Annotated in this window: 54 protein-coding genes and 1 pseudogene (1 of these 55 running past the window's edge); 25 read left to right on the top strand and 30 right to left on the bottom strand. The window is 73.7% G+C overall.

What is annotated here, in order from left to right; all coding sequences use genetic code 11:
- Positions 1–253: 253 nt before the first annotated feature.
- The 5 genes from ACWD3O_RS24110 to ACWD3O_RS24090 are packed head-to-tail and all read left to right on the top strand — an operon-like array spanning position 254 to position 4,517.
- Positions 254–1,903 carry an ATP-binding protein gene (locus tag ACWD3O_RS24110; protein WP_451417314.1) on the top strand — a complete coding sequence of 550 codons (1,650 nt, stop codon included), beginning with the start codon at positions 254–256 and terminating at the stop codon, positions 1,901–1,903.
- A complete protein-coding gene (locus tag ACWD3O_RS24105; protein ID WP_451410125.1) occupies positions 1,900–2,313 on the top strand; it encodes a roadblock/LC7 domain-containing protein in 414 nt (137 codons plus the stop codon). The genes ACWD3O_RS24110 and ACWD3O_RS24105 overlap by 4 nt, the downstream gene beginning before the upstream one ends.
- A complete protein-coding gene (locus tag ACWD3O_RS24100) occupies positions 2,310–2,693 on the top strand; it encodes a DUF742 domain-containing protein (protein WP_451417313.1) in 384 nt (127 codons plus the stop codon). Before ACWD3O_RS24105 ends, ACWD3O_RS24100 begins: the two co-directional genes overlap by 4 nt.
- On the top strand, positions 2,674–3,279 hold the full coding sequence (locus tag ACWD3O_RS24095; RefSeq protein WP_451410127.1) for a GTP-binding protein: 606 nt from the start codon (positions 2,674–2,676) through the stop codon (positions 3,277–3,279). The genes ACWD3O_RS24100 and ACWD3O_RS24095 overlap by 20 nt, the downstream gene beginning before the upstream one ends.
- Positions 3,276–4,517: a cytochrome P450 gene (locus tag ACWD3O_RS24090; RefSeq protein WP_451417312.1), complete on the top strand. Its 1,242-nt coding sequence runs from the start codon at positions 3,276–3,278 to the stop codon at positions 4,515–4,517. The genes ACWD3O_RS24095 and ACWD3O_RS24090 overlap by 4 nt, the downstream gene beginning before the upstream one ends.
- 97 nt (positions 4,518–4,614) lie before the next feature.
- On the opposite strand, the gene ACWD3O_RS24085 is transcribed toward ACWD3O_RS24090, so the two are convergent.
- The 6 genes from ACWD3O_RS24085 to ACWD3O_RS24060 form a co-directional block, all read right to left on the bottom strand.
- Positions 4,615–5,649, bottom strand: a complete 1,035-nt coding sequence (locus ACWD3O_RS24085; RefSeq protein WP_451417311.1) for a 7-epi-alpha-eudesmol synthase — start codon at positions 5,647–5,649, stop codon at positions 4,615–4,617.
- Between the two features lie 230 nt (positions 5,650–5,879).
- The gene (locus ACWD3O_RS24080) at positions 5,880–6,191 is read right to left on the bottom strand and encodes a DUF4235 domain-containing protein (protein ID WP_451410130.1); all 312 of its coding nucleotides are present in this window, start codon (positions 6,189–6,191) and stop codon (positions 5,880–5,882) included.
- A gap of 49 nt (positions 6,192–6,240) precedes the next feature.
- Positions 6,241–7,251 (bottom strand): glutathione S-transferase family protein, encoded by a 1,011-nt coding sequence (locus tag ACWD3O_RS24075; RefSeq protein WP_451410131.1) that lies wholly within the window; start codon positions 7,249–7,251, stop codon positions 6,241–6,243.
- A gap of 351 nt (positions 7,252–7,602) precedes the next feature.
- A complete protein-coding gene (locus tag ACWD3O_RS24070) occupies positions 7,603–8,541 on the bottom strand; it encodes a hypothetical protein (RefSeq protein WP_451417310.1) in 939 nt (312 codons plus the stop codon).
- A 170-nt stretch (positions 8,542–8,711) separates the two neighbouring features.
- On the bottom strand, positions 8,712–9,365 hold the full coding sequence (locus ACWD3O_RS24065; RefSeq protein WP_451417309.1) for a DUF4232 domain-containing protein: 654 nt from the start codon (positions 9,363–9,365) through the stop codon (positions 8,712–8,714).
- Positions 9,366–9,460: 95 nt separating this feature from the next.
- Positions 9,461–11,869 carry a SpoIIE family protein phosphatase gene (locus ACWD3O_RS24060; protein ID WP_451417308.1) on the bottom strand — a complete coding sequence of 803 codons (2,409 nt, stop codon included), beginning with the start codon at positions 11,867–11,869 and terminating at the stop codon, positions 9,461–9,463.
- 245 nt (positions 11,870–12,114) lie between these two features.
- Here ACWD3O_RS24060 and ACWD3O_RS24055 point away from each other — a divergent pair, with 245 nt between their 5' ends.
- Both ACWD3O_RS24055 and ACWD3O_RS24050 read left to right on the top strand, forming a co-directional pair.
- Positions 12,115–12,360 (top strand): hypothetical protein, encoded by a 246-nt coding sequence (locus tag ACWD3O_RS24055; protein ID WP_356133188.1) that lies wholly within the window; start codon positions 12,115–12,117, stop codon positions 12,358–12,360.
- A 3-nt stretch (positions 12,361–12,363) separates the two neighbouring features.
- Positions 12,364–12,741, top strand: a complete 378-nt coding sequence (locus ACWD3O_RS24050) for a toxin Doc (protein ID WP_451410135.1) — start codon at positions 12,364–12,366, stop codon at positions 12,739–12,741.
- Positions 12,742–12,764: 23 nt separating this feature from the next.
- Here ACWD3O_RS24050 and ACWD3O_RS24045 read toward each other — a convergent pair whose 3' ends face one another.
- The 7 genes and pseudogenes from ACWD3O_RS24045 to ACWD3O_RS24015 form a co-directional block, all read right to left on the bottom strand.
- Entirely contained in the window at positions 12,765–13,028 is a 264-nt protein-coding gene (locus tag ACWD3O_RS24045; RefSeq protein WP_451417307.1) for a CDGSH iron-sulfur domain-containing protein, read from the bottom strand.
- On the bottom strand, positions 13,009–13,677 hold the full coding sequence (locus ACWD3O_RS24040) for a HemK2/MTQ2 family protein methyltransferase (RefSeq protein ID WP_451417306.1): 669 nt from the start codon (positions 13,675–13,677) through the stop codon (positions 13,009–13,011). The genes ACWD3O_RS24045 and ACWD3O_RS24040 overlap by 20 nt, the downstream gene beginning before the upstream one ends.
- Before the next feature lie 104 nt (positions 13,678–13,781).
- Positions 13,782–14,813, bottom strand: coding sequence for an iron-containing redox enzyme family protein (locus ACWD3O_RS24035; RefSeq protein ID WP_451410138.1), 1,032 nt, complete (start codon positions 14,811–14,813; stop codon positions 13,782–13,784).
- Between the two features lie 403 nt (positions 14,814–15,216).
- Positions 15,217–18,120, bottom strand: a pseudogene (locus ACWD3O_RS24030) (NHLP bacteriocin export ABC transporter permease/ATPase subunit); the annotation flags it as partial.
- The gene (locus tag ACWD3O_RS24025) at positions 18,121–20,364 is read right to left on the bottom strand and encodes an NHLP family bacteriocin export ABC transporter peptidase/permease/ATPase subunit (protein ID WP_451417305.1); all 2,244 of its coding nucleotides are present in this window, start codon (positions 20,362–20,364) and stop codon (positions 18,121–18,123) included.
- On the bottom strand, positions 20,361–21,167 hold the full coding sequence (locus ACWD3O_RS24020; protein WP_451410142.1) for an HlyD family efflux transporter periplasmic adaptor subunit: 807 nt from the start codon (positions 21,165–21,167) through the stop codon (positions 20,361–20,363). The genes ACWD3O_RS24025 and ACWD3O_RS24020 overlap by 4 nt, the downstream gene beginning before the upstream one ends.
- A 109-nt stretch (positions 21,168–21,276) precedes the next feature.
- Complete coding sequence (locus tag ACWD3O_RS24015) at positions 21,277–21,492, bottom strand: type A2 lantipeptide (RefSeq protein ID WP_451410143.1); 216 nt, start codon at positions 21,490–21,492, stop codon at positions 21,277–21,279.
- A gap of 536 nt (positions 21,493–22,028) precedes the next feature.
- Between ACWD3O_RS24015 and ACWD3O_RS24010 the strand changes: the two genes are divergently transcribed.
- From ACWD3O_RS24010 to ACWD3O_RS23990, 5 genes are all read left to right on the top strand, one after another.
- The gene (locus ACWD3O_RS24010) at positions 22,029–23,489 is read left to right on the top strand and encodes an aldehyde dehydrogenase family protein (protein WP_451417304.1); all 1,461 of its coding nucleotides are present in this window, start codon (positions 22,029–22,031) and stop codon (positions 23,487–23,489) included.
- A 148-nt stretch (positions 23,490–23,637) separates the two neighbouring features.
- Positions 23,638–24,723 (top strand): S-(hydroxymethyl)mycothiol dehydrogenase, encoded by a 1,086-nt coding sequence (locus ACWD3O_RS24005; RefSeq protein WP_451417303.1) that lies wholly within the window; start codon positions 23,638–23,640, stop codon positions 24,721–24,723.
- A complete protein-coding gene (locus ACWD3O_RS24000; protein ID WP_451410146.1) occupies positions 24,723–25,352 on the top strand; it encodes an MBL fold metallo-hydrolase in 630 nt (209 codons plus the stop codon). The genes ACWD3O_RS24005 and ACWD3O_RS24000 overlap by 1 nt, the downstream gene beginning before the upstream one ends.
- Positions 25,353–25,588: 236 nt before the next feature.
- Entirely contained in the window at positions 25,589–26,296 is a 708-nt protein-coding gene (locus ACWD3O_RS23995; protein WP_451417302.1) for a L,D-transpeptidase family protein, read from the top strand.
- 66 nt (positions 26,297–26,362) lie between these two features.
- A complete protein-coding gene (locus ACWD3O_RS23990; RefSeq protein WP_356133213.1) occupies positions 26,363–26,566 on the top strand; it encodes a hypothetical protein in 204 nt (67 codons plus the stop codon).
- A 127-nt stretch (positions 26,567–26,693) separates the two neighbouring features.
- Here the strand turns inward: ACWD3O_RS23990 and ACWD3O_RS23985 are convergent, their stop codons facing one another.
- Both ACWD3O_RS23985 and ACWD3O_RS23980 read right to left on the bottom strand, forming a co-directional pair.
- The gene (locus ACWD3O_RS23985; RefSeq protein ID WP_451410148.1) at positions 26,694–27,116 is read right to left on the bottom strand and encodes a Zn-ribbon domain-containing OB-fold protein; all 423 of its coding nucleotides are present in this window, start codon (positions 27,114–27,116) and stop codon (positions 26,694–26,696) included.
- A 97-nt stretch (positions 27,117–27,213) separates the two neighbouring features.
- The gene (locus ACWD3O_RS23980; protein ID WP_451417301.1) at positions 27,214–27,915 is read right to left on the bottom strand and encodes a TetR/AcrR family transcriptional regulator; all 702 of its coding nucleotides are present in this window, start codon (positions 27,913–27,915) and stop codon (positions 27,214–27,216) included.
- A 109-nt stretch (positions 27,916–28,024) separates the two neighbouring features.
- On the opposite strand from ACWD3O_RS23980, the gene ACWD3O_RS23975 reads away from it, so the two are divergent.
- Both ACWD3O_RS23975 and ACWD3O_RS23970 read left to right on the top strand, forming a co-directional pair.
- Entirely contained in the window at positions 28,025–28,855 is an 831-nt protein-coding gene (locus tag ACWD3O_RS23975) for a hypothetical protein (RefSeq protein WP_451410150.1), read from the top strand.
- A gap of 60 nt (positions 28,856–28,915) precedes the next feature.
- Positions 28,916–29,401 carry a flavin reductase family protein gene (locus ACWD3O_RS23970; protein ID WP_451410151.1) on the top strand — a complete coding sequence of 162 codons (486 nt, stop codon included), beginning with the start codon at positions 28,916–28,918 and terminating at the stop codon, positions 29,399–29,401.
- Positions 29,402–29,480: 79 nt separating this feature from the next.
- On the opposite strand, the gene ACWD3O_RS23965 is transcribed toward ACWD3O_RS23970, so the two are convergent.
- Positions 29,481–31,856 carry a SpoIIE family protein phosphatase gene (locus ACWD3O_RS23965; protein ID WP_451417300.1) on the bottom strand — a complete coding sequence of 792 codons (2,376 nt, stop codon included), beginning with the start codon at positions 31,854–31,856 and terminating at the stop codon, positions 29,481–29,483.
- 227 nt (positions 31,857–32,083) lie between these two features.
- Between ACWD3O_RS23965 and ACWD3O_RS23960 the strand changes: the two genes are divergently transcribed.
- From ACWD3O_RS23960 to ctaD, 6 genes are all read left to right on the top strand, one after another.
- Entirely contained in the window at positions 32,084–32,854 is a 771-nt protein-coding gene (locus tag ACWD3O_RS23960) for an HAD family hydrolase (protein ID WP_451417299.1), read from the top strand.
- A complete protein-coding gene (locus ACWD3O_RS23955; RefSeq protein WP_451417298.1) occupies positions 32,851–35,205 on the top strand; it encodes a glycoside hydrolase family 65 protein in 2,355 nt (784 codons plus the stop codon). The genes ACWD3O_RS23960 and ACWD3O_RS23955 overlap by 4 nt, the downstream gene beginning before the upstream one ends.
- Positions 35,206–35,456: 251 nt before the next feature.
- Entirely contained in the window at positions 35,457–36,656 is a 1,200-nt protein-coding gene (locus ACWD3O_RS23950) for a hypothetical protein (RefSeq protein ID WP_451417297.1), read from the top strand.
- Between the two features lie 5 nt (positions 36,657–36,661).
- Entirely contained in the window at positions 36,662–37,267 is a 606-nt protein-coding gene (locus tag ACWD3O_RS23945; protein WP_356133230.1) for a hemerythrin domain-containing protein, read from the top strand.
- A 110-nt stretch (positions 37,268–37,377) separates the two neighbouring features.
- Positions 37,378–38,091 (top strand): phosphodiesterase, encoded by a 714-nt coding sequence (locus ACWD3O_RS23940; protein ID WP_451417296.1) that lies wholly within the window; start codon positions 37,378–37,380, stop codon positions 38,089–38,091.
- A 70-nt stretch (positions 38,092–38,161) separates the two neighbouring features.
- Positions 38,162–39,871, top strand: coding sequence for an aa3-type cytochrome oxidase subunit I (gene ctaD / locus ACWD3O_RS23935; RefSeq protein WP_451410157.1), 1,710 nt, complete (start codon positions 38,162–38,164; stop codon positions 39,869–39,871).
- A gap of 40 nt (positions 39,872–39,911) precedes the next feature.
- On the opposite strand, the gene ACWD3O_RS23930 is transcribed toward ctaD, so the two are convergent.
- Genes ACWD3O_RS23930 through ACWD3O_RS23920 form a run of 3 tightly spaced genes read right to left on the bottom strand, consistent with a single transcriptional unit; the run spans position 39,912 to position 41,850 of the window.
- On the bottom strand, positions 39,912–40,355 hold the full coding sequence (locus ACWD3O_RS23930) for a hypothetical protein (protein WP_451410158.1): 444 nt from the start codon (positions 40,353–40,355) through the stop codon (positions 39,912–39,914).
- Positions 40,356–40,381: 26 nt separating this feature from the next.
- Entirely contained in the window at positions 40,382–41,392 is a 1,011-nt protein-coding gene (locus ACWD3O_RS23925) for a DUF3618 domain-containing protein (RefSeq protein WP_451417295.1), read from the bottom strand.
- Positions 41,389–41,850, bottom strand: coding sequence for a phage holin family protein (locus tag ACWD3O_RS23920; protein WP_451410160.1), 462 nt, complete (start codon positions 41,848–41,850; stop codon positions 41,389–41,391). The genes ACWD3O_RS23925 and ACWD3O_RS23920 overlap by 4 nt, the downstream gene beginning before the upstream one ends.
- Positions 41,851–42,155: 305 nt before the next feature.
- Between ACWD3O_RS23920 and ACWD3O_RS23915 the strand changes: the two genes are divergently transcribed.
- From ACWD3O_RS23915 to ACWD3O_RS23905, 3 genes are all read left to right on the top strand, one after another.
- Positions 42,156–42,746, top strand: coding sequence for a CAP domain-containing protein (locus ACWD3O_RS23915; RefSeq protein ID WP_451417294.1), 591 nt, complete (start codon positions 42,156–42,158; stop codon positions 42,744–42,746).
- 119 nt (positions 42,747–42,865) lie between these two features.
- Positions 42,866–43,423, top strand: coding sequence for a cysteine hydrolase family protein (locus tag ACWD3O_RS23910; RefSeq protein WP_451410162.1), 558 nt, complete (start codon positions 42,866–42,868; stop codon positions 43,421–43,423).
- Between the two features lie 54 nt (positions 43,424–43,477).
- On the top strand, positions 43,478–44,515 hold the full coding sequence (locus ACWD3O_RS23905) for a DNA polymerase Y family protein (protein ID WP_451417293.1): 1,038 nt from the start codon (positions 43,478–43,480) through the stop codon (positions 44,513–44,515).
- A 7-nt stretch (positions 44,516–44,522) separates the two neighbouring features.
- On the opposite strand, the gene ACWD3O_RS23900 is transcribed toward ACWD3O_RS23905, so the two are convergent.
- The 3 genes from ACWD3O_RS23900 to ACWD3O_RS23890 are packed head-to-tail and all read right to left on the bottom strand — an operon-like array spanning position 44,523 to position 46,344.
- On the bottom strand, positions 44,523–45,386 hold the full coding sequence (locus tag ACWD3O_RS23900; RefSeq protein ID WP_451410164.1) for a fructosamine kinase family protein: 864 nt from the start codon (positions 45,384–45,386) through the stop codon (positions 44,523–44,525).
- Positions 45,383–45,853, bottom strand: coding sequence for a low molecular weight protein-tyrosine-phosphatase (locus ACWD3O_RS23895; protein ID WP_451410165.1), 471 nt, complete (start codon positions 45,851–45,853; stop codon positions 45,383–45,385). Before ACWD3O_RS23895 ends, ACWD3O_RS23900 begins: the two co-directional genes overlap by 4 nt.
- Before the next feature lie 26 nt (positions 45,854–45,879).
- Positions 45,880–46,344: a hypothetical protein gene (locus tag ACWD3O_RS23890; RefSeq protein WP_451417292.1), complete on the bottom strand. Its 465-nt coding sequence runs from the start codon at positions 46,342–46,344 to the stop codon at positions 45,880–45,882.
- 172 nt (positions 46,345–46,516) lie between these two features.
- Between ACWD3O_RS23890 and ACWD3O_RS23885 the strand changes: the two genes are divergently transcribed.
- Complete coding sequence (locus tag ACWD3O_RS23885; RefSeq protein WP_451417291.1) at positions 46,517–47,245, top strand: hypothetical protein; 729 nt, start codon at positions 46,517–46,519, stop codon at positions 47,243–47,245.
- Positions 47,246–47,263: 18 nt separating this feature from the next.
- On the opposite strand, the gene ACWD3O_RS23880 is transcribed toward ACWD3O_RS23885, so the two are convergent.
- Together ACWD3O_RS23880 and ACWD3O_RS23875 are read right to left on the bottom strand one after the other, a co-directional pair.
- Positions 47,264–47,407 carry a hypothetical protein gene (locus ACWD3O_RS23880; RefSeq protein WP_451417290.1) on the bottom strand — a complete coding sequence of 48 codons (144 nt, stop codon included), beginning with the start codon at positions 47,405–47,407 and terminating at the stop codon, positions 47,264–47,266.
- A gap of 201 nt (positions 47,408–47,608) precedes the next feature.
- Positions 47,609–48,130 carry a hypothetical protein gene (locus ACWD3O_RS23875; RefSeq protein WP_451417289.1) on the bottom strand — a complete coding sequence of 174 codons (522 nt, stop codon included), beginning with the start codon at positions 48,128–48,130 and terminating at the stop codon, positions 47,609–47,611.
- A 135-nt stretch (positions 48,131–48,265) separates the two neighbouring features.
- On the opposite strand from ACWD3O_RS23875, the gene ACWD3O_RS23870 reads away from it, so the two are divergent.
- Positions 48,266–49,177, top strand: coding sequence for a phosphotransferase (locus ACWD3O_RS23870; RefSeq protein WP_451417288.1), 912 nt, complete (start codon positions 48,266–48,268; stop codon positions 49,175–49,177).
- 24 nt (positions 49,178–49,201) lie between these two features.
- Here ACWD3O_RS23870 and ACWD3O_RS23865 read toward each other — a convergent pair whose 3' ends face one another.
- The 6 genes from ACWD3O_RS23865 to ACWD3O_RS23840 form a co-directional block, all read right to left on the bottom strand.
- Positions 49,202–50,422 (bottom strand): nitrate/nitrite transporter, encoded by a 1,221-nt coding sequence (locus ACWD3O_RS23865; protein ID WP_451410170.1) that lies wholly within the window; start codon positions 50,420–50,422, stop codon positions 49,202–49,204.
- A 121-nt stretch (positions 50,423–50,543) separates the two neighbouring features.
- Positions 50,544–50,930 carry a hypothetical protein gene (locus ACWD3O_RS23860; protein WP_451410171.1) on the bottom strand — a complete coding sequence of 129 codons (387 nt, stop codon included), beginning with the start codon at positions 50,928–50,930 and terminating at the stop codon, positions 50,544–50,546.
- Positions 50,927–51,583, bottom strand: coding sequence for a QcrA and Rieske domain-containing protein (locus ACWD3O_RS23855; RefSeq protein ID WP_451410172.1), 657 nt, complete (start codon positions 51,581–51,583; stop codon positions 50,927–50,929). Before ACWD3O_RS23855 ends, ACWD3O_RS23860 begins: the two co-directional genes overlap by 4 nt.
- Positions 51,580–52,179, bottom strand: a complete 600-nt coding sequence (locus tag ACWD3O_RS23850; RefSeq protein WP_361144152.1) for a 4Fe-4S dicluster domain-containing protein — start codon at positions 52,177–52,179, stop codon at positions 51,580–51,582. The genes ACWD3O_RS23855 and ACWD3O_RS23850 overlap by 4 nt, the downstream gene beginning before the upstream one ends.
- Positions 52,180–52,187: 8 nt before the next feature.
- Complete coding sequence (locus ACWD3O_RS23845; protein WP_451417287.1) at positions 52,188–54,488, bottom strand: molybdopterin oxidoreductase family protein; 2,301 nt, start codon at positions 54,486–54,488, stop codon at positions 52,188–52,190.
- On the bottom strand, positions 54,485–55,258 hold the 3' portion of the coding sequence (locus ACWD3O_RS23840) for an MFS transporter (RefSeq protein WP_451410174.1). It continues 306 nt past the right edge of the window; only the last 774 of its 1,080 coding nucleotides appear in the window; its start codon lies off the right edge, out of view — the gene reads right to left on this strand; it ends in the stop codon at positions 54,485–54,487. Before ACWD3O_RS23840 ends, ACWD3O_RS23845 begins: the two co-directional genes overlap by 4 nt.

Raw genomic sequence — 55,258 nt, 5'->3', positions numbered from 1 at the left:
TCCGGCGGGCCGAATTCCGGCTAAGCTCCCCCGGAGCGCTGCGAGTTGGACCCGTCACGCACCGCCATCCCCCTGCCGTGAGCGCCTGCGGGCCCTGCTGCCCGCGGTGCCGGAGGGGCGGCCTGCGGCACGGTCCGCCGCGTGTCCCCCGGGGCGCCCTCGCCGCGTTCCCCGTCCACCCGTCCGCCAGTCCCGCCTTCCGACTCCCCACCCGTCCGCCTGTCGCTCCGACGTGTCGTCCCGAAGGATGCAGATGGATCTCGCCACACCACCGGGCAGGCCCTCCGTCGCCCGGTACAGCTGGTGGCTCATGCCCCTGGCGCTGGGCTCCGGTACGGTCGCCTCCGCCTTCCTGAGCCCGGAACCCGTCGTCACCACCCCCGCGGGCGCCGCGGCCACCGCCGCTGGAGCCGTGTGCGTCCGGCTCCTGCTCAAGTCCCAGGACCGGCTCCGGCGGTCCCGCGAGGAGTTCCGGGCCGAGACCCAGGAGACCGAGCGCCGCTGGCGGCAGCGCGCCGCCGGCCTGGAGGGCGAACTCGCCACCCTCCGCACCCAGGCGGAGAGCCGCCTGACCGCCGAGCGTGACGCCCTCGAGCGGCGCCTCGCCGAGCGCGACCAGGCGTGGATCGCCACCCGGGAGCGCGACCTGGCCGTCGTCGCCCGCTTCGCCGACCAGCACCTTCCCCACGCGCTCAAGCGCCTGCGCGACGGCGAGGCGGTGGAGGACCTCCTGCCGCTGATCGACGCCGAGCAGGACGTCACCCCCGAGGTGCGGGCCGAACTGCGCAAGGTGCTGCGCCTCGCCCTGATCGGCGTGGAGGAGGAGCTCGACCGCTCGACCTCCGCCGAGCAGGCCGTCATCAGCCTCGGCAACCGCATCCACGTCCTGACCAGCAGGCTCCGCGTCCGGCTGCACGAACTCCAGGGCGAGCACGGCCGTCACCCCTCGGTCGCCCAGGGGCTGATGGAACTCGACCAGCAGATCGGTCCCGCGGACTGTCTGGCCGCCTCCATCGGCGTGCTGGGCGGCTCGGCCCGCCCCGGCCGCCAGTGGCAGGAGCCCCAGCGCCTGCTCGGCGTGGTCCGCGGCGGCATCGGACGGATCAAGGACTTCCACCGCGTGGAGGTCCGTCAGCTCCCCGAACTCGGCGTCGACGGCGGCCTGGTGGACCACCTGACGCTGATCTTCGCGCACCTCCTCGACAACGCGGCGCGCTACTCCCCGCCCAGCGAGCCGGTGATCGTCTCCGGCAAGGAGGTCCCCAACGGCGTCGGCATCGAGATCCAGGACGCCGGCAAGGGCCTGAGCGAGGAGAAGAAGCGGGAGGCGGAGCGGTCGCTGGCCGGTCTGCCGGCCGGCTCGGGGCTCGGCGGCCTCTCCGAGGACGCCCACCTCGGCCTGCGGGTCGTGGGCACCCTGGCCCGCCGGTACGGCATCCGGGTCACCTTCGCGGACTCGCCCTGGCTGGGCACCTCGGTGGTCGTGGTCGTGCCGCACAAGTACTTCAGCCCGCTGCCCGCGGCGCCCGCCGCCACCACCACCGAGCGGTCCGCCGCCACGGGCGGCCTCCCCGGTGTCCCGTCCCAGGCCGAGGCCGGGCACGACGCGGACGACGAGGCCGGGTTCACCGGCGAGTCCACCCCGGGAGGCCTGCCCCGCCGCCGCAGCATCCGGCGGAGCGCTCCCGCCGGGCAGCCGGAACCCGCGCGCGACCGGACGCCCGCCGCGACCCCGGCGCGGCAGGCCGGCCACGTCCCCGACGTGCCGCCCGACGCCTCGTTCGCCGGCCTCGCCGCCTTCGCCACCGCCGGCCGTGACGTCGGCGCCCCGGCCCCCCGGGCGGCCGCCGACGACGCCGAGTCCACCGAGCCCCGTACGGAAGAGAGCGACTGGTCCGCATGACGACGCAGCAGGGAACCGATGTCAGCTGGGCTCTCCGCGACCTCGCGGAGAGCATCCCGGAGATCCGCTTCACCCTGGTGGCCTCCAGCGACGGCAAGGCCATCACCTCCTACGGCGCCGAGGACCCGGACGACGTGGACCGCTTCGCCGCCGTGGTCGCCGGCCTCCAGGCGCTCGCCCAGCCCGTCGCCGAGCAGTTCCCGTCGGCGGCCGGCCAGCTCCGGCTGGCCATGATCGAGGTCGACGGAGGCCACCTGTTCGTCGTCCGGGCCGGCCAGGAGACCTACCTCGGCGTGCTCGCCAAGGAAGGGCTCGACCAGGGCCTGCTCGGCCATCAGATGCGGGACCTGGCCCGGAGGATGGGTGAGCTGCTCGGCACCACTCCCCGGCTGGAGGAGCACTCTGGATGAGTGCTCCCCGCCGGCCCACCGACCCGACCGGGCTCGAGCGCTACTACGTCCTCACCGGAGGCCGCAGCAAACCGGCCGGCCCGGCCGCGACCCTGGACGTGGCGACCCTGGTGGTCTCCCGCACGGGACCCCAGCCGTCGCCGCAGCCCGGACTGCAGCACGAGCACGAGGAGATCCTCCGCCGCTGCCGCGAGCCGCTGTCGGTGGCGGAGCTCGGCGCCCACCTGGGACTGCCCTTCAACATCATCGCGGTGCTCCTGGCCGATCTGCTCGAAGCAGGACGCGTGGAAACCCGTGACCCCGTCCCGGCGAACGCCGCCGGACTCGGGCCCGACCTCGCGCTCCTTGAGGAGGTACTCAGTGGACTTCAAAGGCTTTGACCCCACCGGCCGGACCACGGCGGCGGACGGCACCCGCTCGGTGAAGGTCATGATCGCCGGCGGCTTCGGCACCGGGAAGACCACGATGGTCCGGTCGGTGAGCGACATCCGCCCGCTCACCACCGAGGAGACCCTCACCGAGGCCAGCGCCGACGTGGACCACCTGGCCGGCGTCACGGACAAGCAGCAGACCACCGTGAGCCTGGACTTCGGCAAGATCGCGATCAACGACCAGCTGGTGCTCTACCTGTTCGGCACCCCCGGCCAGGAGCGCTTCTGGTTCCTCTGGAACGGGCTCTTCAAGGGCGCCCTGGGAGCGGTGGTCCTGGTCGACACCCGCCGGCTCGCCTCCAGCTTCCGCGCCATAGAGGAGATGGAGCGCCAGGACGTCCCCTTCGTCATAGCGCTGAACATCTTCCCCGACAGCCGGGAGCACCCCGTCGAGGAGATCCGCGACGCCCTGGACATCCCGGACGACATCCCGATCGTGGCCTTCGACGCCCGCGACCGCACCGCCGGCCGGGACGTCCTCGTCGCCCTCATACGCCATCTGCAGGCACGCGCCCTCGCCCTGGAGCCCCGATGACCGAGCGGACCGCCCCGGCCGCCGCGACCGGCTGCCCCGTCGCCCAGGGGGGAGCCACCCGGCTCTACGGGCCGGACACGACGCACGACATGGTGGGCCTCTACGACCGGCTGCGCCGCCAGCACGGCACGGTCGCCCCCGTCCTGATCGAGGGCGACGTCCCGGCCTGGCTGGTGCTGGGCTACCGGGAGAACCGGCGGGTGCTCGACAACCCGCTCCAGTTCAGCCGGGACGCCCGGATCTGGCGGGACTGGAAGGAAGGACGCGTCGACGACGACCTGCCGGTGATGCAGATGGTCGGCTGGCGCCCCGACTGCGTCTCCCAGGACGGCGAGCCGCACCGCCGGCTGCGCGGCGCGGTCACCGACAGCCTCCAGGCGGTCGCCGGCCGCGGCATCCGCCGCCACGTCGCGCACTTCGCCGAGAAGCAGATCGACGCCTTCGCCGGCCTCGGCCGCGCCGACCTGGTGACCGACTTCGCCGAGTACCTGCCGATGCTGGTGCTCACCCGGCTGTTCGGCCTCGCCGCGAGCGAGGGGCGCAGTCTCGCCGAGTCCAGCAACCACGTCATCAAGGGCGGGGCGGACGCCCTCGTGCACAACGCCCGGATCATGACGATCCTCGGCGAGCTCGCCGAGCGCAGGCGGCGGGAGCCGGGCGCCGACTTCACCACCGGACTGCTCGGGCACCCGGCCCGGCTCGACGAGGAGGAGATCCTCCACCACCTGCGGCTGGTGCTGATCACCGCGCACACCACCACCAGCAACCTGCTGGCCCGGGTGCTCCAGGCGATCCTCACCGACGACGCCCGGCTCGCCGCGCTGGTCGGCGGGGAACTCGCGCTGTCGGCCGTGGTGGAGCAGGTCATGTGGAACACCCCGCCGCTCGCCGTGCTGCCCGGCCGCTTCGCCACCGCCGACCTGCAGCTCGGGGAGGCCTCCGTCAAGGAGGGCGACATGCTGCTGCTCGGGCTCGCGGCCGGCAACCTCGACCCGGAGATCCGTGCCGCGAGCGGCGTCTCGATAGAGGGCAACCACTCGCACCTGGCGTTCAGTTCCGGCCCTCACGAGTGCCCGGGGCAGGGCATCGGCCACGCCATCATCGAGATCGCGGTCGACGTCCTGCTGCACCGGCTGCCGGGGCTGCGGCTGGCCGTGCCGGCCCCGTCGCTGACCTCGACCGCCTCCACGTGGGTGGCCCAGCTCGACAGCCTGCCGGTGGAGTTCCCCGTCCGCTGACCGCGCGCCACTCGGCGGCCGTGGCTCCCCTCCGCGCGGGAGGGGAGCCACGGCCGCCGAGTCGTCCGCCGTGCCGGACGCCGGGCGGTCCGGCGGATCAGACCACCGACAGCAGGTCGTCGACCGAGCCCCGGCCCGCCCGCTCGGCCGCCGCCGCGAGGGTGTCCTTGTCCGCCGCGTAGCGGCCGGTGACCAGGGCCCACTCGTAGTTGCCGTTGATCCAGTGCTGCACGGCCTCGACACCCATCCGGGTGCGCAGCCGCTCGTCCTCCGTCAGTGCCAGCTCGTCGCACATCGCGGGCACCCGGGCCTCGAGCGCCAGGTACTCGGTCAGGCAGGCCGCGGTCATCCGGTACGCCTCGGCGGCGGCCTCCTCCCACGAGCAGGAGTGCTCCCGGCGGAGCACGGCGATCAGGTTGTGCCCGTCCCCCCGGCGCCGTTCCCGCTCGAAGGAGTGGATGTCGTTCATGAAGCCGATGACGTCCGCGGCCAGGTCCCGCATCCGCTCCATGACCGGATGCGCCTGCACCTGGGCCGGGACCTCGAAGCCGCGGCTGCGCTCACCCGCGTCGATGCTGTGGTGGATGCCCACCGTGCGGCGGCGGAACTCCGCGTACTCCTTCACGCCGAGCGTGCCCTCCAGACCGGCCGCCGCCAGGTCGACCTCCTCGCAGTGGGCGGTCAGGAATCTGCCCCAGGAGGCGGCGAACCGGGTCTGCCAGGTGAGGGACATGCCGCGCGACAGCTGTGCCCAGACCTCCGCCCACGCCTCGGTGATGGGACACACCACCCGCGGCGCCGTCCCGGCGGGGCGCAGCGGGGTGACGATCAGCTCGCGCGCCACCTCGGTTATCCGGTCCGCCCGGTCGGGCCGGTTGGCGTCGAACTGGTCGTCGAAGAGGAAGGCGAGCGAGAACCAGTTCATCAGGACGGTCATGTCCTCGGCCGAGGCGTACGGATAGGTGCGCGCCGCCGCCTGCGGCAGGTCCCACGAGCAGTACTCCTCGAACCCCGCCTCGCTGCGGACCAGCCCCCGCTCGCGCACCCAGCGCAGATGCCGCTCCCTGGCGTACTCCAGGTGCGGGCTGACGGGCGTGGAGAAGGGGAGGTCGAACGTGACGTCCTGAGGCATGGGGGTTCCTTTCGGGACGGAAGGGGCTCAACTGCGTTTCAAATCGGCCAAGTTGAAACGCGAGCCGTTTCGAAGCTGCCCTTACGGTCCCACGCGCATACCCTTCGAACATGTGACCCGGATCACTCTCGGGCATCACATGCCGGCAGAAGGTGCCCGCCCCCGAGGACAAGCAACCGGGGCCCCGGGACGCGTCCCGGGGCCCCGGCGGCGGGGCGGGCGGGCCGGTGTCAGTCCCGGCCCTGGCCCTTCGCACTCTCGGGCCACACACCCGTCTTGCGCTCCATCGCCTGGGCGCCGCTGCGGTCGATGACCGCCCGCACCACGGCGAAGATGGCGCCCTGGATCGCGGCGGCCAGCAGGATCTCGCCCCACCGGCGGTCCCGGTCGAGGGCGTCGGGGGCGTTGTCCTCGTGCTTGATGGCCTTCCACGTCTTCTGGAAGGCGGCGGTGGCCAGCCGTCCACCGCCCCAGCTGACCGCGAATCCGAGCGGCTTGTAGACGGTGGGCAGCTTCTGCTTCTTCTGCGCGTAGGTCGCCAAGAGGTCTCTCCTAGTGTTCTCGCGGTCGTGTCCGAGGTTGCCGGGCCGGTCAGGGCCTTCCCGACGGGGGAACCTCCTCGCCCCGCGGCACCGGGCCGGGGGGCGTTCCGTCACCGAACGGCCGGCCGCCGAGCTGCTCCCGGTGGTGCGGGGTCAGCCAGGCCGACAGGTCCGGTCCGAGTGGCACCACCTGGGTGGGGTTGATGCCGTGATGCACCACGTAGTAGTGCCGCTTGATGTGGTCGAAGTCGACCGTGTCGCCGAACCCGGGGGTCTGGTACAGGTCGCGCGCGTAGGCCCAGAGCACCGGGTTCTCCGTCAGCTTCCACAGGTTGCACTTGAAGTGACCGTGGTAGACCGGGTCGAAACGCACGAGTGTGGTGAAGAGGCGGATGTCGGCCTCGGTGACGGTGTCGCCCACCAGGTAGCGCCGACGCTCCAGCCGCTCGGCGAGCCGCTCCAGCCGGTCGAAGACCGCGCGGCAGGCCTCCTCGTAGTCGGCCTGCGTGGTCGCGAAGCCCGCCCGGTACACCCCGTTGTTGACGTCCCGGTAGACGCCCTCCATGACCTCGTCGATCTCCGCCCGCAGCGGCTCCGGATACAGGTCCGGCGCCCCCTGCCGGTGGTGGGCCGTCCACTCGGTGGCGAAGTCCAGGGTGATCTGCTGGTAGTCGTTGGTGACGAGCTTCCCGCTCGGCACGTCGACGATCGCCGGGACGCTGACGCCGCCGGGGTAGTCCGTCTCGCGCCGGTCGTAGGCCTCGTGGAGGAACCGGATGCCGAGTACCGGGTCGCGGTCGTCCGGATCGAGGGTGAAACGCCAGCTCCGGTCGTCCTGGACCGGGTCGGTGATCGCCAGCGAGACGGCGTCCTCGAGCCCCAGCAGACGACGGGAGATCACCGCGCGGCTCGCCCACGGGCAGGCCCTGCTGACCACCAGCCGGTAGCGGCCCGGCTCCACGGGCCAGCCGTCCCCGCCGTCGGCCGTGATCCGGTCCGCGAAGTGGCTGCGCGAGCGCTTGAACTTCTTGCGGCCGTACTCGGCGTTGCCCTCGCCCATCTGCGTCCGCCTTCCCGGGTGCCGTCCGCGGACCGGCAGGTCCGCTCCCAGGGACGCGTTCCCCCTTTTTCGTGATCGGCACCGTGCCGGGACGACGGGAACGGGGCCGGGCCGTGGCCGGGGCGCTCCCGCGGGAGGCAGGGGAGGGGAGGAGGCGAACGGGGGTGCCCGGCATCCGCAGCGCGAGCGGCGGGCGGAAACACTGGTGGGCCCCGCCACGACGGGGGAGCGCGGCGGGACCCGACAAGCGTCTGCCCCGGCCTCGGGGCTTCATGCGTGGCGATCCGGCGGAAATCCCGGGGACAGCCGGAAATCACCCCCGCGGGCGACGCCCGGCCGGAACGCGCACCCTCACCCGGCGCAGGTCACGGTGGGCCCGGCCACCATGCCCCCGGTGCGGAACGTCTGGTCCTGGGGCATCCAGTACCCCAGCTTCGACACGACGGTCGAACAGGTGCCGGTGGTGGTGGCCCGGACGACCACCGTGGAGGGGTTGCCCGGCTGGAGATCGGTGAGCGCGCAGTCCAGCGCGTGCCCCAGACGCTTCTTCGACGGGTGGCGGCCGATCAGCGGATTGACGCACCGGGGGTCCTCGGTGGTGAGACGGATGCCGGACTCCTCCTCGCCGATCAGCCCGAACCGTCCGCTGCCGTCGCCCGCCTCGCTGTCCCGGTGGACGGTGTACGTCAGCACCGTGGTGCGCCCGGGACGCAGGCGTTCCCGGTCCACCTCGATACGGTGCGTCGGCTCCCGCAGCGGCTGGGTGAGGGTCAGCGGGGCGCTCACCTCGCCCGTCAGGTCCCCGCCCCCGGCCGTGGAACGCACCCGCACCTCGGCGGTGATCTCGTACGTCCCCGGGCCGGGGTAGTCGGCGGAGCCGGGCAGCGCGCCCCGGGCGACCACCCGGCCGTCGCGGCGGGCGGTCCAGGTGCCTGAAGTGCGGCAGGCGTGCTTCTCCCCACCGGCCGTGCAGGCGGCGGGGGCGGACAGGGCCAGCGAGGGACCGCCGGTGGAGGTGCAGAGCGCGACCGAGGCGCTCCGGCCGCCCGCGCCTTCCAGCACGCCGGCCGGCGCGCACAGGGTCTCCGGGGCGGGCGCCGCGGCGCCCGGGGCGGTTGCCGCGGCGGACGGCGAGGGCGCCGCCGCGCCGGCGGGCCCTCGGCCGTCCGCGGGCGGGGAGCCCGGCCGGACGACCGCGGCCAGCGTGAGGCCCACGGCTCCCACGGTCAGCGCGACACGGGTCCGCCGGGTGAGCGGGGTACGGGACGGCGGGGTCGGCGATGTCGGCACCGGTTCCTCCGGGGGTCAGCGGCGTCGGGTCCGCCGACGAGCATGGCCCCCCGGTGCCCGCCGGGCCGCCGCCGCGCACCGGACACGCCGCCCTCTCACCTGGGGGCACCAACGGCGGGCCCCCGAGGCGCGCTCGGCGCCGGGCAGCCGGACTGCGCTCGGCGCCCCGTCTAGCGCCCCGTCCCCGAGGCGAACGCCGTCACCGAGAGCGACGTCCTGCCCGAGACCGGCACCTTGCCGCCCTCCCAGCGCACGCTCAGCGGCTCGTGCTCGTCCGGAGGCGTGACCAGCAGCGTCTCCGGGACGGCGGTCCGCGCGTCGGTGAGCCCCGGGTTGGAGTACGACAGCGCGGCCCAGGCGCTCTCCCCGGGAGCCAGGGTGACCTTGGACGCCGGCGCGGCGGCGATCCGCGCGGGGTCCGGCCCCAGCTGCCCGCCCTCGGCGTCCGTGAACGCCGCGCCGGGATATCCGCGCAGGAAGCAGGCCCTGCCCGACTGGTTGGTGAGGGCCACCGAGAAGGCGCGCTGCCCCGCGCCCGCCTCGCCGGGACCCACCGACGCCGACAGACCGGAGGTGCGGCACCGCAGGGTGGTGACGGCGGCCGGGCCCGAGGCGGTCGACTTGGCGGGGTCCGAGCCGGTTGGCGCGGCCGGGTCCGAGCCGGTCGCCGCGGTGGCGGGGCCCGAGTCGGTCGCCGCGGCGGGGCCGGCCGACGACGCGCCGGATTCCCCGCCCTGGCAGCCCGCCAGGAGCAGCTGGGCCGGGAGCAGGGCGGCCGCCGTCCACAGAGCGCTGCGGTACCGCTTCGCACGTGAGAGGCCCATGGTCGTCAACACTCCCCGGAGAACGTCGTGACGGATGAATGTTCCGTCATCGTCCTCCGGGCGACCGGATTCGGAAAGACCGCCTCCGGGTAGTGCTACTCGCCCTCGAGCAGCGCCAGTTCGGCCCAGATCGTCTTGCCCTCCGGGGTGTGCCGGGTGCCCCAGCGCTGGGTCAGCTGGGCCACCAGCAGCAGACCGCGGCCGCCCTCGTCGAAGGTCCGGGCGCGGCGCAGGTGCGGGGCGGTGTGACTGGTGTCCGAGACCTCGCAGATCAGGGTGGAGGCGCCGTGGATCAGTCGCAGCCGGATGGGGCGCGCCCCGTACCGGATGGCGTTGGTGACCAGCTCGCTGACGACCAGTTCGGCGGTGAAGGTCGCCTCCTCCAGCCCCCAGTGCTCGATTTGCTTCACCGACTGCTTGCGGATCGCCGCCACCAGGGCCGGGTCGGCGGGGATGTCCCAGGTCGCCACCTTGGACGAGGGCAGGCCGCGGGTGCGGGCCAGCAGCAGCGCGACGTCGTCGGCCACGTCACCCTTGGGGAGCAGCCGCGCCAGGATGTGCTCGCAACTGGCGTCCAGGGACTCCGCCGGCTCCGCCAGCGCCTCCTGCAGCCGGGCGCGGCCGGTGTCGACGTCCTGCCCGTGGTGCGTGACCAGACCGTCGGTGTAGAAGGCGAGGACCGTGCCCTCGGGCAGTTCGAGGTCGGCCACCTCGAAGGGCAGTCCCCCCACCCCCAGCGGAGGGCCGGCCGGCATCTCGACCGGCTCGGGCAGGCCGCCCGGGCGGACGATCAGCGGCGGATGGTGGCCCGCGCGGGCCATGGAACAGCGCCGGGACACCGGGTCGTAGACCGCGTACAGGCAGGTCGCGCCGACCTCGCCCGGACTGCCGTCGTTGCCCGCCTCCTCGGAGAGGCGGACGACCAGGTCGTCCAGATGGGTGAGGAGCTCGTCGGGGGCCAGGTCGATGTCGGCCAGGGTGCGCACCGCCGTGCGCAGCCGGCCCATGGTGGCGGATGCCTGCACGCCGTGGCCCACCACGTCGCCGACCACCATCGCCACCCGCATGCCGGAGAGCGGGATGATGTCGAACCAGTCGCCGCCGACGCCGCCCGCCCGGGCCGCCGGCAGATAGCGCGAGGCGGCCTGCAGGGCGGCGGTGACCGGCAGCGAGCGCGGCAGCAGGCTCCGCTGGAGCGCCAGCGCCACCTCCCGCTCCCGCGAGTAGCGGCGGGCGTTGTCGATGCAGACGGCGGCCGTCGCCGCGACCTCCTCGGCCAGCAGCACGTCGTCGCGGGAGAACCGCTCCTGGTGCCGGTGGCGGGCCAGCAGGGCCACGCCGAGGATCATGCCGCGGGCCCGCAGGGGCACCGCCAGCGCCGAGTGCAGCCCGACCTCCGCCACCCGGCGGGCCAGGCCGTCCCGGTAGGCGAAGCGGCGCGCCATGCCCTCCGGGGTGTCGGTGACGATCAGCGTCCTGGCCTGGCTGAGCGCGTCGGACTGCAGGGTGGTGCCGGGATAGGAGTCCAGCTCACCGACGTCCGGGAAGGCGGCCGCCCGGCCCAGCACCGAGCGGTCGGCCGCCCGGCGGAGCTTCACCGCCGCCCCCGGCGCGGGCGGCTCGGAGGGCGGGTCGCCGCCGTGCTCCGGGTCGAGCAGGTCCACGCTGACGAAGTCGGCCAGCGCCGGCACCAGCACGTCCGCGAACTCCTGCGCGGTCCGGCGGACGTCCAGCGTGGTGCCCACCCGGGTGCTCGCCTCGTTGACCAGCTCCAGGCGCTCGCGTGCCCTCAGCTGCTCGGTGAAGTCGTGCGCGGCGAGGGAGACGCCGCAGACCGTCCCCGCGTCGTCCCGGACCGGCGCCATGCTGGTCAGCCAGGCGCGGATCACCCCGCTCCCGCCGAGCTGCGGCAGGTACGTCCGCACCGAGTAGTTCTTGCCGGTCTCCAGGACCTGGCGCATGGTCTGCTCGACCTCGGCCAGCTCCTCCCGCCCGCCGATCTCGGTCACCCGCAGTCCGCGCAGCCGTTCGGCGGGGGCGCCCATCACCCTCGCCATGTCGGTGTTCATCGCGCGCAGGCGCAGGCCCGCGTCGAAGACGGCCATCGCGCAGGGGGACTGCACCAGTTGCACCGTCGCCAGCGGATCGCTGGGCGGCAGCGGGCGGGAGGTCTCGCCGACCGGGGCGACGAGGACCCAGCGGCCCGGCCGGCCGTCGCGCGGCGGCCTGCGGTGGGCGATCACGCCCACCGGCACGGTACGGCCGTCCCGGTGGCGCACCGGGACCGTCAGGACGAGCCGCTGCTCGGCGGCCGCGTCGCCGGTGAGAAGGCCGCCGCAGCCGCCCCCCGGGGCGCACAGCGCCGAGACCGGGCCACCCACCACGTCGCCGGCGGTGTGTCCGAGGAGCCGCGTGGCTCCCTCGCTCCACTCGAGCACGACGCCGTCGTCGTCGACGACGGCCCGTGCCGTCGCGGCATCGTCGAGCGGATTGACCGGGCTCATGGTCGGCACTCCATCGCGGGCACTTTCCGTGACCGTCGCGTCACGTCGGTCCCAGCGTAGTCGCTCGGACACGGGCGTGTGCCGCCGCCTTGGGCCGGGCGGGCGGCGGGCCGGTCGCCGCACGGGCGGCGGGCAGCCGCGGCGGACCGCGGCCGTCCTCCCCGCGGTACCGGCTCGAAAAGACGTTCCCATCGCCCTGACCTGCGGATATTTACGGCCGGACGGGCCGGCGGTACCTTGGCGCCATGCCAGCACTCAATGTCGAGTTCAGCGACCGCGAGCTCGAGGACCTGCGGCAGATCGCCAAGGAGCGCGGTACCTCCATGAAGGCCCTGGTCCGCGAGGCGGCGGCGGCCGACATAGCCCGTCACCGGGCGCTCCAGGAGGGCGCCGAGGCGTTCCGCCGCTTCTTCACCGCGCACGCCGCCGAGTTCGCCGCCGCCTTCCCCGACGACGAACCGCCCCTGCGGGGAGCCGGGCGGGCCGCCTGACCCATGGCCGCCGTCCTGCACATCGACGTGCCCTGGCTGCTGCAGCGCCACGAGGAGGTGCTGCCGGACCAGCCGACCATCAGCGACTTCTCGGCCCTGGTGGCCGCCGTCGCCCGGCACCGGGTGGACCCGCCGCGCCTCGGCGTCGACTCCGACCCCGCCTGGCGCGCCGCGGCCCTGCTGCACACGCTCGTCGTGCTCAGGCCGCTGCCCTCCTCCAACGCCCGGTTCGCCTGCGCCACCGCGGTCGCCTACATGTACGCCAGCGGCGCCGGCATTGACCCGCCGTACGGGGCGCTCGTCGACCTCGCCCGCGACCTGGTCACGGGCAAGGCCGACGTCTACGCCGCCGCCGACCGCCTGCGGGAGTGGCAGCTGTGACCCACGGGCGGCGCGGCCCACGGTCAGCGCCGCCTTCGGTGGCTGGTGTCGCACCACGGGTAGCGCTCGCTCAGCCGGCAGGTGCACAGGGCCACCCGGAAACGGTCCGAGGACGCCACGGTGCCGTCCTCGAGCTCCACCTCCACCGGTCCGTCGACCAGCATCGGCCCCCGGCGGGGCACCACGATCCGGCGCGCCTCGGGCGTCCGCCCGGCCGACGGCCGCCCGTCGGACGGCCGGCCGTCCGACGTCGGAGCGCCGGTCTGCTCACTCGGGTCGTTCGGCACGGACCACCACCAGTTCCTCGCGCTCGGCACGGGCCTGCTCCGGGGAGATCAGTCCCCGGTGACGCAGCCAGTTCACCCGCTCCCGGAGCACCGGCCCGAAGGCCACCTGCCGCCGGTGCGTCACGGACGCCTTGAGCCCGGCCGCCCGCAGCCGCTCCTCGGTGGCGGCGGGGCCGCACAGCGCGGAGTGCACCATCAGCAGGACACCGCCCGGGCGCAGCAGCTCCGGGGCCTCCCGGCAGATCCGGTCGACCACCAGTCGGCCGTCGTCGCCCGCGTCCCACGCCCGCGCCTCGCGCGGGCGCCCGCGCAGTCCGCCGGGGGGCGTCGGCACGTACGGGGGATTGGCCGTGATCATGTCGAACGCCTGGCCCCGCACCGGTGCGAACAGGTCGCCGCGGACCGCGCGCACCCGGACGCGGTGCAGCAGGGCGTTGATCCGGACACCGGCCACCGCGCGGCGCGAGACGTCGACGGCCGTGACCTCGCCGCCACGCCGGGCGGACGCCAGGGCCAGGGCGCCCGAACCGGTGCCCACGTCGAGCACACGGGCGCCCGGGGAGAGGAGTTCGTCGTCCAGGGCCTCGAGGAGGAGGCGGGTGTCGTCCTGGGGCGCGTACACGCCGGGGATCACCAAGGGTCGCTTCACACGGGCCGAATACCCAGGTCGGGCCGGGGCATGGCCGAACTCCGGGTCACCGTCACCCGGCCGGTTCCGTCCCTCCGCGCGGCCGGCGCCGGCCACCGCCCCGCTCACGCGGCGGCCCCGACCGGTTCGGCGAGCGGCGAGCGCAGCGCCGTGCGGTCCCCGTGCCAGCAGGCCATGACGTGGTCGCCCAGCCGGTCCTCCAGGAACACCGTCGCGTCGATTCCGAACACGACGTCGGCCTCCAGGTGCGGCTCCTCCTCCAGCAGGCCGCCGATCACCTCGTGACGGACCACCTGCTCGTGCACCGCGTCCGCCTCGACGTGCTCGTCGTAGAAGAACTCGGCGGCCGGTCCGGCGCCGGTGCGGCGCATGGCCTCCGCCAGGCGCCGCGACCCCGGCGAGGAGGTGATCTCCACGGTCGCGAAGTGGCCCACCAGCGCTCCCCGCAGGGCGCGGTGCAGGCCCAGCAGCGACATCAGGTTCACCACGGCCAGGGCGGGGGCGGGGGAGGGGTCGAGGTAGCGGCCGTAGGCGGTCTCCAGGCCCAGGTCCGCCATCAGGTCGGCGAAGAGCTTGGCGTGCGCCCGCTCGGCGCGGCCGCCGCCGAACTCGTCGAACTCCACCGAGACCATGGCCGCCTTGGCGCGTCCCCACAGCCGGGGCAGCACCCAGGCGTGCGGGTCCGCCTCCTTCAGGTGGTAGACCGACCGCATCGCGGCGTACTCCCGCAGGTGACGCAGCTCGCCCTCGTCCCGCAGGAACCAGCTGACGCCGGTGCCCTCCGACGGCTCCACCAGAAGTTCCTTCACCGCGGACCGCACGTCCTCGTGCACCGGCACGTCACGGCGCAGCGCTCCGAGGAAGCGGTTCTCCATCGCCCGGCGCACGGCCAGCAGGTCCGGGTCCCACTCCAGGGCGGGGTCCACCCCGGCGAAGCCGCGGTAGTGGAGTTCGTAGCAGCAGTAGAGGGCGAGCTGGAGGTCGTCCCCGTACGGGTCGGCCTCCTCGGCGAGTGCGGTACGGGGCGGCGGGCCCTCGCCGCGCAGCAGGGCGAGGACGCCCGCGGACAGCGGGCCCCGGGGGGACGGCAGCTCGGGTGCGTGCCGGTCGTGAAGATCGTCGCGGTCGTGACTCATGCGGCCCGGGTACCCGCCGCGACGCCGGGTACCCGGGCGGATCGCCAGGTCAGCGCTCCTGCCGGGCCTGCTCCTGGGCGCCGGGGTTCGGTGACGTCGCGTCGCCGGCCTCCCCGGAGTGCTTCTGCCCGTCCTTGCTCCGGCCGTCCGCTCGGGCGGCGGCCTCCTCGGCCTCGCGGAAGGCCTCGGCCAGCGCGGTGCGCGGCGGGTCGTCCTTGCGGTCGCGGTCGCTGTGGTGGTTCACCGTCGTCTCCTCGGTCTCACAGGTGTCTGCGTGTCGCGCCCCGGAGGGGGCGGACCTGCGGGTACCCGGCACCGCCGCGAACAGGCTCCCTCCCGACCGGCCACGCCGTCCGGCGGCGGACCCACCGGCCACGCCGTCCGGCGGCGGACCCACCGGCCACGCCATCTGGCGGCGCACCAGCTCGTGCAGGCGCCCGCCGGTGTCGGCCAGCAGCTCCGCCGGGGACCCGATCTGCGCCACCCGCCCCTCGTCCATCACGATCACACGGTCGGCGTCCATCACCGTGGACAGCCGGTGCGCGATCACCACCCGGGTGGCCCGCAGCGCCCGGGTGCTCTCGATCACCCGCCGCTGGGTCTCGTTGTCCAGGGCGCTGGTGGCCTCGTCGAGGAAGAGGATCCGCGGCCGCCGGATCAGCGCCTGGGCGATCATCAGGCGCTGCCGCTGACCGCCGGAGAGCGAACCGCTGCCCGCCACCAGGGTGTGCAGCCCCATCGGCATCCGCCGGATGTCGTCGCCCAGCCCGGCCAGCTCCGCCGCCGCCATCACCTCCTCGGGGGTGTACGGCTCGTGCCCGCGGATGATGTCCAGCACCGACCCGGTGAACGGCTGCGCGTGCTGCAGCACCACCCCGCACTGCCGCCGCACCGCCGCCCGGTCCAGCGCGGCCAGGTCCTGACCGTCGTGGAGGACGCTCCCGGAAGCCGGCCGCTCGAAGCCGATCAGCAGCCTCAGCAGCGTCGACTTGCCGCAGCCGCTCGGGCCGACGATCGCCAGGAACTCGCCGGGACGGACCTCGAAGGACACGTCGTCGAGGACCGGCGGCCCGTCGTCGGAGTAGCGGAACGACAGCCGCCGCGCCTCGATCGCCCCGGAGAGCCGCCCCGGCGGGGTGCTCGCCTCCCGCACCTCCGGCACCGCGTCCAGCACCGGGCGCAGCTCCTCGAACAGCGGGAGCGCCGCCACCACCGAGACCGCCGCGCCGGTCAGCTGGGTGACCGAGCCCAGCAGCATCGTCACCGCGGTGTTGAAGGCGAGGAAGTCCGCGGGCGGCATCGAACCCCGCGCCGGGCCCGCCAGCAGCATGAACATCAGCAGCGAGCACACCGGGAGGGCCACCGCGCCGAGCACCGCGTTGAGGTTCTTGATCCCGCCCAGCCGCCGGTGCATCTCGCGGCTGCGCGCGAACTCGCCGGCCCAGGCGGCGTAGGCGTAGTTCTCGGCCGCCGCCACCCTCAGCTTGGGCAGGCCGCGCAGCGTCTGGAAGGCCTGGTTGTTGAGCTTGTGGGTGAGCTGGACCAGCCGGCGCTGCCACCGCACCTGCCACAGGCCCAGCGCCAGGAACACCGCGGCGAGCACCAGCAGCAGGCCGATCGCGGCCAGCGCCATCGTCACGTCGTACCACAGGAGCAGCCCCAGGTTGACGGTGCCGACGGCCAGCGACTGGGCCGCCACCGGGCCCACGCCCGCCAGGAGCTGCCGGATCCGGCTGATGCCCATCGCCGCGCCGGCCAGCTCGCCGGTGGAGCGCTCGGTGAAGAACCTCGCCGGCAGCCGCAGCAGCCGGTCCCACACCGCGGGCTGGAGCACGGCCTCGATCCGCCCCTCCAGGCGGAGCATGGTGAGGTTCTGCAGCAGCAGGAACACCGCCGACACCACCGCGGCCACCAGCACGGCGGTGCAGGCCAGGGCGATCAGGTCGGTCCGCGCCTGCGGCACGTACGCGCCCAGCACCTTGCCGGTGACCACCGGCACCGTCACGCCCACGGCGACGGTCACCAGACCGCCGAGCAGCAGCGCGGCCAGGTCGCCCCGGGCGCCGGACAGCACGAACCGGGCGAGCCGCAGCGGCGTGGTGCGCCGCTCGGGCAGGGGGCGGAAGAACATCACCGCGCGCGTGTCGTAGTCGCCGGCGTTCTCCGCGCCGATCCGGGTCTCCCGGCCGGTGGTCGGATGCACCGCCGCGTAGCCCCCGCGCCGCCACAGCAGTGCCACCGGCGCGCCGGACAGCGCGCGGAACCCCAGCAGCGGTCCGACGTTCTCCTTCCACCAGCGGCCCCCGCCCAGCCGCACGGTCCGCGTCCGCACCCGGGAGACGGCGGCGATCCGCTCCACCGGGTCCAGCCGCTCGGCGCCCGCGGCCCCGCGCGCCGGATCGGTCAGCGTGACGCCCGCCGCCCCGGCCACGAGCCGGCAGGCCGCCCAGGTGGCGTCCTCGTCGACGTCGGTAATCCGGCGGCCCGCACGGCCCCCGAGGGAGGCCAGCAGGGTGCGGTCGGCCCGGTCGCGGGCCTCCTGGCCGGCCCGGATGCCCGCCGCGGCCCGGCTCTCGTGGGTCCTCTCCAGCTGCTCGATCCACCGGTCCAGCGTGGAGAGCAGACGGAACTGCCGGTCGACCATGCCCTGCCAGAGGGACGGGTCCATCAGCAGGTCGGCGGCGGCCTCCGCGCCGTAGAGGGAGCCGGGGGCGACGCTGCCGGGCGGGACGTGCATCCAGAAGACGTCCTCGTCGGCCTTGCGCGCCAGGTGCTCCGCGGCCTGCTGGAAGCCCGGCTCGGTGGAGAAGCCCTCGGTGAACTCGGCGGTGAAGACCGCCGCCATCGGCGCCTGGAAGAGCACCGACAGGCCCCGTCCCACACCGAGGGCCAGGGCGTGCTCCAGCGGGCCCGCGTCGGCGGCGGAGTACCCCGGGCTCAGGTGGAGCGGATTGCCGTACTCGTCGTACGTCCAGGTCTGCTCGGTGACCGGCTGGTACAGCTCGCGCAGCTGGATCCGGCGCACCGCGCAGTCCCGCAGCGGCCTCGCCACCAGCGTGTGCTGAGGGCCGGAGACCGGGCCGAGCAGCAGCGAGCCCGCCTCCAGCCGTCCCAGGTGGTGCCAGTGGCCCTGCCCCGCCGCGTCCACCGCGAACAGGTCCAGCGCTCCCGCGTCGACCAGCCACAGCACCTGCGGACCCTCCAGGTCCAGCCGGGGGCCCGAGCAGTCCACGGGGGTGCCCAGGCCGTCGAGCGCCGCGAGACCGGTGTCCCGGAAGGCGTGGTCCCCGTCGTGCACGGACGTCATCTACCGCTCCCTGACCAGTTGTGCGTAGGCCCCGCCCGCGGCCACCAGCTGGGGGTGCGTGCCGCGCTCCACGATCACGCCGTGCTGGAGCACCACGATCTCGTCGCTGTCCCGGACCGTGCTGAGCCGGTGGGCGATGACCACGCAGGCACAGCCGCGGCGGCGCAGGTTGTCCATCACGACCAGCTCCGTCTCGGCGTCCAGCGCGCTGGTCACCTCGTCGAGGACCAGGATGCTGGGGCGGCGGGCCAGGGCGCGGGCGATCTCCAGCCGCTGCCGCTGCCCGCCGGAGAAGTTCCGGCCGTCCTGCTCGACCGGGCTGTGGATGCCGCCGGGGCGGCGCATCACCACGTCGTACAGCGCGGCGTCCTTCAGGGCGTCGACCACCGCCTCGTCGGGGACGGACGGGTCCCACAGCGCGACGTTGTCGCGGACCGTGCCCTCGAAGAGGAAGACGTCCTGGTCGACGAAGGACACCGAGGCGGCCAGCGCCCCGCGCGGGATGTCCTCCAGCCGCTGCCCGTCGATCCGGATCACGCCCTCCCACGGGCTGTACAGACCCGACAGCAGCCGCGCCACCGTCGACTTCCCGCTGCCGGACCCGCCCACCAGGGCGACCTGCCGGCCCGGGCCGACCGTCAGGTCGAACCCGGCGAGCAGCGGCTTGTCGAGCGGGCTGTAGCCGAAGGTGACGTTCCGCAGCTCCACGTGTCCGCGCAGGCGGCGGGTGGAGTCCTCGCCGCCACGGGAGTGCAGCGGATCGGGCTCGAAGTTCTCCACGTCCTTCAGCCGGGCCACGTCGGCGGCGAAGTCCTGGATCCGTCCGGCCACCCCGTTGAGCCGGGTCAGCGGGGCGGTGAAGCGGGTGACCAGCGCTTGGAAGGCCACCAGGAGGCCCACCGTGATGTGGCCCTCCACCGCGCGCAGGCCGCCGATCCAGAGGATCAGGGCGCTGTTGAGGGTGGCGAGCGTCGGCGCCACCACCCCGAGCCAGGCGGTGGGGACGCCCAGGCGCTGCTGCTCCTCCAGGGTGATGGCGTGCTGCCCGGCCCACCTGCGGAAGTAGCCGTCCTCGCCGCCGGTCGCCTTCATGGTCTCGATGAGCTGGAGCCCGGTGTAGGCGGTGTTGGTGAGCCGGGCGGAGTCGGCGCGCAGCTTGGCGGTGCGGGTGGCCCGCAGCCGGACGACCACGCGCATGGCGACCACGTTGAGCAGGGCCACCCCGATGCCGACGGCGGTCAGCTGCGGGTCGTAGGTGTGGAGGAGCACCGCGTAGAGCACCACGACCACCGCGTCCACGCCCGCGGAGGCGAGGTCCCGCGAGAGGGTCTCGGCCACCGAGTCGTTGGACTCCAGCCGCTGCACCAGGTCGGCGGGGCCGCGCTGGGAGAAGAAGGTGACCGGAAGGCGCAGCAGATGGCGCAGGAACCGGGCGCTGGAGAGCGTGGAGGAGATGATCCGCCCGCGCAGCAGGTTGCCCTGCTGGAGCCAGGTCAGCACCCCGGTGAGGAGCACGCAGGCCCCCATCGACGTGAACAGCACGCCCAGCAGCGAGGTCTGCCCGCCGATGAGGAAGGTGTCGATGTAGGTCCGGCCGAGCGCCGGGACGGCCGCGCCGACCAGCACCAGCAGCAGGCTCGCCAGCACCGCGGCCGGCAGCGCCCCCGCGGTGCCGCGCAGCCGGGCGGGCAGCGCGCCGAGCGCCCCCGGACGGCGACCGCCCCGCCGGAAGTCCGGGCCGGGCTCCATCACCAGCACCACGCCGGTGAAGCTGGTGTCGAAGTCCTCCATGGGCACGAAGCGCCGGCCCTTGGCGGGGTCGTTGACGTACACCCCGCGCCGGCCGAAGCGCCGTCCCACGCCGTCGAGGACGACGTAGTGGTTGAACTCCCAGAACAGGATCGCCGGGGCCGCCACCTCGGCGAGGGCGGCGGTGTCCATCTGCATGCCCTTGGCGGTCATGCCGTAACTCCGCGCCGCCTTCAGCAGGTTGCCGGCCCGCGAGCCGTCACGGGAGACGCCGCAGGCGATGCGCAGCTCCTCGAGCGGCACATGGCGGCCGTGGTGGCCGAGCACCATGGCGAGCGCGGCGGCGCCGCACTCGACGGCCTCCATCTGCAGCACGGTCGGGGTGCGCACGGTACGGCGGCGGGACCGGCGGACCGGGGGCTTCTTCTTCTCCGGGGCGGCCCGGCGACGGCCGCGGACGGGCGGCGGCGGGATGTCCCGGGTCGGGGCGGTCACGGCAGGAGCCAATCGACGGGATGCTGGTCGGCGACGCGGACGGAGGCGGTGGCCTGGGTCATGGAGTCGAGCCGGAAGGGCGGACCGTCCTCGGTGGACCACGCGTACCCGCTCCTCGTCGAGGACGAGCGGGTGAGCGCCACGGTGACGGCGACGGGCGCGCCGTCCTCGGTCAGCCGCGCGGCGAGCTGCGCGTCGCCCAGGAAGGAGGCGATGGCCCGCGCGGACCGGGCACGCCGTTCCACCGACGTCACCGTGCCGCGCAGCACCCCGTACCGGGAGGCGGGGGCGGTCTGCACGGTCAGGTCCACCCGGTCGCCCTCACGGACCTCGGCGGCCTTGTCCGCCGGCACGTAGACGGTGGCGCGGAGCGGGGCACCGGCGTCGGTGACCTTCTCGACCGCGGCCACGTCGGCGCCGGTCTGCAGGACCGCCCCGACGTTCACGGCGAGGGCGGTGACCCGGCCGGCCTCGACCGTCCGCACCAGGGCGTCGCCCTCGGCCGTGCGGACCTCGAGGACCGGCGCCGAGGCACCGAGCCGGTCGCCCTCCTGGGCGAGCACCTCGGTCACCTGACCGGTGACGGGGCTCTGCAGGACGTAGCTTCCCCGCCCGTGGGAGAGCACGGCCGGCGCGCCGACCGTGGTGACGACCGATCCGGTCACCGCCCACACGGAGGCGGCGGCCATCACGACCAGGGTCACCGAGAGCACCAGCCAGCCCTGCGGGCGGGCGAGCCGGGCGGGGAGCTCGAGATCCTCCGGTGACCGCAGCTTGTCGAGGGCCTGCTGGCGGAACTGCACGGAACTTCTTTCGCCTGTACGGAACCGGCCCCCGTGCGGGGACCGGGACGGAACGCCGGGAGTCCCGGAGCCGCGGGGCGGCTCCGGGACTCCGCTGCACCGGGTGCGATCAGAGGCCGTTGACCAGGCCGGTGATCGGGGCGGTGTTCAGGCCGGTGGCGCCCTCGAGCGTGCCGACAGCGGTGTTCAGGATGCCGGAGACCGGCACGATGCCGTCCACGATGCCGGTCACGGCGCCGAGGGTCTCGCCGACGAGGCCGCCGGAGACGTTGTCCAGCTCGGCGTCGGAGATCTCGGCGGTCTCGACCTGGGGGACGAAGTTCATGAGGAACTTCCCTTCGTAAGGACCTTCATAGGGGGGAATCGCACCGCCGTCCACCGGCGCCCGGACGGAGCCGGCGGGACCTGCGGCGCGGTGGGATCAAAGCACGGGGCCGACGCCGCCTTCCAATCAACAGCCGCCTTGAGCTGGGCGTTTGGCCCCAGGTCGGCGGGAAGCGTGAATCCGCCGTCACCACTTGGTGATCGCATCCACACAAGGGGCACGCCACGGCCGCAGACCCTTCGTGCGAGCTCTTCCCGGAACGGGTCATTCCGGACCGCGGTCCGCCGCGGACGGTGCGGGAGGGGCGCGGGCGGTGCCTGCTTCGGGCAGCGGGTGTGCAGATTTCCCGAACGGTGGTTTCGAGGCCCCCGGCCGATCGCCGAACGTGCGCGCGCCGTCACCCCGCGTCGATACCGGTGGCGGCCGCCGCGGCGACGTCTTGACTTCCGATCGTCAGTACACGGAGCATGCGTCGACGGGTGAACACATGTTCACCCGCTCGCTCCGTACATCCACGAACGATGGGGAACCGCACCATGACCCTCACCCGTGACCTGCTGATCGGCGGCAAGGACGTGCCCGCCGCCTCCGGGCGGACCACCGAGGACGTCAATCCGTACACGGGTGAGGTGTACGCGCACGTCGCCGCCGCCGGACCGGAGGACGTGCGCCGCGCCGTGGACGCGGCCGACGCCGCCTTCGAGGAGTGGGCCGCGCTCTCACCCTTCGCCCGCCGGGCCATCCTGCTCAAGGCCGCCGACCTCATGGACGGCAAGGCGGAGCAGGTCGCCGCGATGATGGCGGACGAGGCCGGCGGCACCCGCCCCTGGGCCATGTTCAACGCCGGTCTCGGCGCCAACATGCTGCGCGAGGCGGCCGCCGCGGTGACCGCGCCCCGCGGCGAGGTCCTCAGCTCCCAGCAGGAGGGCGTGTTGGGCATGGCGGTCCGCGAGCCGCTGGGCGTCATAGCCGCCTTCGCCCCGTGGAACGCCCCGGTGATCCTCGGCGTCCGGGCCGTCGCCGCGCCGCTCGCCGCGGGCAACACCGTGGTGGTCAAGGCCAGCGAGGACGCCCCGGTCGCCTGCGCCCTCTTCGTCGCGGACGTGCTCCGCGAGGCCGGCCTGCCCGACGGCGTCCTCAACGTCGTCACCAACGCGCGCGAGGACGCCGCCGAGATCGCCGAGACGCTGATCGCCGACCCGCGGGTGCGCGCCGTCAACTTCACCGGCTCCACCGGCGTCGGCCGGATCATCGGCACCCACGCCGCCCGCCACCTCAAGCCCGCGGTGCTGGAACTCGGCGGCAAGAACGCGGTGATCGTCCTCGAGGACGCCGACCTCGACTACGCGGTCGACGCCGCCACCTTCGGCGTCTTCATGAACGCCGGCCAGATCTGCATGTCGGGCGACCGGGTCCTGGTCCACGCGTCGCTGGCCGAGGAGTTCTGCCGCCGGTTCGCCGCCAAGGTCGCCTCGCTGCCGTCCGGCGACCCGACCCGCCCGGAGACGGTGATCGGCCCGCTGGTCACCGCCGACGCCGCCCGCCGGGTGGCCGCCCTGGTCCGGGACGCCGTGGACAAGGGCGCCACCGTCCTCACCGGCGGCGGCGAGCCCGAGGGCGCCGTCCACCCGGCGACCGTGCTCACCGACGTCCCGCAGGACGCCGACCTCTACTACGCGGAGGCGTTCGGCCCCGTGTGCGTGGTGCGGACCTTCACCACCGACGAGGAGGCCGTCGCCCTCGCCAACGACACCGAGAACGGGCTCACCTGCGGCATCATCACCGAGAACGCCACCCACGGCCTGAACCTGGCCCGGCGGATCCGCACCGGCATCGTCCACGTCAACGACCAGTCCGTGGGCGACGAGCCGCAGGCGCCCTTCGGCGGCGTCAAGGCGTCCGGCTACGGCCGCTTCGGCGGGCGCTGGGGCATCGAGGCCTTCTCCGCCACCCGCTGGGTGACCGTCGCCACCGAGCACGCCCACTACCCCTTCTAGCCCCCCGTCCCGTGCCCCCGGTCCGCCCCTCACCGGGAGCGGGCCGGGGCACGGCGACCCGTGCGACGGGCCCGACCGCTGCGCCTCGTGGGAGGCCGCGTGACGTACCGTTGGACGGCTGGTCAGGTCACCCACGAAAGGTCACTCCATGGCGCAGGAAGTACGCGGCGTAGTCGCCCCCGGCAGGAACGAGCCGGTGCGGGTCGAGACCATCCTGGTGCCCGACCCGGGCCCGGGCGAGGCCGTGGTGAAGGTACAGGCCTGCGGGGTCTGCCACACCGACCTGCACTACAAGCAGGGCGGCATCGGCGACGACTACCCCTTCCTGCTCGGCCACGAGGCCGCCGGCGTCGTGGAGTCCGTCGGCGAGGGCGTCACCGACGTCGCGCCGGGCGACTTCGTCGTCCTCAACTGGCGGGCGGTGTGCGGCCGGTGCCGTGCCTGTCTGCGCGGGCGCCCCTGGTACTGCTTCGACACCCACAACGCGCGGCAGAGGATGACCCTGGCCGACGGCACGGAACTGACCCCCGCCCTGGGCATCGGCGCCTTCGCCGAGAAGACCCTGGTCGCGGCCGGCCAGTGCACCAAGGTGGACCCGGCCGTCTCCCCGGCCGTGGCCGGCCTGCTCGGCTGCGGCGTGATGGCCGGCATCGGCGCCTCCATCAACACCGGCGGCGTCGGCCGGGGCGACAGCGTCGCGGTGATCGGCTGCGGCGGCGTCGGCGACGCGGCGATCGCGGGGGCGCACCTGGCCGGCGCCGCGAAGATCATCGCCGTCGACATCGACGACCGGAAGCTGGAGACCGCCCGCACCTTCGGCGCCACCCACACCGTCAACTCCCGGAACACCGACCCCGTGGAGGCGATCCGCGAGCTCACCGGCGGCTTCGGCGCCGACGTGGTCGTCGAGGCCGTGGGCCACCCGGAGACCTACCGGCAGGCCTTCTACGCCCGCGACCTGGCCGGCACCGTCGTCCTGGTCGGGGTGCCCACCCCGGAGATGCGGCTGGAGCTCCCGCTGCTCGACGTCTTCGGCCGCGGCGGCTCGCTGAAGTCCTCCTGGTACGGCGACTGCCTGCCGTCCCGGGACTTCCCGATGCTGATCGACCTGCACCTCCAGGGCCGCCTGCCGCTGGACAAGTTCGTCACCGAGACCATCGAACTCACCGACGTGGAGAAGGCGTTCGACCGGATGCACCAGGGCGACGTCCTGCGCTCGGTGGTGGTCCTCTGATGGTCGCGCGCATCGAACGCCTGGTGACCTCCGGCCAGTTCAGTCTGGACGGCGGCACCTGGGACGTGGACAACAACGTCTGGATCGTCGGCGACGACCACGAGGCCGTGGTGGTCGACGCCGCGCACGACGCGGAGGCGATCCTGCGGGCCGTGGGCGACCGCCGCCTGACCGGCATCATCTGCACCCACGCCCACAACGACCACATCGGCGCCGCCCCCGAGCTCGCCGAGCGCACCGGGGCCACGATCTGGCTGCACCCCGACGACCTGCACCTGTGGAAGCAGACCCACCCCGACCGGCTCCCCGACGCCTGGCTCGAGGACGGCCTGCGCATCGAGGTCGCCGGAACCGACCTCGAGGTGATCCACACGCCCGGCCACGCCCCGGGCGCCGTCTGCCTGCGCGCCGTCGGCCTGGGGGTCGTCCTCACCGGCGACACCCTCTTCCAGGGAGGCCCGGGAGCCACCGGCCGTTCCTGGTCGAGCTTCCCGGACATCATCGAGTCCATCCGCGGGAAACTGCTCACCCTGCCGCCGGACACCAAGGTCCTGACCGGCCACGGCGACACCACCACCATCGGCGAAGAGGCCCCCCACCTCGAGGAATGGATCGCCCGGGGACACTGACCGGCACGCGGCGCCCCGTCGCCCGGGGCGCCGGCCGGCCTGTCGCGCCCCGTGCGCCCGCGGGCCGGAACGGTGAGCGACACCATCCCCCGGCGGCGTGGCGCTCGCACGCGGTCTTCCGGGCGGGGTGCCGGTGATGTCATCATTTCCTCACCGACGTCTCCCACCCCCGGGCCGCACCCGGGCGTGGACCCCTGTCGGCGTACCAGCACACCGACAGAGGAAGGCCCTGGCTCATGGGGGACATCCGCAGACGGGCCGCGGCCCTGCTCACCGCCGTGCTCGCGGCACCACTCGCCCTCACCGTGGGCGCCGCGCCGGCCGGGGCGGCGGAGACCGCGGCCGCCGCCTGTACCGCCGGCGCGGGCCCCTACCAGCGGCAGGCCGAGCGCTTCCTGGGCCGCCCCGTGGACGGCCGGCAGTCGCGCGCCGACTGCGAGGCGATCCGCGCCTTCCAGAAGAAGCACCTGATCACCCCCAGCGCGGGCTACGCGGGCCCGATCACCTGGCGCGTGATGGACCTCATGAACCGGCAGCGGGCGGCGGGGACGAACCCCGACCCGGCGAAGCGCTGCCCGGCCGACAAGGGCCGCATCGCCTGCGTCGACCTCACCCGGCAGCTGAGCTGGATCCAGGACGGGCGCAAGCTGGTGTACGGCCCCGTCCCGGTGCGCACCGGCCGCGACGGCTACGAGACCCGCACCGGGCTCAAGAAGATCTCGTGGCGGAACATCGACCACGTCTCGACCATCTACCACGTCCCCATGCCGTACAGCCAGTTCTTCGACGGCGGCCAGGCCTTCCACTCGGTGACCATGAGCGTCTGGGCCCCGCCCGGCTCGCACGGATGCGTCAACATGACGCCCAAGGACGCCAAGAAGTACTGGAGTCTGCTGCGGACCGGCGACGAGGTGTACGTCTGGGGCCGCAAGCCCGGCACGTGATCATTGCCACGTCGGATACGCGCGTTTTCGCCGGATTGCTCACATTGTCCCGGCGGCTCTCCCCGTATGCTTCACAACATGTCCACCACTCCTGAAACCGCCCGCCGGCGTACGGCGGCAGAGGTGAACGAGGAGATCCGGGACCTGTTGATGAAGTCCGGCGGCCGGCTCGACCACGAGCAGCGCCGCAGGTATCAGCGCCTGGTGGGGGAGTGGGCCGCCGCCACCCCGCGGCCCAAGCCCCGCCGCCGCCCGGCCCGCGCCTCCTGAGGTCCTCGTGCCCGTTGCCCGTGTTCCCGCGTCGCGGGAGCACGGGAGTCCGACCGTCGACGTCAGGGCGCCGGTGTCAGGACGCAATTGCCAGGACCGTCGTTGCCGGCGCGTCGTTGCCGGGACGTCAGTGCCAGGACCGGTGCGTGTCCTCGGAGAGCTGGAAGACCGGCTCGCCCCGCACCGGATCCTTCGCCGTGACCAGCCGGACCCGGTCACCGGTGTGCACACCCGCCGGCGGGCCGGTCACCCGGCCGCGCACCACGAAGCCCTCGGCCATCTCTATCAGCGAGACGTTCCGCGCCGACGGGGTGTTCCGGTGGACCACGGTCGACCGCAGTACCGTTCCGGCGCCCGCGCTGCGCTCCGTCACCAGCTCGCTCCCCGCGCAGACCGGGCACAGCAGCCGGTGGTACATCGCGGTACCGCACCAGGTGCACCGCTGGTAACTCAGGCCCTCGGTCTCCTGGGTGCCGTGATCGAGCACACCTGTCGCGGAGGAGCCGGTGGCCGCGTGAGAGGCGAATCCTGACTGGAACACGACTGTCATCTCCCTGCGCTCGGACGGGATCCGAAGCGCGCGGCGCCCCCGCGCGCGAAGCACAGCGTATGGCACCCAGTGCCACACGTAAAGGCACTGCGTATCATCATTCTGGCCGGTTCGACCGGGGCTCCAGCGCGGACTCCACCTCCCGCACCACCCGCCACATCGGCGCACTCCGGCGCGCCACCACCACGACCACGTCGTCGTCCGGGCGGTCCCGGTCCGCCCCGTCCCCGAAGGCCTCGCGGACGTACCCCAGCGCCCGTTCCACCGCCTCGCCGGCGTCGCCCTGCCCTTCCGACCGGAGCCACGACCGCAGCACGTTGTTGTGCGCCGCCACCACCGCCGCGGCGATCACGTCCGCCCGCAGCGCCCCGTCCGGACGGTCCGACAACCGCTCCCGCAGGTGCCCGGCGAAGGTCCGCTCGTAGCGCCACACCACCGACAACTCGTAGGCGCGCAGGCCCGGGACCGTCTTGGTCAGCCGGTAGCGCTGCATCGAGAAGGTGGGGTTGTCGGTGTAGAGCCGCAGCACCATCCGGACCGCCTCGCAGACCCGCGCCACCGGGTCCTCGCCCTTGTCGCCCCCCTTGAGGAACTCGGTCACCTCGGCGAGCCGGCGCTCGTGGTCGGGGAAGACCACGCCCTCCTTGGAGGGGAAGTACCGGAAGAACGAACGCCGGCCCACCCCGGCCAGCGTGACGATGTCCTCCACCGTCGTCTGCTCGTACCCCCGCTCCAGGAAGAGCCGGAAGGCGGCCTCGACCAGCGCGTCACGCATCGGCGGCTTCGACGGGAAACTCATGCCGCGAACGTAGCACCGCCACGGACGCGCGGCACCGCGTCCCCTCGACCGGGGTACGGAGTGCACCGGCTAGGTTGACCTGCGCCGACGCCCGTCCGAGGAGTAGCCCATGCCCGCCGCCCGTCCCCGCCTTCTGCACGTCACCGACCTCGCCTACCCGGCCGCGGGCCGCCGCTACTGCGACGAGGACATCCACCTCTCCGCCCGGCTCGCCGAGGACTTCGACGTCGCCCTCTGCCACCCCCGCCAGGCCGCGGCACTGATGGACTCCTTCGACGCCGTACTGGTCCGCAACAGCGGCCCCGTCCTCGGCCACCAGGACGCCTACCAGGACTTCCGGGAACGCGCGCTGGCCGCCGGCACCCTCGTCTACAACGAGCTCACCGGCAAGGGCGACATGGCGGGCAAGCGGTACCTGCTCGACCTCACCGCGGCCGGCCACCCCGTCATACCCACCGTCGACCGCCCCGAGGACCTCCGCCACCTGCCCGCCGCCGACGCCTACGTGGTCAAGCCGCGGCTCGGCGCCGACTCCGTGGGCCTGCGCGTCCTCGCCCCCGACGAACTCGACGGCGTCGAGTACGGCGACGTCCTGGTACAGCCCCGCGTCGACTTCGCGTACGAGGTGTCGTTCTACTTCGTCGACCACGACTTCCAGTACGCCCTGTACGCCCCGGACCCCGCCCGGCGCTGGGAACTCGTCCCCTATACGCCCACGCCCGCCGACCTGGAGTTCGCGCGCCGCTTCGTCGAGTGGAACGCCGTCTCCCACGGCATCCAGCGCGTCGACGCCTGCCGGGCCAGGGACGGCAGGCTGCTGCTGGTGGAACTCGAGGACCTCAACCCCTACCTCTCCCTCGACGCGGTCCCCGCCGACCGCCGCGATGCCTTCGTCGACGCCCTCCGGGCCGCGCTGCACCGGCTCCTGCGCAGCGGCTGACCCGCGCCGGGTCCTGGCCCGCCGTGGTTGTACCGGGGCTTTCAGGGCAGCAGGGCACTCATGCGATCCACCGACGCGTTCATGAAGCGGATCGACCCCGACATGTGCGTGGTGACCGCCACCGCCGACGGGGAGCGCTCCGGCTGCCTCGTCGGGTTCTGGGCCCAGTGCTCCATCGACCCGCCGCGGCTCACCGTCTGGATCTCCAAGGCGAACCACACCTACCGGGTGGCGCGACGGGCCGAGCGCCTCACCGTCCACCTGCTCACCCGGGACCAGCACGACCTGGCCGCCCTGTTCGGCGGCCGGACCGGCGACAGCGTCGACAAGTTCGCCGACGTGGACTGGCGGGAGGGGCCCGGCGGGAGCGTCGTGCTGACCGAGGCGGCGGCCTGGACGGTCGGCCTGGTCGAACAGCGGCTGGACACCGGCGACCACGTGGCCCACGTGCTCGCGCCCGAGCAGAGCGGCGAGCGTCCCGTCACGCGCGGCAGCCTGCTCAGGCTCGGGGACGCCCTGGACATCGAACCCGGGCACCCGGCCTGACCGGCGCCGCAACCCGACTGGCCGCCCCGCCGCCGTCCGACCGGCCCGCCCGCCCGGACGGCACCGCGGCCCGCGCGGATCAGGCGTCCGGCGCCTGCTCCGGCTCCTGTTCCACCCGGATGTCGAGCACGCAGACGTCGTCCCGCCGCTCGCCCTCCAGCATCTCGGCGAGCAGCGGTCCCAGTGAGGCGGACCCCGGCTGCTCGTCGTGCCCGGCGGCCGCGGCGGCGAGCCGCTGCAGACCGGCGTCGATGCCTTCCGAGGGCCGCTCGATCAGCCCGTCGGTGTACAGCAGGATCCGGTCGCCCGGCTCCAGCAGGCACTCCGCCTCCTGGAAGGGCGGGCTCTGCACCGCGCCCAGCAGCATGCCCGTCGGACGCGGCAGGAACCGCGCCTCGCCGTCGCGCAGCAGCAGCGGCGGCGGATGACCCGCCTGCGCCCACACCAGCTTGCGCTCCCGCGGGTTGTAGCGGGCCAGCACCATGGTGGCCGTGGCGCGCGGCTCCCCGGTGTGCAGCAGCAGGGCGTTGAGCCGGGACAGGGCGCCGGTCAGCGAGGAGCCGGTGATCACCATGCCCTTGGCGGTGAACCTCAGCTGCGCCATCGTGGCCACCGCGTCGATGCCGTGCCCGGCCACGTCGCCCACCACGCACAGCGCGTCCCCGTCGGGCAGCTCGATGGCGCTGAACCAGTCACCGCCCACCTGTATGCCGGACTGGGCGGGCAGATAGGCGACGTCCACCCGCAGGCCCGCGGGACGCACCGGCTTGTGCGGCAGGGGGAGCAGCGCCTGCTGGAGCCGGCCGGCCAGGCTCCGCTCGGCGCGCAGCATGCCGTGCTGGGTGAGCATCATGCGCTCGCTCTCCATCAGGGCGAGCTCGGCGCTGCGCTGGGCGGTGAGGTCCTGCACGAAGCCGTGCGCCTCCACCGGCGTGCCCTGAGGGTCCGTCACGGCCTCGGCCACCGCCCGCAGGTGCCGCACCCCGTGGGCGGTGCGGATGCGGAAGGGCACGTCGAACGCCTCACCGTCGGCCGCGAGGGCGCGCACGGCACGGCCGAGCGCCGGCCGGTCCTCCGCCAGCACCTGGTCGGGCAGCTCGTGGTACGGCACGGGGCCGTCGGCGGAGGAGCGGTCGAAGATCCGGAAGACCTGCGGGGACCAGTTGACCTCCCCGGTCAGCAGGTTCCAGTTGGTCCAGCCCAGGTTGCCCAGGCGCTGCACGTCGGAGAGCCGCTGCTCCTGCCGTTCGGCGATCTCGTAGCGGGACCAGGTGAGCAGCAGGCCGTCGCCCAGTCGCCGCGCCCGCACCGCGAACGTGGGCAGCTCCGCCGAGTCGCCGTCCGGCGAGGGGTACGCCATCGGGTCGCCCTCGAAGGGCTCCCCGGTGGCCAGCGCGTGGATCAGCCCCTGCCAGGTGTGTTCGTCGGCCAGCGCCGGGAACGACTCCAGCAGCCGCAGGCCCACCAGGTCCTGGCCGCCGAGACCGGTGAGGCCGACGACCGCGGGGCTGGCGGCGTCGATGCGGTAGTCCTCGACGTGCCCGGACGCCGCGCGCAGCGGGGCCAGGGCCAGCGCCGCCTCCGGCAGCGCGCCCAGCACCGCCTGCACCGTCGGCCGTGAGACGTCCTCGGGGAGCCGCGTCCGGGCGCCGGAGGCACCGAGCGTGCCGGAGCAGAGCCGGGCCACCGAGCGCAGCAGCTCGCGCGTCCGCGGCGGGAACGGCTTCCCGGCGTGCGGCAGCAGGCCGAGCGCGGCCGCCGGCCGGTCACCCGTGCCGACCGGCAGCCAGGCGCCCGCGTCCCACGCCCCGGTCGGGTCACCCGGCCGCGGTGACGGCGCCGCCCCGTCGGCGTCCGCAGGCCAGTACGGCTCGCGGGTCTCGACCACCGCGGCCACCGGGGACCCCTGCGACGGCGGAACCTCACGCCAGCGTTCGGCCAACTCGTCGTCGACGCCCGCGTGTCCGCTCAGCTCCAGCCCTCCGCCCGGCAGGGCCGTGAAGACCGCCACGGCCTCCACACCCAGCGAGCCGCCCAGGTGGTCCCGCAGGCGCGAGGCCAGCTCCTCCGGGGTGCGCACACGCACCAGCGCGCGTCCCACCTGCCGCAGCAGCGCGGCGCCCGAGTCCTCGGCGGGCGCGGGCGCGGATCCCCAGGAGGCGGGCGGGGCCTCGCGGACGGGCGAGGCGGGGGCGGGGACGGAGGGGATACGGCGGGAAGCCGCGTCGGCGGCGAGGGGAGGACGGCCCATGGCCCGGTCCAGGGTGATCCAGCACTCGTCCAGCAGCGTTCGACCGGCCTCGCGGGCCCGGCGGAGCAGTTCCGCGTGCGCCGTGTCGGCCGTGACGCCGGTCAGAGCCATGACGACACCCTTGGCACGCTCCAGCACGGCTTCGGGCGCCACCACATCGGGGACGGCGCCTGCTTCGGCGGAACGGGCTGGATCGGTTGTCACGTGATGAGCATGGCACATCCGCTGCGACCGGATCACGCGGACGCCCACGTCAGCGCATCCGTGAGGGACCTTCGGCCCTGTTGCCCCGCCTCGCGCCGGGGCAGGGTGGAATGCCCTCGTCCGCTTCCGGGGGTGGGTTCGGCCGAAAACCTTCCCCGGGTCCCCTTTCACCCACCCCGGCGAAAGCCGGCAGGCAAGGTTCGGCGCCCGGTGGGAAGGTGGTCGGCATGAGCGATCTCGGCCTCCCCGCACAGATCCGCGCCTGCCTGTTCGACCTCGACGGTGTCGTCACCCGGACCGCCGTGGTTCACGCGGCGGCCTGGAAGGAGACCTTCGACACCTTCCTGAGGGAACGCGACGGAGCCGGCTACCGGCCCTTCGACGCGGCGCACGACTACGACCGGTACGTGGACGGCCTGCCCCGCGCCGACGGCGTGCGCTCCTTCCTCGCCTCACGCGGCATCACGCTCCCCGAGGGGTCGGCCGACGACCCGCCGGACGCCTCGACCGTGCAGGGGCTCGGCAACCGCAAGAACGACCTGGTGCTGCGCAAGATCCGCGAGGGCGGGGTGGAGGCGTACGACACCACGCTGGAGTACATCCGCGAGGTCCGCGCCCGCGGGCTCGCCACCGCGATCGTCTCCTCCAGCAAGAACTGCCTCGACGTGCTCCGCGCGGTGGACGCCGTCGGCCTCTTCGACGTCCGCATCGACGGCGTGGTCGCCGCCGAGCGCGGACTGCCGGGCAAGCCCCGGCCGGACACCTTCCTCGCCGCCGCCACCGACCTCGGCGTGGAACCGTCGGAGGCCGCCGTGTTCGAGGACGCGCTGGCCGGCATGGACGCGGGGCGCGCCGGACGCTTCGGCCGGGTGATCGGCGTGGACCGGGTGGGGCAGGCGGAGGCGCTGCGCGCGCACGGCGCGGACGTCGTCGTCCAGGACCTGGCCGAACTCGGCGGTCCCGCGGAGGCGACCCCCGCCGTGGGAGGTGAGCGGTGATCAGCCAGCGTTCGTACGCCGTCGAGCCCTGGACCGTCCGGGAGACCGAGCTCAGCCTGGACGTCCTGGCGCAGAGCGAATCGGTCTTCGCGCTCTCCAACGGCCATGTCGGCTGGCGCGGCAACTTCGACGAGGGGGAGCCCCACGGGCTGCCCGGCAGCTACCTCAACGGCGTCTTCGAACTCCACCCGCTGCCGTACGCCGAGGCGGGCTACGGCTACCCGGAGTCCGGCCAGACGGCGATCAACATCACCAACGGCAAGGTGCTGCGGCTGCTCGTCGACGACGAGCCCTTCGACCTCCGCCACGGCCGGCTGGTCGCCCACGAGCGGAACCTGGACATGCGCCGAGGCGTCCTCGAACGCAGCTGCGACTGGGTCTCCCCGGCCGGCTCGCGGGTCCGCATCCGCTCCACCCGCCTGGTCTCCCTCACCCAGCGCGCCATCGCCGCCGTCTCCTACGAGGTGGAACCGGTCGACGCCCGGGTCCGCGTCGTCCTCCAGTCCGAACTGGTGGCCAACGAGCAGCTCCCGGACGGCACCGGCAGCGACCCCCGGGCCGCCAAGGCGCTCCAGTCGCCGCTGGAACCCGAACAGAACTTCGCCTCCGGCAACCGGCTGCGCCTGGTGCACCGCACCCGGCGCAGCGGCATCCGGGTGGCCGTCGCCGCCGACCACGTGATCACCGGTCACCAGCCCGTCGTGACCGACAGCGAGAGCGAGGACGACCTCGCCCGGCTCACCGTCACCTCGGTGCTGGAGCCCGGGCAGCGGCTGGTGCTGCACAAGGTCGTCGCCCACGGCTGGTCCCGCACCCGCTCGCTGCCCGCGATGAGCGACCAGGTCGACGCCGCCCTGGCCGCCGCCCGGCACAGCGGCTGGGACGGGCTGCTCAAGGAGCAGGAGGAGTTCCTCGCGGACTTCTGGGGACGCGCCGACGTCGAGGTCGACGGCGACGAGGAGATCCAGCAGGCCGTCCGCTTCGCCCTCTTCCACGTCCTCCAGGCGGGCGTCCGCGCCGAGGAACGCGCCATCCCCGCCAAGGGACTCACCGGATCGGGCTACGACGGCCACGCGTTCTGGGACACCGAGACCTTCGTCCTCACCCCGCTCACCTACACCTCGCCCAAGGCGGTGGCCGAGGCGCTGCGCTGGCGGTACAACACCCTGGCCGTCGCCAAGGAGCGCGCCGCCACCCTGGGCCTGCGCGGGGCGGCGTTCCCCTGGCGGACCATCGACGGCTCCGAGTGCTCCGGCTACTGGCCGGCCGGCACCGCCGCCTTCCACGTCAACGCCGACATCGCCGCCGCCGTGGTCCGCTACGTGGCCGCCACCGGGGACACCCGGTTCGAGCGGGAGGTCGGACTGGAACTGCTGGTGGAGACGGCCCGCCTGTGGCGCTCGCTCGGCCACCACGACCACCACGGCAACTTCCACATCGACGGCGTCACCGGCCCCGACGAGTACAGCGCCGTCGTCGACGACAACGCCTACACCAACCTGATGGCCCGGGCCAACCTCCTCGCCGCCGCCGACGCCGTGGAGCGCCACGCCGACGAGGCCGCCCGGCTCGGCGTCGACGAGGAGGAGAGCGCGGGCTGGCGGGACGCCGCCGGAGCCATGCACATCCCCTACAACGAGGAACTGCAGGTCCACGAACAGTCGGCCGGGTTCACCGGCCACCAGCGCTGGAACTTCGAGAAGACCGACCCCGACCAGTACCCGCTGCTCCTCCACTTCCCCTACTTCGACCTCTACCGCAAGCAGGTCATCAAGCAGGCCGACCTGGTGCTGGCCATGTACACCTGCGACGACATGTTCGACGAGGAGCAGATCGCGCGGAACTTCGCCTACTACGAGCCGCTGACCGTCCGCGACTCCTCCCTCTCCGCCTGCTGCCAGGCCGTCATCGCCGCCCGCGCCGGCCACCTCCGGCTGGCCTACGACTACACGGCCGAGGCCGCCCTGATGGACCTCGACGACCTGGAGCACAACGCCCGCGACGGCCTGCACATCGCCTCCCTGGCCGGAGCCTGGCTGGCCCTGGTCGCCGGGTTCGGAGGAATGCGCCAGCGCGGCGACCGGCTGGAGTTCTCGCCCCGGCTGCCGGAGAAGTTCAGCCGGCTCGCCTTCACCCTGCAGGTCCTCGGCCGCTGCCTGAAGGTGGAGATCACCCAGGAGACGGCCGCGTACAAGCTGGTCAGCGGCAAGCCGATGACCATCAGCCACCACGGCACCCCGCTGAGGGTGACGGTCAACGGCGGAGGCCCCCTGGTCCGCCCGGTGCCCAACCCCGTCCACCGCCCCACCCCCGCGCAGCCCCCGCACCGTCCGCCCAACGGCGGACGGTGACGGACCGTCCGCCCACCCGCCCGGTCCTCGGCATGGCCGCCGTCTCCGCGGGCACCCGCCCGCGGAGCCCTTGGGCCCACGGCCTTCGGGCCGGGCGGCCACACGGACGTGGCACCGGTGCCCCGAACGGATGAACGACCGGTCACCCGGGGCGTGGACCGGCACCGGGGCGGGACCCGGCACGGAGCATGACGGACGACCGGTCCGCTCCCTCCCCCGGGAGCGGCACCGACCCCGAACCAGGAGCACGCGTGAGCTTCAACCCGCTCGAACAACGGGGCATCCCGTTGGACCGGCAGCTGCGCAACTGGCGCGAACTCGACGTCGAGCCCGTCGACCCCGACCACGGCGACCCCTACACCCGCTGCCGCGTCATCACCATGAACGGCATCGAGGTGGAGGCGATCCTCTTCAGCCACCAGCTCGCCCGGCACTGCCCCGACCCCGAGGTCAAGCGGCAGCTCGCCGAGACCCGCTACATCGAGGCCCAGCAGCAGAAGGCCGTCAACTGGCTGCTCCCCGGAGTCGCCTCGGTCCTCGAGACGACCATCGCCTACGAGCAGGTGGCCGTCGACCTGACCGCCTGGATCGCCCGGATGGAGCCCGACCCGTACCTCAAGCAGGCCTACCAGTTCGGCGTGCTCGAGGACTTCGACCACCTGTACCGGTACGCCAACCTCTACGAGATCATCGAGCACCGCAAGGCGGAGGCGATCGTCGACCAGCTCACCGAGGTGATGCCCGGCCGGCCGACCAAGTACCACCACCGCCACCCGGCCGACAACGTCCGCGACCCGTACGACCGCACGCGGACCGACCCGCTCTCCAAGCTGCACGCGCTGACCGTCATGTCCGCCGAGCAGCAGACCATGAACTTCTACATGAACGTCGGCCCCACCTACATGGAGCCGATCGCCCGGCAGCTCTACCAGGAGATCGGCCTCATCGAGGAGGAGCACGTCACCCACTACGAGTCGCTGGTCGACCCGGGGGAGACGTGGTGGGAGCAGCTCGTCAACCACGAGTACAACGAGTGCTACCTCTACCACTCCTTCATGGAGCAGGAGTCCGACCCCAAGGTGAAGGCGGTCTGGGAGCTCCACCTCAACATGGAGCTGGAGCACCTGCGGATCGCCTGCGACCTGATGCGCCGGCACGACGGACGCGAGCCCGAGGAGGTCCTGGCGCCCGAGCTGCCCCCGGTCCTCACCTTCGAGCCCAACAAGGCCTACCTGCGGGAACTCCTCGCCACCCAGATGGACCTCACCACCCTCGGCGCGGGCTACGTGCGCGACGCCCACGAGCGGTTCGAGAAGCTCCAGGAGAGCATCCACGGCGGCGAGGAGCCCCCCAGCGAGCGGGTCGTCGACCAGCACCGCGAGATGTTCGGCCGGGAGTACCGCCTGGAGACCGAGGGCGAGCACCCCGACCCGGCGATGCGGCAGGGGTGAACGCGATGAGCGAGACCGGGACGAGCGGCGCCCGCACCCCGCACGCGGGCGACGACAACGCCCCCGACGACAACGTGGTCGACCTGCTGATGCGTCAGCACGGCGACATCCGGAACCTCTTCGACGAGGTCGAGGCGACCACCGGCGACGCGCGCCGCGACGCGTTCCGCCGCCTGGTCCGCCTGCTCGCGGTCCACGAGACCGCCGAGGAGGAGGTCGTGCACCCCTTCGCCCGGCGGAACGTCACCGGAGGGGAGCAGGTCGTCGCCGAGCGACTGGAGGAGGAGCGGCTCGCCAAGGAGACGCTGGCCGAACTGGACGGCATGGACCCCGAGGACCCGGCGTTCCTGCCGAAGCTGCTGGCCCTCCGGACGGACGTGCAACTGCACGCCCGCGCCGAGGAACGGTACGAGTTCACGCACATCCTGCGCACCGCCGACCCCGCCCGGCTGGCCGCCATGGCCAAGGCGGTCAAGGCGGCCGAGGCCACGGCGCCGACCCACCCCCACCCGGGCGTGGAGTCGGGGGCCGCCAACATGGCGGCCGGGCCGCTGGCCGCGCTGATGGACCGCACCCGGGACGCGGTGCGCAAGGCCATGGGCGGCCACTGAACCGCCGCGCGGCGGCGGGGGCCCACCGGCCCCGCCGCCGCGCAGTCGTCCCGGGGAGTGCCCGGTGGGTACGGAGACCGGCCGTCGTCCGGCCGGGAGAGGGGTGCGAGATGACCAAGCTGCTCGGCAGCGCGCTGTACGCCGTCGCCGAACGGGTGGCACGGGTGCGGGCGGCGCCCGCGCTGCACCCGGCCGGGGTGATGTGCTCCGGGACGCTCGAGGTTCCCGGCGACCCGGCGGGCCGCTGGAACGTGGCCTGGCTGGACCGGCCCGCGGTCCACCGGGTCACCGTGCGCTGGTCGAGGGCGGCCGGCCTGCCCGGCGGCCTGCCCGACGGCGTGGGCCTCGCGCTCCGGGTCGACGACGCCGACGGCGCGGGCGCCACCCTCGACCTGCTGTTCACCTCCTGCGGCCGCGGCCGCCTCGGCCGCCGCGTGCCGCTCCCGCGCCGGGACGCGCTCGGCGGCCCGTACTCCACCCTCACCGCCTACCGCGTCGGCGACCGGGACCGCCTGCTGACGGCCCACCCCGTGACGCCCGCGGGCGGAGCCTCCGCCACACCGGTCACCCTGGCCGGGCTGCGGCGGGCACTCGACCGGGGCGACGTCCGGTTCCGGCTCTGCACCGAGGCCACGGGCGAACCGAGGCGCATGTTCGCCACCCTCACCCTCGGCCCCGCCGGGCCCGAACCGGCCGGGTACACCGTCTCCTACGAGCCGTACGCCCACTGCCTCCCCGGCCTGCGCCCGACCCGCACGCTGCGCGCCGCCCGCGTCGCCGCCTACGCCGGCTCGCGGGAGGGACGGACGGGCCGTCGTGGCTGAGGAGCGGCCGGCGGACCGGCCCGCGCCCGGCACGGCCGGACCGGAAGCGACGCGAACGCGAAGGACGTCGATGACAGAGACAGCACGCCCCGCCCCCGCGCCCCGCAAGCACCGCGGCAGGGGCCGGGCCGTCATCACCTGGGCCTCGACCACCGACCACAAGAAGATCGGGCACCTCTACCTCGTCACGTCGTTCGCCTTCTTCCTGCTCGCCGGTGTGCTGGCCCTGCTGATGCGCGCCGAACTGGCCCGCCCCGGCATCCAGTTCCTCTCCAACGAGCAGTACAACCAGGCGTTCACCATGCACGGGGCGGTGATGCTGCTGCTCTTCGCGACACCGACGTTCGCCGGGTTCGCCAACGCGGTGATGCCGCTGCAGATCGGCTCGCCCGACGTGGCCTTCCCCCGGCTGAACATGTTCTCCTACTGGCTGTTCCTCTTCGGCGGGCTGATCGCGATCAGCGGCTTCCTCACCCCGCAGGGCGCCCCCGACTTCGGGTGGACCGCCTACACCCCCCTCAGCCTGGACCAGCGCACGCCCGGCCTCGGCGCCGACCTGTGGATCATGGGCCTGGCGCTCTCCGGCTTCGGCACCATCCTCGGCGCCGTCAACTTCATCACCACCATCATCTGCATGCGGGCTCCCGGCATGACCATGTTCCGGATGCCGCTGTTCACCTGGAACGTGCTGCTCACCTCGGTGCTGGTCCTGCTGGCCTTCCCGGTCCTCGCCGCGGCGCTCCTCGCGCTGATGTCCGACCGGCAGTTCGGCTCCCGGGTCTTCGCCCCGGAGAACGGCGGGGCGCTGCTGTGGCAGCACCTGTTCTGGTTCTTCGGCCATCCGGAGGTGTACATCCTGGCGCTGCCGTTCTTCGGCGTGGTCACGGAGATCATCCCGGTGTTCGCCCGCAAACCGATCTTCGGCTACATGGGATTGGTGGGGGCCACCATCGCCATCACCGCCCTCTCCGCCACGGTGTGGGCCCACCACATGTTCGCGACGGGGGCCGTGCTCCTGCCGTTCTTCTCCTTCCTGACGTTCCTGATCGCGGTGCCCACCGGCGTGAAGTTCTTCAACTGGATCGGCACCATGTGGAACGGCTCGCTCTCCTTCGAGACGCCGATGCTGTGGGCCACCGGCTTCCTGGTCACCTTCCTGTTCGGCGGCCTCACCGGCGTCGTGCTGGGCTCCCCGGTCCTCGACTGGCACGTGACCGACAGCTACTTCGTGGTGGCCCACTTCCACTACGTGCTCTTCGGCACCATCGTCTTCGCGATGTTCGGCGGCTTCCACTTCTGGTGGCCGAAGTTCACCGGGAAGATGCTCGACGAGCGGCTGGGCAAGATCCACTTCTGGACGCTCTTCGCCGGCTTCCACACCACCTTCCTGGTGCAGCACTGGCTGGGCGCCGAGGGCATGCCGCGCCGCTACGCCGACTACCTCTCGGCCGACGGGTTCACGGCCCTCAACACCGTGTCCAGCATCGGCTCGTTCGTCCTGGGCGCGTCGACCCTGGTGTTCCTCTACAACGTCTGGAAGACCGCCCGGTACGCGCCGAAGATCGAGGTCGACGACCCCTGGGGATACGGCCGGTCCCTGGAGTGGGCCACCTCCTGCCCGCCGCCGCGCCACAACTTCGTCGCCCTGCCCCAGGTGCGCTCCGACTCGCCCGCCTTCGACATGCACCATCCGCGCCACTCGGCGCTGGAGGAACGTGAGAACGAGGGCCGGCGGGACGTCGTGGACCGGAGCGGTGACGACCGCGAAGGGGTCCGGTGACTCCTTCGCGGCCGTCCGTGGGGGAGGGGCGGGGCTGCTTTCACTGACGGGGGTACAGGGGCCGGATCCGGTCCCAGTACCGCCGCAGGTCCTGGCCCACCTCCTCGATCGTCTGTGGTTCCTGCGGCTGCGGTTCCTGCGCCACCCCGGCCTGCCGGTCGTCCTGGACCTCAGGGGCCTCGCGCCGGGGCGGCGCGTGATCCACGGGTTCCCGGCGTGCGCCCGCGGGGGCGGCGGGCGGGGCGGCCGGAGCGGGCGCCGGGCGGGCCGGCAGCGCCGCGTGGCCGGTGGTGCGGCTCACCGGGCCGGAGGGCCCGGCGTGCGGCGCGTGTCCCGTGGGCCCGGCCGGCGCGGTACGGCGCCACGGGGCGCGAGCGGTACTCGCCGCGTGACGGGAACGCCGGACGGCGGCCAGCCGGGCACGGGCCCCCGCCGCGGCGCCGGCGGCCGCCAGCAGCGCGGCCATCGCGGGCCGGACTGTCATGTCGCCTCCCTCGCCAGGACGCCGGGTCAGTGCCACAGGCCCGCGTGGCCGTGGTGGTGGCCGCGGCCCATGGCGTGTTCCAGCCGGTGGGCCAAGCCCTGGTCCGGGGTGAGCGAGTGGGCCAGGGAGTGCGTCACCCCGGTCGCGGAGGACCGGCCGCCGCCGGCGCCCGTGCCGGCCCGCATCAGCGCGCCGCCCATGGACATGCCCTGCTGCGCGACCTTGGCGCCCAGCAGCGGAGCGCCACCGGTCATGGCGGCGCCCTTCTTGAGGGCCATGCCGCGCATCATCGACCCGCCGGGTGCGCCATGGTGGCCGCCCTTCCCCATGGCGTGGAGGGACCGCATGGCGCCCCCACCCATGGCGTGGCCGCCCATGTGCTTGCCCATGGTGTGCCCGCCCATGGGCAGCTTGCCCATGCCGGTTCCACCTGTGGCGTGCTTGCCCATCTTGGCGTGCCCGCCCATGGGGAGCTTCCCCATGCCGTGACCGCCCAGGGAAGGCTTGCCCATGCCGTGCTTGCCCATGGTCTGCCGACCCATGGACCGTCCGCCGACGGGGAGCTTGCCCATGTGGCGTCCGCCCATGGTGTGCCCCGCCATCGGGGAGTGGCCGCTCCTGCGGATCAGCACCCCCGCCGCGCAGGCGGCCAGCGCCGCCCCGCCGACGGCCATCAGCTGCTTGCGGCGGTCGCTCTCCTCGAACTGGTCCGCCCGGTAGGCGCCGGACCCCGTCATGCCGGAGGGCTGGTAGCCGGCCTCCACGTCGTCGGACGAGGAGGACCTGCTGCGCACCCGCTCCTTCGCCTGCACCGCGCGGTCCCGGAGCTCGGCGCGCCGGGCCTCCGCCTGCTGCCGGGTCTCGCGCAGCTTGGTCCGGGCCCGTGCCTTCACATCGGCCCGCGAGGCCAGCTCCTCGACCGTGTGGCCCAGTTCCTCCCGCTTCTCCTCGACGTCCCGGCGCAGTTCGTCCTCGCAGTGCGGGCCGTGCGGTCCCGCATGGGTGTGGGAGTGGTGATGGGTGTGCGTGTTGCTCATCGCCGGCTCCTCTCCTTGATCTCGGCCACGTCGGTGCGCACGCTCGCCATGGTGCGGCGTGGCGCCGCCGGGGTCGCCTTACGGATCATCGACCTGCCCACCAGTGCCATCACGCCGGTGATCAGCAGCAACGCTCCGGCGATGATCAGCGCCGACGCCCAGAGCGGCAGCTCCATGGCGATCGCCGCGATGGCCGCGGTCACCAGCGTCGCCAGCGCCAGGAACCCGAACACCCCGGCCGCCGCGAGCATGCCTCCGCCGGTGCCGAACCGCTTCCCCTTCTGGGTCATCTCGGTCTGCGCCAGCCGCATCTCGGCCCGCACCAGATCGGTGAGCTGCCGCGAGGCCTGCTGCACGAGCTGCCCCACCGAGGCGTGCGCGTCGGCGGAGCCGGGCTGTGAGCGGGTATCGGTGCGGTGCCCGTTGGAGCGGTGGCGGTGGAAGTCGAGTGTGGTCATGATCGCTTCTCCTCCCGACGGTTCCGGGACGGTCCCGTGGACGACGCCCCGAGTACCCGCCTCATCACCGGGTCGCACACCTGTCCGTACGTGGTGGGCCGGTCACGTACCGCTGCCGTCTCCCGGCCCCCTCGTCACCCTGGCGGGTCGCACCGGCCCTCCGACGGCGGAACGGCCCGTTACCTGGGCAGGGCGCGGCCGTTGAGGGGGCGGCGGTCGAACGCCTCGTGCTCGGCCGGCCCCGCAGGACGTGACGACAGGTGGAAGGGAACCAGATGGCCGGTGCATGGAGAGCGGGAGCGGCCGTGGGGGTCGCGCTGACGCTGCTGACCCTGACGGCGACGCCGTCGTGGGCGGCGCGGCCCGTGGCGGAGCCGCCGCCTCCGCCGCACGCGCAGCTGTGGACGCCCCACCACATGCTCCCGTGGCTGCTCGGCGGTGACCACGGCGGTCCGTACCGCCCGGGAGAGGGCGCCGGGCCGTCGCGTCCCCGCCCGCAGGTGCCGGGGAGGGCGTCCGCGCGTGACCGTGTCGTCGCGGCCGTCAACCACTACCGCGACCGGGCCGGCTGCGCCCCCGTACGGGGGCGCGGGGCGCTTCACCGGGCGGCCGGCGCGCACAGCGCGCACCTCTCGCGGATCGGACGGCTCAGCCACCGGGGCCGCGGCGGCAGCTCGCCCGGGGACCGGGTCCGCGCCGCCGGATACCGGGCGAGCATGGTGGGGGAGAACGTCGTCGCCGGTCCGGACGGGCCGCGCGAGGCGGTCCGGTCCTGGATGCGCAGCTCACCGCACCGGGCCATCATCCTCGGCTGCCGGTACACGCACGCCGGCGTCGGCGTGGCACGGGGACACGGCGGGCCCTGGTGGACGCTGGTGCTGGCCTCCGGGCGCTGACGGGTGAGAGGCCGGAGCCGCGACGCGAGGACGCGTCGCGGCTCCGGCGCGTTGTCAGTGGCGGCCAGTAGCGTGGTGAGCGTCACATCGGAACGTGGAAGTCGAGGTGGGTTGCCGTCATGAGCACTCTGGAGGGTCGGCTGAAGAGCGGGCTGCTGGTCGTCGACGTGCAGAACGACGTGGTGGCCAAGGCCCACGACCGGGACGCGGTGGTGGGCGCCATCGGAGCCCTGGTGGAGAAGGCGCGCGCCGAGCTGGTCCCCGTGGTCTGGGTCCGGCATCACGACGAGGGGATGCCGACGGGCGGCGACGGCTGGCAGATCGTGCCGGAGCTCAGGCCGGCCGAGGGCGAGCCGGTGGTCGAGAAGGAGTACGGGGACTCCTTCGAGGACACCCCGCTGGAGACGGTGCTGGCCGAGCGGGGGGTGGGCCGGGTCTTCGTGACCGGGGCGCAGACCGACATGTGCGTCCGCTCGACGCTGCACGGAGCCCTGGCCCGCGGGTACGACGCGATGCTCGTCGCGGACGCCCACACCACCGAGGACCTCTCGCAGTGGGGCGCCCCCAAGCCGGAGGAGGTCATCGCCCACACCAACCTCTACTGGTCCTTCCAGAAGGCGCCCGGGCGCACGGCGGGGACCGTCGAGAGCAAGGAGATCGACTTCTGGGCGAGGTGAGTGATTCGCGTGTTCGAATTTTAGTTCGATAACGTGGTGGGGGAGGTGGGAACGATGACCAGCAACGGCGGGAGCGGGACCGGTACGGGGTGCGTGATGCACGTGCGCTGCCCCGAACGGCTGCCCGAGGCGGTCTACCGGCAGGTCCTGGAACTGCTGGGTGACCTGTCGCCCGTCGTGCAGGCGTCGCCCCCCTCCGCCGCGCTGGTGGATCTCAGGGGAGCGCTGCGGTGCCACGGCGTGGACGGCGCCCGGATCGAGGAGGTGCGGCGGCTCGGAGAGGTGCTGCGCATCCGTTCGATCTCCCGGCTCGGTGTCGACCTGCGGATCGGGATAGGCCCCACGATCGCGGTCGCGGCCACCGCCTCGGGGCAGGCGTCGGGCGAAGGCGGTGTGGGAGGCGTGGTGGCGGTGGAGGCCGACGGCGTCGCCGCGTGGCTGGCTCCGCTGCCGGTGGAGGCGCTGCACGGCATCGGCCGCCGGCAGGCGGCGGCGCTGCGGGACTACGGCGTCGACCGGGTGGGCCTGCTGGCCGAGCTGCCGCCGGCCACGGTGCAGCGCCTGCTGGGCGGCACGGCCGGCCGGGCGGCGTCGGAGCGGGCCCGCGGCGTCGACCCCCGGCCGGTGGTGCCGCGCGAGCTGCCGGCCTCGGCGGCGGTGAGCCACTCCTTCCCGCGGCAGACGCTGGACGGGGCGGAGGTCCGGGCGGCCCTGCTCGACCTGGTGGTCCGACTCGGCCTGCTGCTGCGCGGGCGGGGCCAGGCGGCGCGCGGTCTGCGGCTGACGCTGAGGTTCGCCGCGGGCGGCGTCTGGGAGAAGACCCGGCGCCTGCCCGAGCCCTCCGGGCACGACGACGACCTGCGCACCCTCGCCTACCAGCTGATGGACGCGGCCGGACTGCAACGCGGGCGGCTGACCGGGATCGGGATCCGGGCGGAGGACCTGGTGGGCGCGGAGCGGGTCGCCCGCCAGATCAGCCTGGACGAGGCGCGGGAGGCCCGGCTGGCGGCCGAGGAGGCCGCCGACGACATCCGGAACCGCTTCGGGCCCACCGTCATCGGCCCCGCCGCCGTCTACCGCCGGGCCTCCTGACGGCGCGTCAGCCGGACAGTGCCGCGCGGGCGGCCGTCACCGTCCGCTCCGCGTAACCGCGTCCGAAGAGCACCGTGTGCACCAGCAGCGGGAACAGCTGGTGCAGCGGCACCCGCCGCCGCCATCCGTCGGCCAGCGGCGCGGCCTCGTCGTAGCCGACCAGCACCCGGTCCAGGTGCGGGCAGCCGAACAGCGCCAGCATGGCGAGGTCCGTCTCCCGGTGGCCGCCGTGCGCGGCCGGATCGATCAGCCAGGCCTCCCCGTCGGCCCCCCACAGCACGTTGCCGTTCCAGAGGTCGCCGTGCACCCGGGCGGGCGGCTCCGGCGGCCCGGCCAGCTCCGGCAGCCGCGCGCACACCCGTTCCACCACGGCGGCCTCCGCCGCCTCGAGCGTGCCGTCGTCCACCGCCCGGCGCAGGTACGGCAGCACCCGGTGCTCGGCGTACCAGGCGGGCCACTCCTCACCGGTGACGTTCCGCATGGGCGCCGCACCGATGTACGCGTCCACCGGACCACCGGGCGGCGGGGCGCCGAACGCGGGAGCGCCCGCGGCGTGCAGCGCGGCCAGGCCGCGGCCGAACCGCAGCGCCGCCCCGGCGTCCGGAGCGCCCTCGGGCACACGGTCGCTGACCAGCCACCGCTCGTCCCAGCCGTGCACCACCGGCACGCGGACCGCGTCGGCCTCCGCCAGCCAGCGCAGCCCGGCCGCCTCGGCGAGTACCGCGCGGGCGTCGTCGCCGCGCTTCACCATCACGCGGCGCCCGTCGTCGAGCTCGACCACGCGGAGCGCGCCCGCCGCACGTCCCTCGGACACCGCACGCCGGCCGGTCAGGCGCTCCGCGGCCGCCGCGGGCCCGTCGGCGGCGGTCATCCGTCCAGGCGCTCGCGGACCCAGGCGAGCAGCCCGGGCACGCAGGCCTCGATCATGTCCAGCACGTCCTCGAAGCCCTGCTCCCCGCCGTAGTAGGGGTCGGGCACCTCGAGGTCACCGGCCGCCACGGCCTCCGGGTCGAAGGAGCGCATCAGCCGGATCCGGGACGGGTCGTCCACCAGACCGCGCAGCGCCTTCTCGTGCGTGCGGTCCATGGCGAGGAACAGGTCGGCGTCCAGATGCCCGGGCCCGACCTGGGCCGCGGAGTGGTCCGTCGGATAACCGCGCCCGGCCAGCGCGGCGCCGGAACGCGGGTCCACGGGCTCCCCGACGTGCCAGTCGCCGATGCCGGCGCTGGTCACCCGGACCCGGTCGTCGAGGCCGTCCCGGCGCAGGTGCTCCGCGACCACCAGGGCGGCGGAGGGGGACCGGCAGATGTTTCCGCTGCAGACGAACGTGAGATGCACCCGACCAGCCCACGGCCGACGGACCGTCAGCGGACCCGGCGGTAGGTGACCTCGAAGTCGCGCCGCCAGGAGGAACCGTCCTCGGAGAACTCCCAGGCCCCCGTGACGGTCCCGCCCTCCGGGTCGACGACGGCCTCGAACCGCTGGTGGAAACCGGGCGCCGCCCGCCACTGCCGCCACACACCGTCCACCAGATCCGCCCGGTAGACCCGGGCCACGCCCCGCCCGTCGGCGTACAGCATGGTGAACTCGTCGGCGGTGTCGTCGTAGCCGGTGACGCACGACGTCGGGAACGGCGCGTGTCCCCGCCAGTCCTCGGGCAGTACGGTCTCCGGCCCCAGGAAGGCGCGCTGGTGCAGGAAGGCGCCGCCCTCCAGCCACGCGATCTCGGTGCGCACCGGTCCCACGTCATCGCCGCGCGCGTACATCTCCCAGATGCCGACCAGGGGCTCCAGCCGCCGCAGGGCCGGGTGCGGAACGGGGTCGTGCATGCTGCCCTCCGAAGAGTCCCGAGGAGTCCGAGCAGAGACGTCCGGCACCGGCACGCTACCGCGCCCGGGAGCCCCGCGCCGCCGGAGGACCGGGCCGGCGGCCGCCCGGGTGCCACCGGAACCGGCGGTCCGGCACCGGGAACGCTCTTCGCCCGCGTGCCAGAATGACCGGATGGCAGCGGACCACCCGGCAGCGGAGCCCCCGTCGCCGCAGACCCCCGCCCCCGGCCGGCGGGAACTCGCCGTCGCCCGGTCGGGCGACCCCGTCCGCGACCGCGCCGAGGAGAAGGTGCGGCGCTTCCTGGACGCCGCGCTGGAACTGGTCACCGGGCCGCGGGACAAGGACTTCACCGTCCAGGACGTCGTGAGGACCTCCGGCCAGTCCCTGCGCAGCTTCTACCAGTACTTCGACGGGAAGCAGGAGTTGCTGCTGACCCTCCTCGAGGAGTCGGCGCGCTGGACCGCGGACCGGCTCCGGGAGGCCACCGCCGAGGAACCCGACGCGGCGGCCCGGCTGCGCCGCTTCACTCTCGAGTACCACCGCCTGTGCCGGCCCCGTCCCGCCGACCGCGAGAGAGGAACCGGCGGCTCGGGAGGAACCGGCGGCGAGGGCGACGGCGCCACGGCCGAGCTCGCACGGCGGCTGCTGACCGACCACCCCGAGGAAGCGGCGCGGGCGTTCACCCCGCTGCGGCTCCTGCTCGAGGAGATCCTGCACGACGCCGCGGAAGAGGGCGCCGTGCGGCCCGGCCTGGACCACCGCCTCGTGGCGGGCACGCTGCTCCAGTCCGTCCTGTTCCACCCCTTCGCCCTGGCCGTCGGCGGGACCGGCCACGAGGCCCGCGACGCCGACGCCGACGCGCTCTGGGACCTGCTGGCCCGGGGGATCACCTCGCCCTGATCGTCCTGAACGTGCCCCTCAGACAGCCCCGCCGACCCGCTGCTCCGTGCCGCAGTACTTGCACTTGACCGCGGCCGCCGGGATGCCGTCCTGCAGGCAGGCCGGGCAGGTCCTCACCGGCTTGTCCTCGGCGAACGCCTCGAGACCCCGACGGGCCTGCACCTTCCGGGTAGGGCCACCGCCGGGACTCCGCAGCCCGGAGGCGCCCGAACGGGGCGTCAGGACGACACCACACCCCCCAACCCGAGACTCGCCCGTTTGACCGCCGCCCGCGCGGCAACCCGGTTCTCGGTCACGGCAAGCGGCGGGCGGGGCCTCAGTCACCCCGCCCGCCGCACAGGCCACCGGCCGGCGGCTCCGGCATCAACGCGCCCGCCGCTTCAGGGGACGGACCCGCTGGTGCGGGCCGGGAGGGCCGAAGCCGAGGCCGTTCTCGTCGAGGGCGTTGAAGACCGTCACCCTTCGCGCGCCGAGCACCAGGCTGATGTCGACGGTTCTCGCGGCAGCGCCCGTCGGCGTCCTCCATTCGAGAAGCTCGACCCGTGACACCGTCAGGCCGTGCAGCGCGCGCGTCTCCGGAAGGACGTCGGTACTCCACTCCAGCCGGAACTCCGGCCACCGCACCGGATCCCGCACGTCGACGGTGTTCCAGGTGACGGAGAGGTCGTCGAGTTTCGCGTGGTTGATCTCGAGCCGCTCGCCGTCGAAGTCGAGGACCACCGGGCAGTCGGAGAACCAGGAGCCGTCCTCCACGTCCCGGACCAGTCGGACGGCCGTCAGCGTGCGGCCCACCAGGTCGCGCAGGCGAGGGCCGTGCACCCTCGCGACGTCCCTCCACCCGTTCAGCCAGACAGGCCGGTAACCCTCGATGCCGAAGTCGAACACCCGCACAGCCTGACACACGCCCCGCCCGGCCCGCCCGGGCCCGGGGCGGCGGGCCCGGAGCGGCCCCGGGCGGCTCGGAGCGCGGGCGGGAAAACCGGCGGCGCCCGTCGCCCCGGCTGCGGCAGAATGCGCCCCATGCCCGCCCCACCCGCCATGCACGCAGGTCAACTCACCGTCTCGGAAACGGAGATGGCCGCCCTGGTGGCCGCCCAGTTCCCCCGCTGGAAGGACCTGCCGGTGCGGTCCTGCCCGTCCGACGGCACGGAGAACGCGTTGTTCCGCATCGGTGACGACCTGGTCGCCAGGCTCCGGCTGCTCGGGGACGACCCCGACGCCACGCTGAGCGACATCCGACGCGAGGCCGAGGCGGCCGCGGCGATCGAGGCCGCCACCACCACCCCCACCCCGGGCTTCGTCACCTTCGGCGAGCCCGGACCGGGCTACCCCCTGCCGTGGAGCGTCTACCGCTGGATCCCCGGCACGCCCGCCACCGCGTCGGACGCCCACGGATCCGCCGCCTTCGCCGAGGACCTGGCCGCCTTCGTCCTGGAGGTCCGCGCCATCGACGCCGAGGGCCGCGTCTTCCGCGGCCGGGGCCGCGGCGGGCTCCTCACCGGCCACGACGAGTACGTCGCCCAGGGACTGGACGAGAGCCGGGAACTGATCGACACCCGGGCCCTGGCCCGCCTCTGGGACCGCCTGCGCGACACCCCCCGCACCGGGCCGGACGTCTGGTCGCACGGCGACCTGATGCCCGGCAACCTGCTCGCCGACCGCGGCCGGCTCGCCGGGGTGATCGACGTCGGCCAGGCGGACGTGGCCGACCCGGCGCTCGACCTGCAGCCCGCCTGGAACTACTTCGGCCCCGCCGCCCGGGAGGCATTCCGCGCCGCGCTCCGGGCCGACGACGCCACCTGGGACCGGGGCAAGGGCTGGGCCTTCGCCCAGGCCATCGGCTGCCTCTGGTACTACCGCGAGACCAACCCGGTCATGTCGAACCTGGCCCGCACGACCCTCCAGGCCCTCCTGGACGACGAGCCGGCCTGACCCGCGGACCCTTGAGCCGGCCGCCTACGCGGACGGCTTGAGGGTCCGCATCCGCCCATAGGCGTACACGCAGCCCGCCAGCGCCAGGTCGGACAGCAGCATGAACCCGATCGAGTAGGAACCCTTCGAGCTGTAGATCGCGCCCATCAGCAGCGGCGGAACGAACCCGCCGAGCCCGCCCATCGCGCCCACCACGCCGGTCACCGAACCGACCTGCTGCTGGGGCGTCACCTGCGAGACCAGCGCGAACACACTGCCGCTGGTGGTGCCCAGACCCGCCGCCATCACCAGCAGGCAGATCGTGCCCATCGGGTACAGGTGGGGGTCGAAGGCCTGGAACACGGCGAACACCGCCACCACCGCCAGCGCCCCGGCCGTCACCATCGCCGGGTGGATCCGGTCCGACAGCCAGCCGCCGAACGGCCGGAACAGCACCGTCACCAGGGCGAAGCCCGCCGCCTTGGTACCCGCGTCCGTCGGGCTCAGGTCGTACCAGGTCTTCAGGTACGACGGCAGGTAGACGCCGAACGCCACCACCCCGCCGAAACCGATCGCGTACAGCGCCGAGAGCTCCCAGGTGACCCGCAGCCGTGAGGCCTGCCCCAGCCGCGAGGCCAGCGACGCCGTCGGCACGGTCCGGTCCGGGTGGTCGCTGATCAGGAAGAAGGCCGCCACCGCGTACGCGGCCAGCGCCACCGCCACCACCAGGAACGGCAGCGTCTCGCCCTGCTTCGCGATCCGCGGCGTGAAGTAGCCGGAGAGGGCCACACCGCCCATGCCCATGCCGAAGATGCCCAGTGCCAGACCCCGGCGGGACGGCGGGAACCACGAGTTCACCAGCGGGATGCCGATCGCGAACGTGGTGCCGCCCAGACCCAGCAGGAACCCCACCGCGATCATGGCGACGAAGGAGTCCCGCGCCAGGATCACCAGCAGCACCGGCACGATCGTCAGCGCCGAGACCAGCGGGAACATCACCTTCGCCCCGTACCGGTCGGTCAGCGCGCCCACCGGGATCCGGCCCAGCGACCCGACCAGCACCGGCACCGCCACCAGGAACGACTGCTGGAAGGAGGTCAGCGACAGCCGCTGACCGAAGTCACCCGCCAGCGGCGAGATCAGGTTCCACGCCCAGAAGGTGAGCGCGAACCCGACCGTCGCCGTGAGCAGGTTCCGGTACGCCGCCCCGGGCACCCGGTCGGCCGTCTGCGCCGCGTCCCGCGCGGACCCCTGCGATCGATTCACGGCTCCACGCTAGGAACGCCCGCCCCGGCCCGCCCGGCGGAGTACTCCGGACGGCGGGCATCCGTCCGGCCGTGGCGGTGGTTACCCGTCCGGCCGTGGCGGCGGGCATCCGCCCGGCCGCTCAGCGGTCCTCGGGGTCCAGCCACCACAGCCCGAGGACCACCAGGAACGACAGCACCAGGAAGGCGGCGCCCCACCAGGCGGTCGCCACCCGGCCGGCCATCCACGCGTTCACCACCACCGTCAGTGCCCACAGCTGGCCCGCGAGCACCGAGAAGGCGAGCACCAGACGCGCCGTCAGCTTCGACGCGCGCTCCGGCTCCTGCTCGCTGCCCGCGCCTGGGCCCGGCCCGGTGTGCCGGACCCGGCCGTCGCCGTACCCGCTGGTCGGCCTGATCTGCGGATAGCGCTCGTCCACCGGGCGGTTCAGCCACGGCCGCGAACTCCCCGGCCGGTAACCCTCCCGCCCGAACCCGATCGAGCGGCGCCTCGACGCGTCCTCGCTCACCCGTCCTCACCCTCTTCCGGACAGCCCAGCTGCCGCCGCAGATCCGGCTGACGGAACTGCCGGCACAGCGCGTCGGTCACGTTCTCGCCCGACCGGGCCGTCGCGAACGCCCACACGCTGCCGTCCGGCTCCTCGGTCAGGTACACCCTCGGCAACGGCCGCGGCGGAGGGCCCGCCGTCACCTCACCGGTCCGCACGTTGAACACCCCCTCGTGGCACGGGCAGTACAGCTCGCCCTCGTCCCCCCGGTCCGCCCGCCACATCACCCCGCACGCCAGGTGCGTGCACACCGCGGAGTAGCCGACCAGCGTCCCGTCGCCCAGCCGGACCGCCACCGCCCGGTCCTCCTCCTCCGGATAACGGAACGCCACCGACTGCCCGGGCTCGATCCGGTCCGCGATCCGCACCCGCGGCGGCTGCTCGTTCCCGCTGTCCCCGTGCCGGTGCAACGCCCCCGCCGCGACCGCCACCCCGCCGACCGCCAGACCGCCGGAGACGGTCGCCACCAGGCGCAGGCAGTCCCGGCGGGTGGTCAGCGAGTGGGCCGTGATCCGGTCCCGCATGGCCTCCTGCGCGGCGTCGTGCTCCCGGTCGCCGTGCGGGCCCGCCGCCGGGTCCGCCCCCGGCTCGGGCTCCTGCCGGGTCACGCTCATCGCACGTCCACCCCGTTCACCTCCACGACCGGCAGCCCGCCCGGAACCGGCCACCGGGCCCGCTCGGCGGGCACCACCATCGCCACCCCCGTACGCACGGTGCTCCGCCCGAAGGTGAACTCGTCCACCACCTCCACCCCGGGCCGCTCCTCCCGCAGCTCCTCCACCGTCCCGTAGAACAGGGCGCCCGTGGGACAGACCGTCGCGCACATCGGCGCCAGCCCGAACGAGGTGCGGTCGTAGCAGAGGTTGCACTTCAGCTGCAGCTTCGCCGTCAGGTCGATCTTCGGCACGCCGAACGGGCAGGCGTTGACGCAGTTCGCGCAGCCGATGCACCGCGTGGTGTCCGCCTCCTGCACCACGCCGTCGGCCGTCACCAGGATCGCGTCGGCCGGACAGACCTCCGCGCACGGCGCCACCGGGTCCTCGCAGTGCATGCAGACGGTGGGCAGCGCGGCGACCGACTGCCCCTCCTGCGGATAGTCCAGATGGATCAGGGACTTGCCGCGGTGCGAGTCGCACTCGCGGCAGGCCGAGACGCAGGCCTGACAGCCGATGCAGCGCCCCGGATCGATGAAGATCGTGCGGCCCATCATGGCGGCGCTCAGCTCCTTTCCGAGGTACCGCGGCCCTGGGACGCGGACGGCGGCAGGACGTCCGACAGCGCCGCCTGGACCTCCTCGTAGCTCTCCCGGCCGGGTGGCACCGGCGGCGCCGGCACCTCGTCGAGGCGTTCGGCGAGCTCCAGCCGGGCGGCGGCCACCTTGTACTCCGGGATCCGCGACCGCGGATCCAGCGCGTCCACCGTGAGCACGTTGGCCGCCACCGGCGACGGCCAGTGGTACGGCACGAACACCGTGTCCGGCCGGATCGCCTCGGTCACCAGCGCCGGGAACACCACGCTGCCGCGCCGGGTCACCACGCGCACCGGGTCGCCGTTGCGGAACCCCTGCGAGGGGTGCACCTCCACCCACGGCCTGGGCGTCTGCTCCACCAGCCCGCCCAGCCGGCGGGTCTGGGTGCCGGACAGGAAGTGCGCCACCGTCCGCCCGGTGGTCAGCGTCAGCGGATACTCCTCCGTGTGGACGTCCGCGGGCGGATGCCACTCCACGGTCTGCAGGTGCATCTTGCCGTCCGGATGGTAGGAGCGCAGGTCCTCGAAGAGCCGCGGGGTGCCGGGGTGGTCGGTGGACGGGCACGGCCAGGAGATCCCGCCGGTCTCCTCCAGACGCTCGTAGGTGATGCCGGAGTAGTCGACCAGCGCCCCCGCCGTCGCCACCCTCAGCTCCTCGAACACGTCCCGCGACCCGGTGAACGCGAACTTGTCGCCCGCCCCCAGCCGCCGCGCCAGCTCGCACAGCACCCAGGTGTCGGTGCGCACCCCCGGCGGCGGATCCTGCGCCTTGTTGTGCTTGACGACCCGGGCCTCGGCGTTCGCCGTCACCCCCTCGTCCTCCGCCCAGACCGTCACCGGCAGCACCACGTGCGCCTCCGCGGCGGTCTCCGAGAGGAAGAAGTCCAGCTGGACGTGGAACTCCAGCCGTTGGTAACCGTCCTTCACCGTGCGGTGGTTGGGGAGCGAGACCAGCGGGTTGTTGCACACGCCCAGCAGCCCGCGGATCTCCCCGCGCTGCATCTGCCAGACCATCTCCATCATCGACGTGCCGACACCCGGCAGTTCGGACTCGTCGATGCCCCAGATCTCGCAGATCTGCCGGCGGTGCTCCGGGTTCTTCAGGTCGCGGCCGCCCGGCAGCATGTCCGACTTCTGCCCGTGCTCCCGGCCGCCCTGCCCGTTGCCCTGCCCGGTCAGCGTGCCGTAACCGGCGCCCGGACGGCCCACGTTGCCGGTGGCCACGATCAGGTTCACCACGCTCAGGCAGTTCTCCACGCCCTGGGTCTGGTGCTCGATGCCGCGGGCGTGGCAGGCCATCGCGTTCTCGGCGCCCGCGAACATCCGCGCCACCTCGTACACCTGCGACTCGGGAATGCCGCAGATCTCCGCCGCCCGCGAGGGCGGGTAGTCCTGCACGCACCGCACGACCTCGTCCCAGCCGGTGGCGTGCGCGTCGACGAACTCCTGGTCGGTCAGGCCCTCGGCGATCACCACGTGCAGCACCGCGTTGAAGAACGCCGAGTCGGTGCCCGGCCGCAGCGCCACGTGGATGTCCGCCGTCCGGGCGATCGCCGTCTCCCGGGGATCCACGATGATCAGCTTCGCGCCGCGGTCCCGGCCGCCCCACACGTACTGGGTGAGCACCGGGAAGCACTCGCCGATGTTGCCGCCCGCCACCAGCAGGCAGTCGGTCACCAGCATGTCGGCGAACGGGTTGCCGGCCCGGTCGATCCCGAACACCGCCTTGTTCGCGGCGGCCGCCGACACCATGCACAGCCGCCCGTTGTAGTCCACGTGCCGGGTCCCCAGCGCGACCCTGGCGAACTTGCCCACCAGGTACGTCTTCTCGGTGAACAGGCTCGCCCCGCCCAGCATCCCGAAGGCGTCCCGCCCGTAGCCGTCCTGGATGCGCCGGATCTCCGACGCCGTGAAGTCCAGGGCCTCCTCCCAGCTCGCCTCGCGGAACGGCTCGTCACGGGAGGCGCGGATCAGCGGAGCGGTCAGCCGCTCCGGGTGGTTGACCTGCTGGTAGGCGTTGACGCCCTTCGGGCACAGCCGCATCCGATTGATGTCGTGGTTGCGGGGCTCCATGCCGAAGACCTTGCCCGCCTCGTTCACCCGCAGGTACAGGCCGCACTGCACGCCGCAGAAGCAGCAGTGCGTGGGCACCAGCGTCTCGCCCCGCTGGTCCGCGTGCCACCGGTCGGCGGGAATGCCGCCCGCGTCGCGGAAGGCCTGCGCCCCCGGGGGCGCCAGCGTGGGGTCGAGCGGAATCGTCGGCCGGGTCACTTGTAGCCCTTCTTCACGTTCTCGAGATAGGCGGAGCCGCGCAGCACCCGCTTGCAGCGGGGGCAGTACTCGGTCCACTCGTCGAAGTCGAGGCGCAGGTCGCGCATGGTGCCCCGCAGGTTCTCCACGTACGCGTCGGTGTCCACCGGCTCGCCGCACCGGCGGCAGGTGAAGACCTTCTCGTCCTGCCGCGCCGTGTACTTGAACAGCTGCATCCCCACGGCCGCGGGACGCTGGGCGATGTGGAAGAACTTCCCGAACGGCAGGTAGATCAGGGTGAACACCACCGAGATCATGTGCAGCACCATCAGGAACTCGTAGCCCTGGCCGTGCAGGAAGATGGCGGAGAAGGTCAGCAGCAGACCCGTCACCGAGATCACCACCAGGGCGATCAGGGGCAGCAGGTCGTAGGCGAAACGCTGGCCGGTCATCGCCCCGCGGTCGCGCATCCGCCGCCACAGGAAGTACGAGGCCCCGGCGATCACCAGGACGGCCGCGATGTCCAGGCCGTGGAAGAGCAGCCAGCCGAAGAAGCTCAGCGAGTCGAAGGTCAGCAGCTTCACGCCCCACATGCGCCACTCGTACGAAGGCCCGGGGCCGGTGGGAGAGGTGAACGTGAACCAGCCCCAGGTCAGCGGGAAGGTGATCACCGCGGCCAGCACACAGCCCCAGAACACCAGCTGGTGGGCCGCCCACCGGGCGTGCGAACGGGCGCCCAGGAACTTCTGGAAGCCGAGATAGGTGGCGATCATCCGCGGCACCGCGGTGGG

It is taken from the genome of Streptomyces sp. NPDC002640 (assembly GCF_053592575.1).
This window is presented reverse-complemented; position numbering and strand designations above follow the sequence as displayed.

What these genes read in the sequence shown, in the direction of transcription:
- ACWD3O_RS24110 (WP_451417314.1), top strand. Translation starts at nt 254, where the DNA reads ATGGATCTCGCCACACCACCGGGCAGGCCCTCCGTCGCCCGGTACAGC.
- ACWD3O_RS24105 (WP_451410125.1), top strand. Translation starts at nt 1,900, where the DNA reads ATGACGACGCAGCAGGGAACCGATGTCAGCTGGGCTCTCCGCGACCTC.
- ACWD3O_RS24100 (WP_451417313.1), top strand. Translation starts at nt 2,310, where the DNA reads ATGAGTGCTCCCCGCCGGCCCACCGACCCGACCGGGCTCGAGCGCTAC.
- ACWD3O_RS24090 (WP_451417312.1), top strand. Translation starts at nt 3,276, where the DNA reads ATGACCGAGCGGACCGCCCCGGCCGCCGCGACCGGCTGCCCCGTCGCC.
- ACWD3O_RS24085 (WP_451417311.1), bottom strand. Translation starts at nt 5,649, where the DNA reads ATGCCTCAGGACGTCACGTTCGACCTCCCCTTCTCCACGCCCGTCAGC.
- ACWD3O_RS24075 (WP_451410131.1), bottom strand. Translation starts at nt 7,251, where the DNA reads ATGGGCGAGGGCAACGCCGAGTACGGCCGCAAGAAGTTCAAGCGCTCG.
- ACWD3O_RS24065 (WP_451417309.1), bottom strand. Translation starts at nt 9,365, where the DNA reads ATGGGCCTCTCACGTGCGAAGCGGTACCGCAGCGCTCTGTGGACGGCG.
- ACWD3O_RS24060 (WP_451417308.1), bottom strand. Translation starts at nt 11,869, where the DNA reads ATGAGCCCGGTCAATCCGCTCGACGATGCCGCGACGGCACGGGCCGTC.
- ACWD3O_RS24055 (WP_356133188.1), top strand. Translation starts at nt 12,115, where the DNA reads ATGCCAGCACTCAATGTCGAGTTCAGCGACCGCGAGCTCGAGGACCTG.
- ACWD3O_RS24050 (WP_451410135.1), top strand. Translation starts at nt 12,364, where the DNA reads ATGGCCGCCGTCCTGCACATCGACGTGCCCTGGCTGCTGCAGCGCCAC.
- ACWD3O_RS24035 (WP_451410138.1), bottom strand. Translation starts at nt 14,813, where the DNA reads ATGAGTCACGACCGCGACGATCTTCACGACCGGCACGCACCCGAGCTG.
- ACWD3O_RS24015 (WP_451410143.1), bottom strand. Translation starts at nt 21,492, where the DNA reads ATGAACTTCGTCCCCCAGGTCGAGACCGCCGAGATCTCCGACGCCGAG.
- ACWD3O_RS24010 (WP_451417304.1), top strand. Translation starts at nt 22,029, where the DNA reads ATGACCCTCACCCGTGACCTGCTGATCGGCGGCAAGGACGTGCCCGCC.
- ACWD3O_RS24005 (WP_451417303.1), top strand. Translation starts at nt 23,638, where the DNA reads ATGGCGCAGGAAGTACGCGGCGTAGTCGCCCCCGGCAGGAACGAGCCG.
- ACWD3O_RS24000 (WP_451410146.1), top strand. Translation starts at nt 24,723, where the DNA reads ATGGTCGCGCGCATCGAACGCCTGGTGACCTCCGGCCAGTTCAGTCTG.
- ACWD3O_RS23995 (WP_451417302.1), top strand. Translation starts at nt 25,589, where the DNA reads ATGGGGGACATCCGCAGACGGGCCGCGGCCCTGCTCACCGCCGTGCTC.
- ACWD3O_RS23990 (WP_356133213.1), top strand. Translation starts at nt 26,363, where the DNA reads ATGCTTCACAACATGTCCACCACTCCTGAAACCGCCCGCCGGCGTACG.
- ACWD3O_RS23985 (WP_451410148.1), bottom strand. Translation starts at nt 27,116, where the DNA reads ATGACAGTCGTGTTCCAGTCAGGATTCGCCTCTCACGCGGCCACCGGC.
- ACWD3O_RS23980 (WP_451417301.1), bottom strand. Translation starts at nt 27,915, where the DNA reads ATGAGTTTCCCGTCGAAGCCGCCGATGCGTGACGCGCTGGTCGAGGCC.
- ACWD3O_RS23975 (WP_451410150.1), top strand. Translation starts at nt 28,025, where the DNA reads ATGCCCGCCGCCCGTCCCCGCCTTCTGCACGTCACCGACCTCGCCTAC.
- ACWD3O_RS23970 (WP_451410151.1), top strand. Translation starts at nt 28,916, where the DNA reads ATGCGATCCACCGACGCGTTCATGAAGCGGATCGACCCCGACATGTGC.
- ACWD3O_RS23960 (WP_451417299.1), top strand. Translation starts at nt 32,084, where the DNA reads ATGAGCGATCTCGGCCTCCCCGCACAGATCCGCGCCTGCCTGTTCGAC.
- ACWD3O_RS23945 (WP_356133230.1), top strand. Translation starts at nt 36,662, where the DNA reads ATGAGCGAGACCGGGACGAGCGGCGCCCGCACCCCGCACGCGGGCGAC.
- ACWD3O_RS23940 (WP_451417296.1), top strand. Translation starts at nt 37,378, where the DNA reads ATGACCAAGCTGCTCGGCAGCGCGCTGTACGCCGTCGCCGAACGGGTG.
- ctaD (WP_451410157.1), top strand. Translation starts at nt 38,162, where the DNA reads ATGACAGAGACAGCACGCCCCGCCCCCGCGCCCCGCAAGCACCGCGGC.
- ACWD3O_RS23930 (WP_451410158.1), bottom strand. Translation starts at nt 40,355, where the DNA reads ATGACAGTCCGGCCCGCGATGGCCGCGCTGCTGGCGGCCGCCGGCGCC.
- ACWD3O_RS23925 (WP_451417295.1), bottom strand. Translation starts at nt 41,392, where the DNA reads ATGAGCAACACGCACACCCATCACCACTCCCACACCCATGCGGGACCG.
- ACWD3O_RS23920 (WP_451410160.1), bottom strand. Translation starts at nt 41,850, where the DNA reads ATGACCACACTCGACTTCCACCGCCACCGCTCCAACGGGCACCGCACC.
- ACWD3O_RS23910 (WP_451410162.1), top strand. Translation starts at nt 42,866, where the DNA reads ATGAGCACTCTGGAGGGTCGGCTGAAGAGCGGGCTGCTGGTCGTCGAC.
- ACWD3O_RS23905 (WP_451417293.1), top strand. Translation starts at nt 43,478, where the DNA reads ATGACCAGCAACGGCGGGAGCGGGACCGGTACGGGGTGCGTGATGCAC.
- ACWD3O_RS23900 (WP_451410164.1), bottom strand. Translation starts at nt 45,386, where the DNA reads ATGACCGCCGCCGACGGGCCCGCGGCGGCCGCGGAGCGCCTGACCGGC.
- ACWD3O_RS23890 (WP_451417292.1), bottom strand. Translation starts at nt 46,344, where the DNA reads ATGCACGACCCCGTTCCGCACCCGGCCCTGCGGCGGCTGGAGCCCCTG.
- ACWD3O_RS23885 (WP_451417291.1), top strand. Translation starts at nt 46,517, where the DNA reads ATGGCAGCGGACCACCCGGCAGCGGAGCCCCCGTCGCCGCAGACCCCC.
- ACWD3O_RS23870 (WP_451417288.1), top strand. Translation starts at nt 48,266, where the DNA reads ATGCCCGCCCCACCCGCCATGCACGCAGGTCAACTCACCGTCTCGGAA.
- ACWD3O_RS23855 (WP_451410172.1), bottom strand. Translation starts at nt 51,583, where the DNA reads ATGAGCGTGACCCGGCAGGAGCCCGAGCCGGGGGCGGACCCGGCGGCG.
- ACWD3O_RS23850 (WP_361144152.1), bottom strand. Translation starts at nt 52,179, where the DNA reads ATGATGGGCCGCACGATCTTCATCGATCCGGGGCGCTGCATCGGCTGT.